The sequence below is a fragment of the Paraburkholderia caledonica genome, assembly GCF_000383275.1.
Classification (GTDB): Bacteria; Pseudomonadota; Gammaproteobacteria; order Burkholderiales; family Burkholderiaceae; genus Paraburkholderia; species Paraburkholderia caledonica.
This window is the reverse complement of record NZ_KB911051.1, coordinates 1-57,671: the sequence shown is the minus strand read 5'-3', so window position 1 is coordinate 57,671 and position 57,671 is coordinate 1. Positions and strand designations below refer to the sequence as shown.

At 58.1% G+C, this 57,671-nt stretch carries 39 protein-coding genes and 5 pseudogenes; 18 read left to right on the top strand and 26 right to left on the bottom strand.

Annotated features, from left to right (window positions below; genetic code table 11):
- Positions 1-316: 316 nt before the first annotated feature.
- From H281_RS0131670 to H281_RS0131600, 14 genes and pseudogenes are all read right to left on the bottom strand, one after another.
- Positions 317-922 (bottom strand): DUF4400 domain-containing protein, encoded by a 606-nt coding sequence (locus H281_RS0131670; RefSeq protein ID WP_027805117.1) that lies wholly within the window; start codon positions 920-922, stop codon positions 317-319.
- Positions 912-1,196, bottom strand: a complete 285-nt coding sequence (locus H281_RS0131665) for a hypothetical protein (protein WP_027805116.1) — start codon at positions 1,194-1,196, stop codon at positions 912-914. The genes H281_RS0131670 and H281_RS0131665 overlap by 11 nt, the downstream gene beginning before the upstream one ends.
- Complete coding sequence (locus H281_RS0131660; protein ID WP_020071144.1) at positions 1,153-1,671, bottom strand: hypothetical protein; 519 nt, start codon at positions 1,669-1,671, stop codon at positions 1,153-1,155. The genes H281_RS0131665 and H281_RS0131660 overlap by 44 nt, the downstream gene beginning before the upstream one ends.
- 8 nt (positions 1,672-1,679) lie before the next feature.
- Positions 1,680-3,923, bottom strand: a complete 2,244-nt coding sequence (traD, locus tag H281_RS37390; protein ID WP_241077935.1) for a conjugative transfer system coupling protein TraD — start codon at positions 3,921-3,923, stop codon at positions 1,680-1,682.
- A complete protein-coding gene (locus tag H281_RS0131650) occupies positions 3,920-4,966 on the bottom strand; it encodes a type IV secretion system protein (RefSeq protein ID WP_020071143.1) in 1,047 nt (348 codons plus the stop codon). Before H281_RS0131650 ends, traD begins: the two co-directional genes overlap by 4 nt.
- A gap of 17 nt (positions 4,967-4,983) precedes the next feature.
- A complete protein-coding gene (locus tag H281_RS0131645; protein ID WP_020071142.1) occupies positions 4,984-5,718 on the bottom strand; it encodes a type VI secretion protein in 735 nt (244 codons plus the stop codon).
- Positions 5,719-5,735: 17 nt separating this feature from the next.
- A pseudogene (locus tag H281_RS35090) lies at positions 5,736-7,541 on the bottom strand (VirB4 family type IV secretion system protein); the annotation flags it as partial.
- Complete coding sequence (locus tag H281_RS35085; protein WP_020071140.1) at positions 7,532-8,233, bottom strand: hypothetical protein; 702 nt, start codon at positions 8,231-8,233, stop codon at positions 7,532-7,534. The gene H281_RS35085 and the pseudogene H281_RS35090, both read right to left, overlap by 10 nt.
- A 79-nt stretch (positions 8,234-8,312) precedes the next feature.
- On the bottom strand, positions 8,313-8,720 hold the full coding sequence (locus H281_RS0131630) for a hypothetical protein (protein ID WP_020071139.1): 408 nt from the start codon (positions 8,718-8,720) through the stop codon (positions 8,313-8,315).
- 213 nt (positions 8,721-8,933) lie between these two features.
- Complete coding sequence (locus H281_RS0131620) at positions 8,934-9,407, bottom strand: hypothetical protein (RefSeq protein ID WP_020071137.1); 474 nt, start codon at positions 9,405-9,407, stop codon at positions 8,934-8,936.
- Between the two features lie 8 nt (positions 9,408-9,415).
- A complete protein-coding gene (locus H281_RS0131615) occupies positions 9,416-9,808 on the bottom strand; it encodes a hypothetical protein (RefSeq protein ID WP_020071136.1) in 393 nt (130 codons plus the stop codon).
- A gap of 94 nt (positions 9,809-9,902) precedes the next feature.
- The gene (locus H281_RS0131610) at positions 9,903-10,364 is read right to left on the bottom strand and encodes an outer membrane lipoprotein (protein WP_020071135.1); all 462 of its coding nucleotides are present in this window, start codon (positions 10,362-10,364) and stop codon (positions 9,903-9,905) included.
- 238 nt (positions 10,365-10,602) lie between these two features.
- Positions 10,603-10,885, bottom strand: a pseudogene (locus tag H281_RS37750) (IS66 family transposase); the annotation flags it as partial.
- 374 nt (positions 10,886-11,259) lie between these two features.
- Entirely contained in the window at positions 11,260-12,636 is a 1,377-nt protein-coding gene (locus H281_RS0131600; RefSeq protein ID WP_020071133.1) for a replication initiation protein, read from the bottom strand.
- Between the two features lie 806 nt (positions 12,637-13,442).
- On the opposite strand from H281_RS0131600, the gene H281_RS0131595 reads away from it, so the two are divergent.
- Both H281_RS0131595 and H281_RS0131590 read left to right on the top strand, forming a co-directional pair.
- Entirely contained in the window at positions 13,443-14,651 is a 1,209-nt protein-coding gene (locus H281_RS0131595; protein WP_020071132.1) for a ParA family protein, read from the top strand.
- The gene (locus tag H281_RS0131590; protein ID WP_020071131.1) at positions 14,648-15,628 is read left to right on the top strand and encodes a ParB/RepB/Spo0J family partition protein; all 981 of its coding nucleotides are present in this window, start codon (positions 14,648-14,650) and stop codon (positions 15,626-15,628) included. The genes H281_RS0131595 and H281_RS0131590 overlap by 4 nt, the downstream gene beginning before the upstream one ends.
- A gap of 2,096 nt (positions 15,629-17,724) precedes the next feature.
- Here H281_RS0131590 and H281_RS37700 read toward each other — a convergent pair.
- Positions 17,725-17,931 carry a phage integrase family protein gene (locus tag H281_RS37700; protein ID WP_408735251.1) on the bottom strand — a complete coding sequence of 69 codons (207 nt, stop codon included), beginning with the start codon at positions 17,929-17,931 and terminating at the stop codon, positions 17,725-17,727.
- A gap of 830 nt (positions 17,932-18,761) precedes the next feature.
- Between H281_RS37700 and H281_RS0131580 the strand changes: the two genes are divergently transcribed.
- From H281_RS0131580 to H281_RS0131565, 4 genes are all read left to right on the top strand, one after another.
- On the top strand, positions 18,762-19,040 hold the full coding sequence (locus tag H281_RS0131580) for an HU family DNA-binding protein (RefSeq protein WP_020071129.1): 279 nt from the start codon (positions 18,762-18,764) through the stop codon (positions 19,038-19,040).
- A gap of 678 nt (positions 19,041-19,718) precedes the next feature.
- Positions 19,719-20,765, top strand: coding sequence for an ABC-three component system protein (locus H281_RS0131575; RefSeq protein ID WP_020071128.1), 1,047 nt, complete (start codon positions 19,719-19,721; stop codon positions 20,763-20,765).
- Positions 20,762-21,247 (top strand): ABC-three component system middle component 2, encoded by a 486-nt coding sequence (locus H281_RS0131570; protein ID WP_020071127.1) that lies wholly within the window; start codon positions 20,762-20,764, stop codon positions 21,245-21,247. The genes H281_RS0131575 and H281_RS0131570 overlap by 4 nt, the downstream gene beginning before the upstream one ends.
- Positions 21,248-21,249: 2 nt before the next feature.
- Positions 21,250-23,148, top strand: a complete 1,899-nt coding sequence (locus H281_RS0131565; RefSeq protein WP_063828307.1) for a hypothetical protein — start codon at positions 21,250-21,252, stop codon at positions 23,146-23,148.
- Between the two features lie 131 nt (positions 23,149-23,279).
- Here the strand turns inward: H281_RS0131565 and H281_RS0131560 are convergent, their stop codons facing one another.
- Positions 23,280-24,026 (bottom strand): hypothetical protein, encoded by a 747-nt coding sequence (locus H281_RS0131560; protein WP_020071125.1) that lies wholly within the window; start codon positions 24,024-24,026, stop codon positions 23,280-23,282.
- Between the two features lie 308 nt (positions 24,027-24,334).
- Between H281_RS0131560 and H281_RS0131555 the strand changes: the two genes are divergently transcribed.
- Together H281_RS0131555 and H281_RS35080 are read left to right on the top strand one after the other, a co-directional pair.
- Complete coding sequence (locus H281_RS0131555) at positions 24,335-24,706, top strand: hypothetical protein (protein WP_020071124.1); 372 nt, start codon at positions 24,335-24,337, stop codon at positions 24,704-24,706.
- A 58-nt stretch (positions 24,707-24,764) separates the two neighbouring features.
- A complete protein-coding gene (locus H281_RS35080) occupies positions 24,765-25,058 on the top strand; it encodes a hypothetical protein (RefSeq protein ID WP_020071123.1) in 294 nt (97 codons plus the stop codon).
- 599 nt (positions 25,059-25,657) lie between these two features.
- Here H281_RS35080 and H281_RS37065 read toward each other — a convergent pair.
- A pseudogene (locus H281_RS37065) lies at positions 25,658-26,052 on the bottom strand (LysR substrate-binding domain-containing protein); the annotation flags it as partial.
- A gap of 146 nt (positions 26,053-26,198) precedes the next feature.
- Positions 26,199-27,155 (bottom strand): amidohydrolase family protein, encoded by a 957-nt coding sequence (locus tag H281_RS0131540; protein WP_020071122.1) that lies wholly within the window; start codon positions 27,153-27,155, stop codon positions 26,199-26,201.
- 207 nt (positions 27,156-27,362) lie between these two features.
- On the opposite strand from H281_RS0131540, the gene H281_RS0131535 reads away from it, so the two are divergent.
- Positions 27,363-28,259, top strand: a complete 897-nt coding sequence (locus tag H281_RS0131535; RefSeq protein ID WP_020071121.1) for a LysR family transcriptional regulator — start codon at positions 27,363-27,365, stop codon at positions 28,257-28,259.
- Positions 28,260-28,379: 120 nt separating this feature from the next.
- Here the strand turns inward: H281_RS0131535 and H281_RS0131530 are convergent, their stop codons facing one another.
- Positions 28,380-30,131, bottom strand: coding sequence for an IlvD/Edd family dehydratase (locus tag H281_RS0131530; protein WP_020071120.1), 1,752 nt, complete (start codon positions 30,129-30,131; stop codon positions 28,380-28,382).
- A gap of 164 nt (positions 30,132-30,295) precedes the next feature.
- Positions 30,296-31,603: an MFS transporter gene (locus tag H281_RS0131525; protein ID WP_027805113.1), complete on the bottom strand. Its 1,308-nt coding sequence runs from the start codon at positions 31,601-31,603 to the stop codon at positions 30,296-30,298.
- Between the two features lie 1,309 nt (positions 31,604-32,912).
- On the opposite strand from H281_RS0131525, the gene H281_RS0131520 reads away from it, so the two are divergent.
- Positions 32,913-33,794 carry a hypothetical protein gene (locus tag H281_RS0131520; protein ID WP_020071118.1) on the top strand — a complete coding sequence of 294 codons (882 nt, stop codon included), beginning with the start codon at positions 32,913-32,915 and terminating at the stop codon, positions 33,792-33,794.
- 828 nt (positions 33,795-34,622) lie between these two features.
- Here the strand turns inward: H281_RS0131520 and H281_RS0131515 are convergent.
- From H281_RS0131515 to H281_RS0131500, 4 genes are read right to left on the bottom strand one after another with little or no spacing between them, the layout of a single operon-like run.
- Positions 34,623-35,756: an acyl-CoA dehydrogenase family protein gene (locus tag H281_RS0131515; RefSeq protein WP_020071117.1), complete on the bottom strand. Its 1,134-nt coding sequence runs from the start codon at positions 35,754-35,756 to the stop codon at positions 34,623-34,625.
- A gap of 17 nt (positions 35,757-35,773) precedes the next feature.
- Entirely contained in the window at positions 35,774-36,961 is a 1,188-nt protein-coding gene (locus H281_RS0131510; protein ID WP_020071116.1) for an acetyl-CoA C-acyltransferase, read from the bottom strand.
- A 25-nt stretch (positions 36,962-36,986) separates the two neighbouring features.
- Positions 36,987-37,751 carry a 3-hydroxyacyl-CoA dehydrogenase gene (locus H281_RS0131505; protein WP_020071115.1) on the bottom strand — a complete coding sequence of 255 codons (765 nt, stop codon included), beginning with the start codon at positions 37,749-37,751 and terminating at the stop codon, positions 36,987-36,989.
- A 16-nt stretch (positions 37,752-37,767) separates the two neighbouring features.
- The gene (locus H281_RS0131500) at positions 37,768-41,292 is read right to left on the bottom strand and encodes an indolepyruvate ferredoxin oxidoreductase family protein (RefSeq protein ID WP_020071114.1); all 3,525 of its coding nucleotides are present in this window, start codon (positions 41,290-41,292) and stop codon (positions 37,768-37,770) included.
- 145 nt (positions 41,293-41,437) lie between these two features.
- Here H281_RS0131500 and H281_RS0131495 point away from each other — a divergent pair, with 145 nt between their 5' ends.
- Complete coding sequence (locus H281_RS0131495) at positions 41,438-41,911, top strand: Lrp/AsnC family transcriptional regulator (protein WP_020071113.1); 474 nt, start codon at positions 41,438-41,440, stop codon at positions 41,909-41,911.
- A gap of 65 nt (positions 41,912-41,976) precedes the next feature.
- On the opposite strand, the pseudogene H281_RS37695 reads toward H281_RS0131495, so the two are convergent.
- A pseudogene (locus H281_RS37695) lies at positions 41,977-42,182 on the bottom strand (electron transfer flavoprotein subunit beta/FixA family protein); the annotation flags it as partial.
- A gap of 378 nt (positions 42,183-42,560) precedes the next feature.
- Here H281_RS37695 and H281_RS0131490 point away from each other — a divergent pair.
- The 7 genes and pseudogenes from H281_RS0131490 to H281_RS0131460 all read left to right on the top strand — a co-directional run bounded on the left by H281_RS0131490 (position 42,561) and on the right by H281_RS0131460 (position 56,328).
- The gene (locus tag H281_RS0131490) at positions 42,561-43,859 is read left to right on the top strand and encodes a hypothetical protein (RefSeq protein WP_164701966.1); all 1,299 of its coding nucleotides are present in this window, start codon (positions 42,561-42,563) and stop codon (positions 43,857-43,859) included.
- Positions 43,860-43,875: 16 nt separating this feature from the next.
- Entirely contained in the window at positions 43,876-46,602 is a 2,727-nt protein-coding gene (locus H281_RS0131485) for a hypothetical protein (protein WP_020071111.1), read from the top strand.
- Positions 46,603-47,534: 932 nt separating this feature from the next.
- Positions 47,535-52,427, top strand: coding sequence for a hypothetical protein (locus tag H281_RS0131475; RefSeq protein WP_020071109.1), 4,893 nt, complete (start codon positions 47,535-47,537; stop codon positions 52,425-52,427).
- Between the two features lie 261 nt (positions 52,428-52,688).
- Positions 52,689-52,808 (top strand): annotated as a pseudogene (locus H281_RS36225) (HU family DNA-binding protein); the annotation flags it as partial.
- A gap of 1,303 nt (positions 52,809-54,111) precedes the next feature.
- Positions 54,112-54,903, top strand: coding sequence for a hypothetical protein (locus H281_RS35060; protein ID WP_020071108.1), 792 nt, complete (start codon positions 54,112-54,114; stop codon positions 54,901-54,903).
- 9 nt (positions 54,904-54,912) lie between these two features.
- Positions 54,913-55,599 carry a hypothetical protein gene (locus H281_RS0131465; protein WP_020071107.1) on the top strand — a complete coding sequence of 229 codons (687 nt, stop codon included), beginning with the start codon at positions 54,913-54,915 and terminating at the stop codon, positions 55,597-55,599.
- A gap of 12 nt (positions 55,600-55,611) precedes the next feature.
- The gene (locus tag H281_RS0131460) at positions 55,612-56,328 is read left to right on the top strand and encodes an RES domain-containing protein (RefSeq protein ID WP_020071106.1); all 717 of its coding nucleotides are present in this window, start codon (positions 55,612-55,614) and stop codon (positions 56,326-56,328) included.
- Between the two features lie 416 nt (positions 56,329-56,744).
- On the opposite strand, the gene H281_RS35055 is transcribed toward H281_RS0131460, so the two are convergent.
- Positions 56,745-57,671 (bottom strand): LysR family transcriptional regulator (locus H281_RS35055; protein WP_020071105.1); only part of this gene is annotated, 927 nt, incomplete at its 5' end.

Here is a 57,671-nt window from a genome sequence, read left to right as displayed (position 1 = left end):
TGGACTCTATTGTTCGCGCGGTAACCGTTGATCGCCGGGTAAAACGTGGTCGATTTCTAGCCGCTTTCGCGTCAGGTCATCGTTGGACGGCTTCGTAGAGACGAACGGGAACGCAGCGCGCACTTTGCACAACGGTGTTCGAAGGGGCCTGCGGTATGCGAGGGAGTTCGTGGTCGGCGTGTAACCGACTGACGAGTGCGAAAGCGAAGGAGGGTCGAGACAGGAACTGATGGGCGCAAAAACACGTCTCGGACGAGCCGGCTCACGGTCTTAACTGGGAAAGCTACAGAAAACCGTATAGCTTTCCCCGGTCGTTCTACTGATACGACGAGGCCGCTTTCCACAAAAGCGCGCCCAGGATCGCGGCGACCGCAATCCAGCACTGCGCGTAGATCGGAACCGGCAGGACGAGTACGGCGAACGAGACGCCGAATACGAGCAGGATGCCGTGCCCGGCCAGATGGAACGACAGAGGGCTCGCGAAGCCCGCGGCCGATGCCTTGATCTTGCGGCGGACCGTACCGTCGACGAAGGCGGCGACGCAAAAGACGAGCGTGCCGAGAATGAACAGCTTCATCACGGTCGCGCGATACACAACGCGGTAGATCTCCAGCCAGAAGTTGTGCACCCAGGCCTGTGCGAGGTCCGACATGCCACCATCACTGATTTCTCCGCTGCCGGCCGCGTTCATGGTGGACCGCACGAGACCGCTCTGCACAAACCAGCGCCTGAAACGGGCGTTGGTCAGCGTTACGGCCTCGTCAGCCCGGTCGGCTCCTACTATGGAGACAACGGAATTCACCTCTTCGTCCTTGATCGAAAACATTGAACGGTCGGGTATCGCAGGCATGACCAGTACCGCTATCAGCGGCACGAAGAAGAACCACCACTTTATGTGGGATACAAAGCGGCTACTGGCCATAGGTGTGGACACCCCATTCCAGCAGGTTCGTGACGATCCTCGCGAGAATGTAGATCGGGAACGCGACGAGCCCGCTTAGCCCCAGCCAGAAATGCAGGGGGCGACGCGTGACGAACAGGGCCAGCGCGTAGACCATCGCGCCGCTGCCCCTGGAAAATTCAGCGGGCCTCGGCGCGTCGACCTCGTCCTGTGCTCTCGCGGTGGACATCGCGCGCCGCGCGACGTCCGGCTCAACCCGCGACAGCTTCGCTATCAGGAAAAGTGTGGGCGACATCATAGTCCTCGAAATAGAGCCTGAAATGCTCGCCGGTCAGTGCGCGAGCCGCTAGCTGGAAAGCAGCGGAACGCTGCGTGATGGACTCCGGGCATTGCTCGTCGACCATTTCGGTGCCGAGCGCCACGTGCCGCGCCTCGAACTGCGTGACCGGCTCCAGCATCGGCGGCCAGACGTGGTAGCGCTCGCCGTCGCGTGCGACGTACCGGCGCGCGTAAAGCAGATGCGCGCCCGCGAACAGTCCCTGCATGAATGCGACATGCGGATTCCCCGTCTTTCGCGTCCGTTTGTACGCCGCGAGGCCACTGTCCAGCATCTCCTTGACGAGCGGCTCCGACTCGCCGATGAACTTCTCCCCGATGAAATCGGCCACACGTGCGCAGGCGAGCTCAAGCTCCGGCGCCACCGTGAATACCGTGATGAGGCGGGACGACAGCTTGTAGTCGCGGATGATTTTTTTGAATACGGCAGACATGCGTTTGGTTAGCCTTGAAGGATTGGAATACGTCCCTGATACACAGCTGCGCCCGAGATGCGCATGAAGTACTGCAGGTTCGGAAGTTTATGTATCAGACCAGTGGGAATCAGAGGAGCCTTCTCCAGTTGTAGCGAACGGGAAACCCCGCCGGTGAATTCACCGATGTGAGCCTCACTGCCGGTGCTCGTGCTGCCAGTGATCGTCATGTTCCGAATGGCGGTTTCACCGACCTTGTCCGAGAACCACTGCGCCGTATCACTGTCCTCCAAGCGTAGAATGATTTGGTTATTCAAATTACCCAAAACCTGCAACATCTTCGCTGCATTTCCAAGGCGAGCCTCCAGGTCCGCCCGTGCCTGAAAGGCGACGAACGCCTTGAAGCCGGCGCCCCGACCCTTGTTCAATATCTGGATCACCTGTTCGTTGATCGCCTCCGCGATTTCATCGATGATGAGGACCACCTCCGGTGGCGAATCGTAGAAGTTATAGATCGAGCCACACACTGCCGCCACGTCGGAAAGGATCATCGATGCGATCGCCTTCTGGACGATGTTGTTCGACAGCGAATCCAGGCCCATATAGAGGACGGCCTTCTGCTTGATGATCTTGTCGATGTCCCAGATCTCGCGCTCGTCGTCGAAGTCGTCGGCCTTCGGCGCGAGCATCAATCCGGTCTCGCCGGTGGCGAGCATCTGCAGCAGAGGAAGGGCCGACGCAATGATGCGCATGTAGTGCTCGCGGTCGTGCACGTGCGTCGCAATCAAACCGTCGATCGCTTCATGACCGCGCTCATGCGCCGCAAACCGCGCGGTGTACAGCGCGATCATGGCGTCGATCGGCCCGGCACCGTTGTTGCGCGCACCCTGGCGAGTCGTTTCCGTTGCGACCTGCTCTTCCCAGTCCGATAGCCCCTGCTCCACGAAAAAGCGCCTCAGGCTTTTCTCAAGCAGCGTGGTGATGCCCGACTGCGCATACTTCAGGATGGAGCGCAAAGTCGGCTTGTCGCCGATATACAGTTCGCCCTTCACGGCGCGGTCGATGAACAGGAACGCAAAGTCGCGGAATGGCCCCTCCTCCATCAACTGCGCGATCCGGCTCGGAATTTCCGAGGGCTGCGACCAGTTCTCGATCGGGTTCAGGCGGATCTGCGCCGGCGCGGGGACCGGGTCCGGCTCTCGCGTGATACCGATGGCTTCATGCAACGACTGCGCTTGGGCCATGGGTGAAGGGGCCGTGCGCCGTGGCGATGGGTCCACGGATCCGGCTCCCCCTACAACTTCCCTCGACTGCATGGGAGTTGACACGACGGCCGCCCCGGACGTCGAAGGCGATGCAGACGGCTCCTCGATGGTCGCGTCCCCCGATGCCGACGCCTGCGGAGCACCTTGCGATACTGAGCTCCCGGCAGACGGTGACGGTGACGGGGACGGTGACGGGGACGGGGACGGTGACGGGGACGGGGACGGGGACGGCGAAGCTGGCGTGTGCGCTGGCGCGACAACGGGCTGCAGCTCGGCAGCAACCTGTACCGCCGACGGAACGGTATAGTTCACCGGCGCGAACACGCCGCGCTGCGCCTTCCTGTCCGACTCGTCCGCAACGTTGACGGCCTCACGCACCACCTTGTGCAAAAGCGTCTCGATACCTTGCGGCTGTGGAACCGGATTGATCGCGCCGAACGTCTCCGCGAGCACTTCGCCATCGAGCCCGGCAAGCAGCTGTGAACCGATCAGCACCTGCGCAAGCATGCCCGTGCGCATCCGCTCGACAGGCAACGGAGCCGGTCGGACCACGATCCGGTAAGGCGAATTTCCAAGCCACGCCTCAAGGCCGCCGTGAATCGACGGATTCCACTCCACCCGGTCAGTGTCGCGCAGGATCTGGAAATGCCGGTAGGGCTCATCCAGCCTCGAACACGTTGCGCAGAGGAATACCGCGTAGTTGTACTGCGGCTCTATCCGCCTGCGCTGTTCCGAAGGCAGGTTCGTACCGAACTTGCGCCCGCTGGCGAGCCGCATCGCGAAGAAGGCCGTTTCGATGGTGCAGCGAAACGCCCCGCCGGCGTCATGGTAAAGCTGGGGGCTAAGCGGGAGCGTGGAGAACCACGTCGCACAACCGCGCAGTACCGAGAGCCATTTGCGGTCGAACTCAGTCCTGTTCGGCTCGTTGGCGCACTGCGTGATCAGGTCAATACGACGCTGGTGCTGTTCCAGCAATGCTGCCGCGCCGGTTGCCGTGGGCCCGCTCATGGCATCAGCCCTCCGGTAAGCGCCCGGCCGACCTTGCCGACCATCGCGCCGCTCGCGTTCGCGCCACCGCCAAACATACCCGCGATCTTAGGAATCTCGAACGACACCAGGAACACGAAGATGGCGAGGTCGAACACGTAGCCACTTGCCCCGGTAGTCGTCAAGCCTTTACCGGCGGCATCCTGAACCGCCTCAATCAGGCTATGAGTCACGAGGCGCATCAGGATCGCGGCAACGACGACATACATGCCAGCGCTAATCATGAAGTCAAGCCACGTCTTGAAGTAGCCCCGCGTGAAAGACGAGAAGCCAAGAGCGAACGCAATCTGACCCATGACAACGCCGCACGCGAACTGCAGCTGGCCGAGGTTGATAAAGAAAACGAATACGACGGCGGTAACAGACAGGACAAGCCATGCGAACAGCAGCGGCACCACCGCGATAAGCACCCCGAAAATCGCGGTCCATCCGGCGCCGGAAAAGGCCTTCACGACCGCATCGAGGATCTGCCCCGCCGCATTGCCAATGATACTGAGCGAGCTCGACATGTCGGCGCCGCTGATGGTGTTCGCCAGCGTGAGGAACCATTTGTAAAACCCCGGCCCGAACTGCGAAAACTCGATATAGAACGATGCAAAAATTCCGAGGATGCCGACCTCTTCGAAGACTGCCAGCCATGCCATAACCGGGTCTTTCGTCGCCGCAAAGCGAACCGCGGCCAGCACGAGCGTGATAACGCCAAGCCCTCCTGCGAACTTGTCCGCTTCGGGCTTGATCTGCTCGCTGATTGCCACGGCTGTGTTCATCACCGACGAGAACAGCGCTGTGATCCGGTCCATCGCCTGCTTGCTGCCTGCTGCAAACTCCCCCGGCTTGACATACGAACTCGCATTTGTCGTCGCAGTGCTGCCCGACGAGTTGCCGGGGACGACCGTGCCGTCGGGAAGTACCTGAGGATCATCGGCGAATGCCGCCGCCGGCGCGCAGAGCAGCAGCACAGGAAGCAATATGGCGGCGATGATGCGCCTGAATTCATGCCACATGGTCGGGCCCGTCCGTCCTAGAATCCGTAAGCCGCACGCTCGGCTTCCTGCTGCTCGAGGAACGCCTTCGCGGATGCCGCCTTGTTCTTGTCATCCGCGTTAGACGCCGATTCCTGCTGTGCCTCTTTCTGCTGCTTTCCCGCAGCCAGTTGGAGCATGTCGCTCATCTGACTTGAGACGATGTCGAGGTAATGCGTGGTCAGTTCCGCGGTTGCCTGGGCGGTCGGAGTCAGCGCCATCTGGGACTGCAGATCCTGGCGGCGTTTAGCGAGCGTCTGGATATGCGTCATCACGCTGTTGCCCGTCTGCAGAAGCTGCGTCGCCTGTTTGTCGCGCTGGTTGTAGAGCGAAGCCATGTCGGCAAACCACTGGGCATTTGACTTGCCCGATCGCGAGATCAGCGACTGGACATGGTTCAGCCATTGACCGCCGTCCTGAAGGTCGCCATAGAGATCCGTTGCGGTGCTGGCAAGCTTTTTGTACTTGTCGATGTCGCCCGTGATCTGGTCGTACTGCGCTTTCATCGCGGTGGGATCGAGGTTGGTCGCCTGCAGAATCTGGTTTGCCATCATCTGGTACTGGTAGGCGATGTTGCTGTCCTGGTAGACCTCGGTCTTGATCGCCTTCAAGGCCGTAATCGTGTTCTGGATCAGGTTGGTCGGATCGATGACCGTCAACTGCGCATAAGCGGCCTGTGAAGCGAAAAACGTCAGGCCGGCGGTCGCGGCCAGGCGTACAAATCGTTTTTTCATGGTTGGTCCCCTTCGGGTCAGTCGAGTGTCATCATTTCTGCGAGGTAATTCTGTTTCCAGTTCTGCGCACCGGACTTGAAGTGCTTGTCCAACACCGCCTGTGCGCGCCCATCTGACCGAAGCACAGCGAGCGTTTCTTTCGGGAAGCTCGCCTGCAGCATTCGGGTCTGGGTCGGCGTCACCCATAGGTAGTCGCGGTTCGGAACCGCGTTAGCCACCATGTCTATCTGGCTCATCGTGAGACCGAACTTGTCGCGGTAGAGATGAAGGTTGTTCCTCGCATCCGGGTTCGGCAGATAGAGGATGTTCGGGATGTTTTCCTTCAACACCTCAAAGTCGGCGATTCGCGCGACCTGGGCGAGCGACTGTGTCGCCATCATCAAGGTTGCGTTCAGCTTCCGGATGGTCACAGCCCACACTTCCAGCCGCTTGTAGAAGCGCTCGTTCTGGAAGAAGAATCCGGCCTCCTCCACCTCGATTACGGTGTAGCGCTTGCCATCGAGCCACTGCGCGATCCGGTAGAACGCGTAGTCCATGAAGAGCGCGGCCGCGACCGGGAAATTGTTGAACAGGTCACCCATCTCGATCGAGATATCGTCCGACAGTTCGAAAGCGTCTTCGGCGTGGTCAAAAAACCGGCCGTTCTTCTCGCCCTGTGTCCACACAGCGAGCCGGTCGCGCAACTCAATGGAAAGCAGCGTATTGAGGAACGACAGCGTCCACAGTTCGGGGCCGTAGCCGTCCCCGAGCGTCACCACCGCCTCAAAGATCTCCCGCTCCTGCAGCTTCGTGCAGCGGAACGTGTCGTCCTCGATCGCCATCTGTACCCACTCAGCGACGTACGGATAGTGTTTCTTGTCGTGCAGCAGGGACAGGGGATTGACCGACGTGGCCGCCTCAAAACGCCCAGTCGCGTCGATGAAGCGCCCGCCGGCGAGCACGGTCGGAATACGCGTGGAGCGGTCCTTGTCGAAGCGAACGCGCCGTGCACCGTGGCGTCCAGTCTGCGACATGAGGAAGTTGAGCATGACCGATTTGCCCATGCCGATTGGGCCCAGCACGAGCAGATGGGATGCGCCCCCCGGGATATGCAGGTTCACGCGTTGCAGAGTCTTGTGACGCGTCGGAAGCATGGTGAGCGGGCCTGTGCGCCGGCCGGACTGCTGTGTCAGCCATGCGTTCACGTCGCTGCCTTCGGCCACGCTGCGAACCGGAGCAATGTCCGACACCGTCGCGGTCTCGACAAACTGCAACCGCCGCTGCTGGTCCCATCGGCCGGGCATGGTGGAGGCCCATGCCGCAAAGAGATTGTCCCGCTCTATGATGACGCCGAAGCCGGCGTTACCGATCCGACCTACGACCTCACGAGTCGCGTCCTCGCATTCCTGGACAGTGTTGCCGTAGACCACCACCGACACATTGGCGAAACCGAATTGCTGGCCTTCGGCCTGTATCTTCGCGAGAGCGTTTTCCGCCTCTTCGGCGAGGGTCTCCCGTCCCTTGTCGTTCTTCTGTTCTTCCTTTGCAAAATACGCCTTGACCATCGCCCACGGGTTGAACGCGGCCATCTTGTAGAACTTGCGGATCGTGTCGACGTACCCGCTCGCCTTGCTCGTATCAAGGAAGCGGAACATCACGCAAACGTCCAGCTCCGCATCGACCTCGCCTAACACGTCAAGCGCCGCCTCCTGGAATCCCATCCATTCCTTGACGGCCACGATCTTGGCAAAGCGCTTTCCGTACGCCGATTCGAACATCAGCATTTCGGCGCCGATCGTGATCTCGCTCTCGGTCAGGTGAGAGTCGAGCATCGTCACCGGATAATCGGTTGCTTAGCGTGGCGCATGACCGAGCTTACGCTCTGCCATCTGCTTGCCGAGAGCCGGCCGCGAACTTCCGGTACGTCGAACAGCGGCACCGCCCACTCCAGGTCATAGCGGAATGGCTGCTCCATCGCGCGGTAATCATCCATGACCACCGCGGGGACGTCTTCATTGCGAAGCAGAGCATAGGCGACATGAACCTCATGGCGGCCGTTCACCTGCCCGCCCGTCACGGGCGGACCACCCGCGCCGAAGCCAAAGCGTGCGGTTGCCGATTCGTGGAACAACGACGACAGGCTGAAAAATTGTCGTGCGTCTCGCGCGGCCGCTTTTTCTGCGTCAATCTGATCGGTCGTCAGGAAGGTGTGCGGTGCGCGCGCCAACTCGAAGAGGCCGAACAGTCCGTCCCAGTGCGTCGGGCGAATCTGCCACGGACGGGCTTGCTCGCCGTAGGCGGACAGCCAGAACGCGTGCACTTCGCCGAATAGCCGGTTGACAATCTCGGCGGCCGAACCGGCACATCGGATCGCCAGCGTGCCGTTGTATCGCGTCACGCTCGCCGGAAGGCCGTCGCTGAACAACGATATCGACGATGTTTCCGTGTCCTTCACGCGCTCGTTAGCGAACAGGGCGATGATGCCCGCGAGCGTTGCGACGGTGAATGTCTCATTCGGAATGGACAGTGTGTACATTGATGTTGGCTCCGCAAATGAAAAAGGGCCAACGTCTCCGATGGGATGTTGGCCCATCGGGGAAAAAAATTGAGGTTCTTCAGTCGATATCGAGCAGGCGCGACACCACCGCCGCTATCGACCACGCCTGCGAGCGCGATAGCGACTTTATGCGGATGAGCGGAACGCTCTTCCACAACTGGGACTCGCCATCCGTGACCAACTCGATCACGTCGACGCCGATGATCCAGCCTTCGGAGTTGCCGCGCCCGACCGCGAGGCTCACGCGCCGCGTTGACTGCTCGACAGGCCACGGCGCGGACGGCCCAAGGCCAAACCTGTCAGGACAATCTTCGTCGATGAAGTTTGCGTGAGTCACCCACTCCGGTTCAATCTCGGTACGGCGCAACGCACGTGAAATCTGTTTGACAACGCTGCCGACGGTCGCGCCGACCGTATCGAACGGGGCGGCCGCCAGCGCGACCGGCAAATCAAGTGTTTCGGACATAAAGGGCCATAAAAAGCAAAAAGGCCACACCCGAAGGTGCAGCCTTTGATAGATGGCGGGGCAGAACTCCGCCCCGATTGCTATGCGGTGCCTAGCGCGAGGAACCGTGAAAATGGCGTTCCCGCTTGGCCTTCCGCGCATTGTGCTCCATGAGGGAACTCAGCCCGCACATGGCAACTGCTACGCCGATCACCAGAAAACTGATATCCATACCTATTCTCCTTTGATGGCAATCATGCCCTGAACGAAAGTTAGCACAAAAGCGCCAACCAGACTTGCCTCGAGCTTAATGTCAGCGAAAGTCCAAACTGACGTCGAATGCCACACCCCGACTGCGCCAAGGAAAGCCGCAGCGGAAAGAGTGTGTAAGAAGCGGCCAATCTGCTGGCGTTGGTCCTTCGTGGGCATTGAAAACGGTTGAATGGCGATTGCGATAAGGCTCCGGTTGCTGCCGTCGTCCGTGGAGGCGCCGATGGCAAAAGTACCGTCGGTCCTGCTATCCAACTGTACGTTCGCGCCATCAATGACAGCCGATGCGACCGGCGGTGCTTCGCTGACGCAAAATTCGCGAAGCACTGCCTGCAGGCGTTCGGACGGATAGACGTGCCCGGGATCGGCCAGATAACTTGCACGATCCGTGATGCTCATTCCCGACGGATATTCGATACGGATCTCGATGATCTCCATATGCCCTCCTATCGGCGTTCGCTGTCAAGGCCGCCGGCGAGCCGAAGACCGCCAAGCAGCGAGTCGTAGCCCTCGCGGGATGACAGCTGCTCCAGAGACACCGCATTATCGCCACCACCTGATAGGTCCAGGCGGCCGCGACGGGTACGGAACGAAACAGAAACCTTCTCACGCGTCGGCGCGTCTGTGACTTCCAGCATGAGAGCCAGAGTGCGCAGAGTGACGCGGCAGCCGCGACCGCGACGAGCCGGTTCGGCGACAATCTCGTGATCGCCGGCACGCAAACGTAGATCCCGCGCGACGCGGCGCAACATCCGCGTCGCATGATCGGTGACTGCGGCGTCCGTTGCCGCGCCCGCGCTGCGGCGGTCGGCAAAAAACACCTTGGGAAGTTTCAACATACGAACCTCAAAAAAAAGCGAGGCGCCCTTTGGGGACGCCTCGCAATGAAGAGACAGACCAGCGAATGCCGGCCCGAGAAGTAAGGAGACAGGATCAGTGCGTAACGCGCAGACCCGAGTTGGTGGAAATGAGGAGAACGCGATCGCCCGGCGCAAACTGCTGATCGTCGGGTTGAGCCACAACCACATCGCGCCCTGTGCTCGTGTGCACGATGATTTCGAGGCCTGCGTGATGCGAAAGAACCTGCGAAACCTTCTGCGTGATGAAGCCGGATGCGGCTCCGGACAAGGCGCCGGCGATGTAGCGACCGGTGCCGTTGCCAATCGTGCGCGAGCCAAGGAAAGCCCCGACACCAGCGCTGATGAGCGACGTCAGCCCGGAGTTGTCCTGGCTGGCTTCGATCGTGATTGCGCGAGTGCGGAGAACCGTTCCCTGTTCAAGGGAACCCGCGTGCTGAACGTCATACCGCTGGTACGTATTCGGCGAACCGAAGTCGATACCTGCGCAAGCGGAAAGCATGGAAGCGAGAACGAGACTGACGATGATCTTGAACATTTGATTGCCTCAACGAAATGAAGGGGCAGCCTCCGCGTCTCTCCGTGATAGCGGCCTGTGCTTCGTCGTCAAGCATCGGGGGCTGGAGCCAGCCCTTACTGACGAGCAGCCCGGCCAGCGCAACATCGCGCTCATCCACGGCCACGGTGATCCCACTCTCGGGGTTGCTGCCTACCGGTTGGCCAACCAGATGCGCGGCCCACGATCCAAAGGCGGAAAGCCCGCAATAGAACACGGGTTCGGCTGCGTTATTATCGATTTCCACGGCTCCGTCATCGACGTACAGCGTGAGCGCCGCCCACTGATTCGGCTCGTAGTTGATAGCTTTGGCGGTATCGCCCTTTTGCGACACCGTACTCAATGTCGAGCGCAGCCAGATCTCGAAGGCATCGAGTAGCGGAGGAGCCAGCTCCCACCATGTCGCCGGTAACCGGCTCGAGGCCATTCTTAAGCGCCTTCGCGCGTAACGAAGGGAGGACCCGGACGGCGCTCTGCACGAGAGGCACATTTCCTTCACGCCGAGTGAACAGGAGCGTATTGATCTGACGGGGCGATCAACGACTTTGACGCACGAGCGCCACATGTCAGCCCTACGTTTCAACGGTTCTTTTACCGCCCATCTGGTGCTGATGCACCTTCTCCCTTCCCACCCTGCTAGACAGTTTCGCCTCGCTACTTGCGGCATTTCGGCGAGCGACAGGCCCGGGTCTTGTCGGACGTTCGGCGTATGCGGTCGTTGGCCGGCATATCCATATCAGGGCCTTAGCCTTGCGATCGTTAATCGGTTGAGCTCAGTACCATCAACCGCTTTTTAGAGCGAGACTGCGCGCCCTCACGGCAGACGCGAGGTCGGCGGTGAACAAGCCACTTCTACGGCGCTAGGTCCACGATTGGGTCAGCGCCCTTTGCCGGTCTTTGATTTATGAAACACAAATCCGGCGAAGCCGTCTTTGAGATCGGGGTATTTCTGGACCAACGCTTCCGAGAGTTCCGTGCTGGGGTCGATCCCTAAGCGCCGCAGCGTCAGTTTTCCCGCCGGGGTCCCTTTGTACGTCCGTCGCCAGTCGTCCCGCTGTTTAGCTGTGGCCGCTTCATACGCCTCCCACCCTCGGCGAAGCTCCTCCACCATTCGATCTTGTGCGTCGACGTCTTGAGCAGCAACTCGCAAAGCGATACGTGTTTGAACCTGCTGGTTCTGTTCCAACTCCCATCTTTCTGTCTGCGCAAGTTTCTCCTGTATCTGAACCATCTGGCGCTCTGCGTCTGAAACGATCCACTGTTCCTTCAGCGCCTTCATAAAAAACCCAGCTGGGCTTTTCGAGATGTTGCCGAGTTTAAGGCTGAAACGGGTGCGCTCAATGGCCTGCTCAAGACGCTCGTCGGTATATTGGTCGCGGTCCGCCGCTATCTGATTCAGTTGAGCGCTAGACAGCCCAAACTCCTGCTTCAGGGTCCTATACAGCGCCTGAGCTTGCTCATGGGTGTGCAAGACGCGCTCGGCCAGATCTTTTCTTTCGAGCCGAAACCGTAGGCGACCGATCTTGCGAGACCCTGATTCGTTGCGGGTCTCGAACGAGATCCTCAGATCTGAAACTTCGTTGATCTGCTCCACAGCTGGTGTCAGCCAGTCCCGCTTGAAGTATTTGAACTCCTGCGCCTTCGCGCCCATCGTGCCCTGCCATGAGCGCAACTCTGCTAGGTCAAACCAGTCAGTGACCCCGTCATCAGCGTACGGCAACAGGTGATCGTACATGACCCTAGCGTAGCTGAGCGTGAATAGCGAAGTTATGCGCAAGCTCAGCCAGTGAGACTTGCCCGGGCCTCTTATAATGCCGATGAGGTCTGGCGGGACCCGGAACTGGAAGCGCCCACCCTGATAGGAAATTCGCCCTATCAGTTGCACCGATCCGAAGGGCTTATCTCCGTCCGCATCCGGCGTGGTGGTGGCTTGAATTAGAGCTCGTTGTGCCTCGGTGATGACCTGCTCGAGGTGTGCGTTGTTTCGGCTCGAATACCGCATCAGCCATTTGAAATAGTCCAACTCCACGTCGTAAAGATCGCGAGGTTGTTCTTCTTGCGCAACAATGAAATACGCCGCGTCTATTAGACGGCGCGCGGCTACGCCGAGGTCGATGATACGAATAAGGACGTTCTTTCGTGCGAATCCAATATCCGTAGCCGCGGAGTTGAGTGGCAGATCTTGGGCGTTTGCATCTTCGAATAAGGCCAATGCCAGCTGCTTGGACGTGGTCACGTGCCCTGCTGTCGCCATGCGGCCTCCCTTTCGTGTCCATGGTTCCGACCGTCCGGTACCCTACCGGCGCAGAGGTGCCCTGTCAACACAGACCACCTCACCTTGCTACGAACACGTCACAAAACGCCTCACCTAGCGCCGGTCGGTGCACATTTCCTCTCACCTCGACCTGATCGAGAACCTCACCATCGCATGCGTTCAACCTCACTTCGAGTACCAAAGTACCTCACTTCACTGCTCAATTCACAGCACTTTGAGCACATAACGCCTCACCTTGTTGCAATAACCCATTGATTTGGAAGAGTAAGGATATTTACTGTTTGTAGTGGGTTTGTTTTTGTCTATTGAAATACTAACGACAACGCGACAGCAGAGGTGATCAGGTGCGTAGCATCGGTTAGGCGATGGGTAATACGCGAGCAACCCGCGAACAATGCCACTTGCAGTGCATTTGCGCCCTACTAACGGGAAAGGAGTAGGTGCAGGGGTGACGCCAACGGTGAGGTGAATTGTGCACGTGAAAGGAAAGCCGCACGATTTCGAGCCTTTTTTCGGCTTCAATGGTGAGGGATTTTGTGATGCTTGAAGGGTTCCGCTGGTCGGCACGTCAAGGAGCGGTTCACGCCAACATGAAGGAAGTCGGCTTAGGTGACTGAATCTACGGATGTTTTATTTCGCTCGGGTAGTAGCTGCGGCTTGCGATTCGGTAGCAATTCTTCGGCACTGACGGTATTCTACGCTTCGACAATGCGTCCCTATGAAACCGTAGAATCATGCGGCGAGTGTGAAGAAGAAGCTCACCTACAGCCCAAAGGAAAGACTGAATGAAACTGAGTGAGTTGCCCGGCATTGACCGAAGTGTGAAGCTTTCCGACCTCGGGGAGTTTGCTGAACGGCTGTCGGTAATGACCAACGAACTGCGCGACCAGATCTTGGCGCCCCGGCCGAGAAAAACGCCTCCCGTGTTCACAATTGGAGAGTTGTCGGAATTGTGTGGAATCGATCGTCAGAAGATCAACTATCTGGCGACAAAGGATCGTGGCGATTTACCACCGGGCGAAGTACAAGGCACCGGGCGCGCTCGGATTTTTTCCCTCAAAGACGTACGCACTTGGGTGCAGCAGGTATCCGATATCTATCAGACTCCGTTGGTCACAGGTACTCGTGAGCATAGAGGACGGGTGCTGATAACGGCGAACTTCAAGGGAGGCTCCTGCAAAACCACGACAACAATGTGCATCGCGCAAGGCCTCAGCCTGCGAGGCCGAAGGGTGTTGGTGATTGACCTGGACCCCCAGGCGTCACTTTCAGAGCTCTGTGGTCTATATGCGGAAAAGGACGTCACATGGGAGGATACTGTTCTTCCCTACATCTACGACCCGACGATCGAGGGAGGACTTGCTACCAAGGTTCAGAGCACTTACTGGGACGGACTCGACGTCATCCCAGCGCACAATTATCTGCATGACGCAGAGTTTCATCTTCCTACCGCGCAGAAAAGCAATCCGGGGTTCGAGTTCTGGTCCGTTTTACGGAAAGGAATAGAGCCGCTGCGATCGCAGTATGACTACATAGTCCTGGACACTGCCCCATCGCTTTCCTATATGACGCTGAACGGCCTGATGGCTGCCGACTCGATGGTGATGCCCCTAGTCCCTGAAAGCCTTGATTTTATTTCGTCGGTGTCTTTCTGGTCGCTGTTCGCCGAGGTAGCGAACGGGTTCGTTGAACATGAAGTCGATAAGACGTATGACTTTGTGTCTGTTCTCCTTTCGCGCGTGGACTACGGTACAACGTCGTCGGCGCCGGTGGTGCGCTCGTGGGCGCAACGCGCATACGGAGATTGGTTGCAGACAACAGAGGTACCTGCGAGTTCTGTCATGAGCAACGGCGCGTTGGCGTTCTCCACCGTGTTCGACTTGTCACGGGCCGATTCTGTGGCCAAAACCCTTGCACGAGTGAAGTCCCCTCTGATGGATTATTGCAAGTGGATCGACGACCAATATGTAGCTCAATGGAGGGCCGGACAATGAGCAGTTTACGCGACCGCATGATGAGCAAAACAGCTGACGTCCGGGCGGCAAAAGACATCACCATCGAACCGCAAGAGAAACCGTCTAGCCCCCGTACTGCGCCGGGGATGGCGGGCGCTCTAGCCGCTGCACAGCAGCGAATAGTTGAGCTGGAAAAGTCCGGATCGCCTTCGGAGTTGCCGGTCAAGGACATCGTCCCAAATCCTTGGCAGCCGAGGCAGGTGTTCAACGAGGCCAAGCTCGGTCAACTCGCCGAATCAATACGAGAAGCAGGGCTAGTCCAGCCCATTGTGGTGCGTCGCGCCGGATCAGGTTATCAAATCGTTGCCGGCGAGCGACGCTGGCGGGCGCATCGAATGATCGGGAAGGAGGTAATCAAGGTCGTCGTCATTGAGCTATCGGACGAAGAGATGGCAATGTTGGCTTTGGTTGAAAACGTTGCTAGAGAGGACCTGTCGGACTATGAAGTGGCGCGTTCCATACGGCGCGCGGAAAAGGAATTTCCGAATAGAAAGCGCATGGCCGAGGCTCTGGGGATGTCCCGCTCTGAACTGTACCGATTCTTGGCGTTTGGAGAGCTGCCCGATTTTGTCATTGAAGACCTTGATGTGCAGCCGCGCCTGATCGGGTCACACGCCGCAGAGGCTGTTGTATCGGTGCTTCGAGATAAGAATTCGCGAGCATTTGAAATCGCGAGAAACTTGTGGAGAAAGGTGGTCAGCGGGGAACTCGATCAGACGAAACTCGCGCGAGCGCTCAAAGCAGCCATTGAAGGAGATGGTTCGGAAGTCGCATCTGTCAGTGATCGCAGCATCGAGAAGATTTTCTCTGGCAAGAACCAAGCTGGCTCCATCACTAAGGACGCGGTCGGCTTTACCGTAAAAATTAAAGCGGGGATGTTGTCTCACGAGAAGGAGCGCCGCATCCGAACCCTGATCACCGAATTGTTTTCGAGTAGTCAAAACGACACTAACTGAAATGGCTTGTTTTCAGCTGAAACCTTAGGACCTATCCTTACCGTGTGTCCCCAATGGGGACACGAACGGCCCCCTTTACGGCCAGCGCCACGCGGCGTGCTCACTATGCCCCGCCCGACCCACCGCGCGGCCAACTGGCAAGCCGTTCCCGGGGCCTCTCGGATGTCCTAAAAGCTAAGCATGGGCATGCGTATCCTCCTCAGGAGGCACTCCCTGCCTGCGCGGGACTCACCAACAGATTCCATAGAACAGCGTCGCTCTCGCGACACGCTCGGGCAGGTTCATTACCAACGCGCGGTGGTGTGCGTTGCAGATGTTTCGTAACGGCCGTCAGGCATGCCGCTCCCCTCCCGCGGTTCAGTGACGGAATGCGCACCCTCTTCTTGCGGCGCGACCTCGCCTACCCCAGACTGCTGGCAATGTGAGTGGAGCTCGGAGCGTCGAGTCTGGTCCACTGCGGTCGAGCCCCGTTGCGCACGAGGTCCGTTGGGAGTTCGTGTCCCCAATGGGGACACGGCCCGTCTCCTTATAAGATGCGAGCGAGGCTTATATACTGAATTTGCGCGTGGGTTTGCCATGCGCTGACGCGGCACTTAGCTATCAGGATGAGGGGCTGCCAAGGTGCCTTCGTTCAGACCGGCGAGCGCGCGGCTCGCAACGGCGCGCTAGCAAAACCCAAAGCAGTTCGGTCTGTAAGAGAGTAGTGGAGTGGCAACCCCGCTGTTTTCGGGACTTCGCGATCAACAGGCGACAGATGGCGCGCAAAGAAGGGGGCACATCGCCGCCGCGGGTTGTCCCGCCGCCACGCTTGCGGCCGAGGCCGAGGCGACGCACGCGACAGTCATTTGTGCTCTTTGAAAAAGATTCTCGCGCCGCAGCATCCGTTGCCTCTCCGCTCGTACGTAAATCGTTGTGGTCTGCGGGGAAGAGTGTCCTCAAATGCGTTAGGCGACATCGGGCGATAGTCCCTCTGCGAACGCGTGTCAGACGTGTGTCTGAGCGCGTGAGGCGACCTCCCAACCAGAATCTTCATTTCCTCGGCCGTGAACCCTAGCTTGCCCGCAATGAGACGTTTCATTGCCCATTTCGTCCATCGAATTCTTTGGGTTGGGTGATAGGAGAGAGCAGTATCTTCCTAGTGCTTTTTTAACGCCCGTTCTGTTGGCGGGAAGATGAGAGGGCTAATAGCGGTCCCTCGGTACCCCCGTCAAGGACGAGGCCGCGACCACGCCGATGCGCCCTCGACGCAACAACGGTAGGGGGACTGACAGGTACGGGGGTTGCCGATTCCGCAATCTCGGCGCCTCCAGATGCCATACAGTCTGCCCATCGTCGCCTAAAGAGACTGACGAGAGGCGTTCGCCGCGGGCACACACAAGCTCTTCGCGTCGCAAACCAGAATTGCCGCCGCGCAACAGGACAACGCGCACGGCGCGCCAGTAGCTCGTCTGCTGTTTCACACCGGGTGTGGACGAAAGAGCGGACTTTGCCCCAAAGGGTAGGCGGCAACGTGTGATTGATCTGCATGTCGTCGGCGCGTTGGGCGCCGACCGGATCGCTCACGCCGTGCCATGGATTTTCCCCTCAATACCGGGCGGCAACCACCCTTGTGAAGGCTGCGCGCAACGTGCAGACCGCTTACCTCTGACCTCCCAAATGCGCTCCGCCCCGAACAGCCGCCAGTGACCGCTCTTGCGGGAAGCTGTCGGATCGACGAAAGAGGGAGCGGGAGACGCGAGGAAGTCCTTGGTACGTTTCGCAGTCGTCGACCAGCAACGAATTGAGCGCCCTTTCTGCGAACTGATAATGACCCACAACATGAAACTTCCCGGTTGCTTTGTGTAGGCGCGGAGGGTCTTCAGCTGTTCCTGGAAACGATGAAGACACGCTCATACAGCCCAAGATCGCGGCGTACGGTGATGCGGCGAAGGCGGCGCACGGCTTTGCCCCTATGCACCAGAAAGGGCATCTTCGATGATCTCGCATTCAAGGGGCGCCAGAGCCGCGGCTGATGCGTCAACGGAGGGCGGTTGATCGGACGTCGCTGTCGATGGACCATCGTTCGTGGCATCTGCTCGATCCGTTTGCCGGAGTCTTCATGCTGACGCGACCACGAGAGCAACGTGGCGGGCGGCGCCCACGCCAATTCGCGGCATGGTCATCCACCAACTCCCGCCCCTCGCGTTGCAAGAGTCGACCAGATCGCCAACCGACGCGATACCTTGCTCTTTCAATCGTTTGGCGACGAGAGGCCTGAACCACATGCCGACCCCATGGCCGGCGTGTGGCAGGCAATGCCTCAACCCAACGCTGCCTAGGCGCGCACCTTCCCTCGTCCTCCGGGAAAAAGAAGCCGCGCGATTGTGGCGGCCGGCACGCGCTGCACGAAGGCACGTAATGCGAGGAAGCGTCTACATGTGTAAGCCCGCGTTCGGGCGGGTCCGGGTCATTGATTGGCATCGCCTCGCCCTCAGGAAGCGCGGAGGAATTTTCAGAGTTGAGTCGGCCACGTAGGCCGAACTTGCACCCTAGGAGCGGACTGCCCCAGCATCTTCGCGAAGCTGCCGGCAGTTGCCACTGGTTTTCTCCCCGGAGCGCCTATTTGCTGCGGCGTAGACCAAGGTACGCGTTGCTCGAAAAGAAGCCTAGAGCTACGTTCATCAGTTAGGACCGCAAAATATTGTGCGTTTTCCAGGCCGGACGGTGCAGTTCACTCGTGAAACAAGGTATGCGCCGTCGCGCGGGCGCCAACGCACTGTTTCCAAACGTTTATTTGGGGCCGTTTCAGAATTGTTTCACGAGGATTTGGGCGGTGCCGTAGCGGCAACCTGATCTGCCGGGGACAATTTGACGTCCCGAAGCACGCTGAGTCCACAGTTGACCGGGTCTGTAGTAATTAATACGTTTATTGTTGTATTCTTTACGAAGAGACGCGCAGTGCCGATAACACCAGTTATCAACACTGGAGGCGGCAACATCACGGGTTAGTTTCTGCCCGCAGTCGCGTTCCCCACCTGCCCGCCCCATCTTTGCATTTCGCATCGAATGGAAGCCTGACGCCAACTGCGGTTGCGGGGCGGCGGACCAATAGGGTAGGGTGGCGGCATCGCAAACCTGGGAAAAGGAACCAAACATGAACAAGCAGGAACTGGTGGACGCCGTCGCCGCCGCAACGGGACAGAGCAAGGCGGCCGCGTCGCAGGCGGTCGACGCCTTCATCGGGACCGTGACGAAGGCGGTCACGACAGGGGACGCCGTTCAGCTGGTCGGCTTTGGCTCTTTTTCGACCGGGGCACGCGCTGCGCGCGTGGGGCGGAACCCCTCCACCGGCGCCGAAATACAGATCCCGGCTGCGAAGACCGTCAAGTTCACCGCGGGCAAGGCGTTCAAGGATGCGGTCAACGCGCGGTGACAAGGTCGGGCGCGCTGGACCTTCATGCGGTCTACAGCGCGACATCGCGCACGAGAACGAGTCAACGCGAGACGGCCGCTGGCACCTGGACGAAAATGAAGGGAATGAAAGTTGAGGCTTTCATACCCTTCACTTCTGGGACAGAAGCTTTCTAAGAGGCAGTAGGCGCGCCGGAAGAGCGTTGCACGCTGGTTCTGCAGATCCCCGTCGCTGCGTTCGAGGGCGGTCAGTTATCGTCCGACCGGGGCGGAAGGTGCTCATGCGGAGCGGGCTCGGCGGCGTCGGCGTCGGGAACGTGGCCGTCCGAAGAGACGGGCTGCGTGCTGGGTGGCGCTTCGCCCGTCGCGCCGGGCGATGGCCGTGCGGGATCGGGGACGGTATCGGAGGAAGGATCGGTGGACATCTTGGGCTCCTAACGTAACGGCGGCGTCTTTAGCAATATAGGCGGCGCAGCGGCGAAGCGGGAGAAGGCAGCAGAACTGGCCGACGGTGAAGGGGCGGATAGTTGCAGCTATCCGCCCCTTCGTTTCTGGACATCCGTTGATAAAACTTAAATGTCCCAGGCGCTAGCCACGAAAAATAGGTCGGGAGGGGCGCCGCGGGCACGAAATTGTGCACCGCGTATGCCACAACCTGTCGGTCGCGGCGATAATTCGGCACCACGCTATTCCGTCAACTATGTCGACGTTACGTCCGAACCAGCTCGTCATTAAAGCCGGGGCATTGCCGCCTTCCCTGATGGTTCGTCATTTCAAGCCGGACGAATGGGAGGAATTCATCGAGCGCAGTGCCCTGCAGCGCGAGGTGAATTCTTGCAGGTACAGTCAGGTCAAGCGGTTCGGCGGCCCGGGAGACGCAGGGCGCGACGTCGAGGCGCGACTTACGCATGTGCTGACGGCAGACTTGTGGGATCTGTACCAAGCCAAGCACTACAAGGCGCCGTTGACGCCCGGCGAGTTCTTTCCAGAACTCGCCAAGTTTTTTCGTCATCTCCAAGCAGGGACCTATCCGGTGCCGCGCCGATATTTCGTGTGTTCACCGCAGAATGCCGGTCCGGACTTGCACGACCTCATTGCCAGCCCGGCAAAGCTCAAGCACCGGTTCCTTACGGACTGGGCTGGCGGCAAGACCGGAATGAAAAGTCTCGCGAGCTACCTGACCCCGGACGTTCGGGCGGTGGTTAACTCGTTCGATTTTGCTCGGATAGAAGAGTGTCTGCTGCGCGACCTGCTTGGCTGGCACGCGGTGGATCATGCGACGCATTGCCGGATCTTTCATATAGAGGCCGAACGGGGGGATGATCCGGCGATGCCGGCGCTGCCAACGGAGGACGAACAGGTCTACGTGGAGGAGCTTGTCGCGGTGTACGCCGAACAGGGCTGCGCGGCACGCACTGTCAACGGGATCATGCTGACGGAATACGCCGACCACTTCACCGATTGCCGGATGGAGTTCTATTGTGCTGAAGGTCTTAAACGGTTCAGCCGCGATCTGTTCGAAGAGGACGAGTTCGCGAAGTTGCTCGATATGGTGCTGAAAGGAGTGCGTACTGCCGTATCAAGCCCCCGGAATAAGGCCGGTCAGGACCGGCTGGATGCGGCGGTCAATCGCGCGTCGTCGCTTGCGCTGACGGATAGCGCATTGCACGGTCGACTACGTGGCGGCGATCTTCCGGGTACCTGCCATCATCTGGTCAACGAGAAGAAACTAAGGTGGATCAAATGACGCATGCGAAGGATACGCGCGTGTTCAACTCGCCGTTCGAACTTGGTTTTCGCATGGTTTATCTGCTGAGTGCGTTACGCCCGGCGGGCGCCGACCTGCAGAAGCTAATCCTGCTCGACTACGCCGTCGTGTATTCGGGCGACCTTGGCGGTCCGGAAAGCCTGCACACACCGGTCCCTTTCCGCGGTAGCGAATTGCTCAGCCGTCGCACGCTAATCGAACAGGGGTTGCATCTTATGAGTAGTCGGGGACTGGTGAGCGTGCTGATGGACGAAGAGGGGATCACATATATTGCCGGGCCTGCGGCCCTGTCACTCGTTGGCTCTGTGACTGCGCAGTACTTCATGCGGTTGCGCCGACGTTGCGCATGGGTAGCGAGCCGATTTGGCCACATAGACACTGATGCGCTAACCCGGGAGTTTACCGACCAGGGCCATCGCTGGGGCGCGGAACTGGAAGGATTCACACTCGAGCGGAGTTAGCAGTGGCGATACGATTGACAAAACTGAGAGCGACAGGACCGAACCGGCCGGCAGCGGAAATTGAATTCGCACCGCTGCATTGCTTGATTCGTGGCCCGAGTGACACCGGTAAATCGTACATCCGTGACTGCCTTTGGTATCTCCTTGGGGGTGACAAAACGCCGAAGAAGGTGCCGGAAGATGACGGCTACGAGTTGCTGGAACTTGAGTTTTCGGACGGCAGCGATAGCTATCTCGTCCGCCGCGCATTGCGCGGCGGCGGCGCACACCTCTTCTGCACGAAGCACGCCGCGACCACAGGGAAATACGTGCCGGCGGATGATGAGCCCTCCGAAAGCATGCATATACTTATGGACGCTCCGGAAGGCATGGAGCCATTCGATGCTGACTTGTCCCAGCTCATTGTCGAACTCTCGGGGGCAGCAGGCAAGCAGATCCTGAGATCGAAAAGCAAGCGCGGACCTGTGACGGGCTCTGACATCCGGCACTGGTTCATGCTTTCGCAGCCGACGGTGATCAGCGAAGATCCCACCAGCGGCGCGAGTCATACTGAGCGGCCGCAGCGCATGGCGGCGTTTCATCTCTTTCTGACAGGAGATGACGATTCGGCCGTGGCGCTTTCGAAGTCTCAGGCGGAAAAGGACCGTCTCTTCGGCCAGCTTACCTCTGCACAGGACGCGCTCAGGCGGGTTATGGTAGGCATCGGTCATGACGTGAAGCGTGCCGACATAGAAGAAGCGATCGAGCACGTAGACGAGACGTTGTCAGAACTCAGCCGCCAATACGACGCGCGTGCCGCGCAGTTGCGTGACGTCCGCGGCAGGATTGTTGAGTCGGCGGATGCGTTGCGTCTCCAGGCGACCCGAGCCACCCATTCTCAGGCGATGCTGGACCGCTTCCAGCTGCTTGATCGAAAGTATGTGAGCGATCTGGAACGCCTCGGTGCGCTGGACGAAGGCGTCGCACACTTTGCAGCGCTCGACGCAGTACCGTGTCCGATTTGCGCCACGCCAGTCGAGCTTCATGTGGCGCCGCCCGATCTCGGGAAGCGCGTTCCGGCGAGCTATCTTAAGGCTGTCGCTGCCGAGTCCCAAAAGATCCTTGCACTGCGTGCCGGTTTGCTCCATTCGATCGGGGCTGAGCAAGGTCGGCTTGCCGATTCCACTCAGCAAGCTGGCGTTCTGAAGGAGAGGCTAGGCGAACTTGAAAAGGAGGAGGCGAGACGGATTAGCGGCGCTCGCGTGGAATTCCAAGCCGATCCGAAGGAGCTGGCAGTGCGCCGAAGCGAACTAGCGGCACAGCTGGGCGCTTTCGACGAAATGGAACGGCTCCAAGGCGAAATCAGCCGATTGAAGCAGCTGCGGGTTTCGAAGACCGCGCCGATCAACCGCGAAGCAGCCGAACCAGCCAAGTCGGTTGCCACCTATGTGAAGTGGTTGCTTCGCGAGTGGGGGTTCGATGACATCCAGCACGTAACGCTAGATACAGAAGAATGCGACCTGATCATCAATGATCGCTCCCGACTGAGCTACGGTGCCGGCAAGCGCGGCATATTCCTGACGGCGCTGACCATCGGGCTGATGAAACATGCCCTAGAGTCGGGTAACCCGCACCTGGGTCTAGTGGTGATAGATTCTCCGCTCAAGGCATACGCGGATCCAGAATCGTCAGAAGATCGCGCGCTACCTACCGGGACGCTGACCGACAGATTTTATGGATGGTTGTCGACGTGGATTGGTCCGGGACAGATAGTGATTGCTGAAAACGAGAAGATTGAGGCAGCTGTTCGCGAAGTGCTAAAGCCGATAGAGTTCACCCGCCGCAACGATGTTGGCCGCGCGGGCTTCTACCTCAGAAGCGTTGTCCCCATGCAGGTAGCCGACGACGCACAGCCCAACTAGCGAGCACGACGTATTAACATGCGCTGCACGCTTTGAACGCCGGGTCCGTACCTGGCCCCTTCCGGTCGATCCCGGTACAGCGCGAAGCGCTTCCGGGTGAGCGAGCTCGGGCTTTCATGTGCGTTCCCGATTCATGCCGACTCTCCCGTTGCGAGCGCCACAGATTGCAATGCGGAGCCTGGCGCCGCGCCCAGGAGAAGACGTCTGGACTCCGCGTCGCGAGCGTTGGGTATCAACCGCATCCGCAGGCGGTGCAACCAGCGCGGCCCGCGCGCAAAGACAAGCTTGTCCAGGAAGTAGCCGGCAAGCCGGGCGTGCTCCCCGCATCGCTGCCAGTCCTCATAGAGTTGGCCAATCGGCGGTGGGTTCTGAGGGTCGGCAACCAGTGCCGTCATCGCCGCCTCAAAACGCTTGTGCGCCATCTGGCACTGGCACTGGAACAGGTGACCGTACAGACGCGCGTCGATGTCTGAGAGCTGACCCACGACGGGCGTGTGCAAGGCGAACAGCGCGGGTCGCAGCTCCCTGAGCTTCTGGACGGCGTGGCCAATGCGCTGGCCGTCGGCAGCCCAACTTTTCAGTTCGGCAAAGACGGAACCGGCGTTTTGCCGTTGCGTCCGCGGGAGCGACGCCTCTAGCTCTGTGGCTCGGGTGACGAGCTGATGCAGATCAGGTCGCACCATGCCGGCGGCGATCCATTGCTCGCGGCCGTTGACCCGAGTCGCCACGACAAGTGCGCCCGCAATACCCATCACGCCACCGACGATGTTGCCGCCGAGAGTCTGCCAGTGATCGACCCAGTCGACCCAGCCGCCGGCCGCTGCTGCGGGAACTGGGGTGCACATCTGAGCGGCGCTGGCCGTCAATTCATAAACCATCGCGCCCATCTCCTTTGCTGTCCTCGTTGTCGCGAAAAAACCGCCGTAAGGATTGCCGCAACTGCTTGCCGGGCGGGTTCCCGCGAAGTGTAGCGGAAACGCGAAATCTTATGAGCAAATTCCGCATTGGTGATAGCTGCGATTATCGATGTGTGAGTTTGGGTGTATCGGTGAGTGGCGTGGCGGGGCTCGCCGCGCTGCGCCCGGCGTGATGAGTGAGTGATCTCCTGCGACCCAGCCGCGGCCGAACGACTCAAGGAACCTCAACAAAAGCCGTTAAGACCGTACAGTCATTCTGAGGAAATACCATGCACGTCAAATCCATAGTGTCGGCCGCTGTACTTGCCGCTTCCCTGACCACGGGCGCGTTCGCCCAGGCGCCCGCACTGTCGGCCGTTCCGCTCCTGCAGGCGGTGTCGCCCGATAACTACCCGAAGCTGACGGTCGATGAGAGGCAGTTCTATGTGGCCGGCGCGCTCGACACTGACCGGGTGCTGTTCGAGCAGACCAAGCCGCTGTTTGCGGCCTGCCTGCAGGGCATGACCATCGCCCAGGCCACGCAGGTCGTGGATCGGGGCCTGACGACGCTGGAGCCCTTGCTGCGCTCCAGCATGCCAATTGCCGTGCACAATGTGCTGCTAACCGACTGCGATCGCCGCGGGTTCAAGCAACAATACTGACGCACTGACGTCTACCGGGGAATATCTTCTGCGCGAGTCGGTCGCAAAGCGGAGCTTCGTGAGCCCGGATTTGACGGACGCGAGTGAGCAACGGCTGGTCGAGCTAGACGGGAAAGACTATGCGATTACCCGTTACCGCGGGGTGGGAGCGACGGGACCGGTGAAAGTGTTCGACGCCGAGGCCGACCAGGAAGTCGATGCACTGCCGATGCTGCGGCTCGTGAATGCGCAGTTTGCGCTCGGCATCGATCTGTACGGCAGCGGCGGTCGGCCGATCAACACGCAACAGCTGGGCAAGTATGTGCTTTCCGAGCTGACGAAACGTGGCATCGGTGCGTCCGGCATCGACTGATCAAGCACCTGATGTCCGCGTGCGTCGCGACGCTACAATGCGAATCGCCTTACCGTGCCTTGTTCCCGATTCCAATTCCAATTACCGACTTCTTCGACCGCTGTTGTTGTCCGCTAATCCCGCTAGCCATGTCCGCTCATTGTGCTAATGGAAATATGGTCAAAACCCGCTCTGAGCCAAACCGGTCGGGATATTTAGCCAATCGTGTTGCGTTGCGTTTCAGCAACGTGTGGACAGAGGTATGTTCACTAATTCGGCTACCGCGTTAGCCGTGTCCTTTAATTTTGCTAATGCGGCTGAGGGTGAACCGTTCTCGCACGAGGAAAGCAAATGACGTCGGCTCGGGACGAATGCGCTAGTAAATCATCGGTGGAAGGGTTTGCGTTCGGAATGTGACGTGCTGTGCGGCTTTTTATGCAACAGACGTGCGGCTCTTGGTATCCCGTACACGAGAAAGGCGGTCTCGCTCTCGCACCGCGAATAGCAAGGCGGGGACCAGCGACCGCAACCAAATCCGCGCTAGCAGAATTAATGAACACGATTAGCGCTCCAACGGACACCATTAGCGGGATAAGCGAACTCCAACAGCTTTCGGCTGCCTATGCCACCTCGGCGGCCCCTCTTCCAAGATCGAGTCCTATGAAGTCAACGAACACACGATGCGGTTAGACATCTGACGTCGTTCCGAATAGACCGCGAAAATATCGGCGCCGAAGTGTCATGTAAGGCAGCACGAGGACGAGTGAACCATCGGCCAGATACTGTCTAATGTCGCACTCGGCCCGCATCAGGATGCCATGTCCTTCGAGCGCCCACTTGACCGCGATTTCACCATCGTTCGTTGTCAGCGTGCCGTTGATCTGCACGGCTTCCATTTCAAGCGACGCGCCCCTACCCGAAGTCGGATACCCACGGCATAGACTTAGTCGCCCTGACGGATGCCGATGCAGTTGTGCCGTGTCAAGTCGTGCGCGATCAACGGCATGCCGCGTGACACCCTTCGCGCAAATGCGTAAGCGGTCCGTACCCTGGGGGCATTGTCGGACCTCGTCGACGGTATGGAAATTACGGCGCCGCTCAAAGCAAGCATTCACGAATTCATAGTGCTTGCGCGCTCGCTTATTCCGGGCGACCCGTGCTTCAGAATTGATAAAGCTTCCGGGGATTGTCCACCAACATCTGGTCTCGCCGAGACGAATTGGGCACAACGGTGGTAATCAAATTGGTCAGCAGTGCGTCATCCGGAATCTGATTGTGGGGCTGCTCGGTAGGGTGCGGCCAGTCGCTTCCCCACAGCACTCTGTCCGGTGCCGCTTGCGCGTAGGCCGCGGCAACTACCACGCTATCAGAGTACGTGGGAGGCCCAACTTTCGTGTCGTTGTAGAAGCCAGTCAGCTTTACATACGCTTTTTTGCTCAAAAGCAACTCGGTGACCATGCTAAACGCAGGATGATGAATTGCGTCCGGTTCGGGTATGTGCGCGAGATGGTCAAACACGACGGGACATGGAAGGTCACCCCACGTGTCGCGAGCGTTAAGCAGATAAACGGCTGGTGCATTGACTTGTATGTGCCAACCCATTGGCGCGATACGCCTCGCTAGCGGCTTGACCATGTCGAGTGTTGTGGTCCCCGGCGGCGCCAAGTTGAATCGAATACCACGCACGCCGCCCTTGTGCAACTCGATGAGCTCCTGTTGCGTGACACTCGTATTGACCACAGCAATGCCGCGCGCACGTCCCTCAAACTCCGCAATTGCCGCGAGCAAGAGCCGATTGTCAACGCCATAGCTAGACGGCTGAATGATGACGTTCCGGGTCGTTCCGACTCGCATCTGCAGTCGACGGTAATCCGCGACCGTAGCGTTTCCCGGCTTCAAGGTCGCCTCCGACGCCCACGGGTGACTGTGGTCGTAGATATGGTGATGACAGTCCGTGGCATTCGGCGGCATCTTCACGCGCGCGGGCTCGGTACCGGCCGACCACGCAACGGAGTTTGAGGGTGTCTGCGCGCACCCCACGAGTGAAGCACCGGTGCTGGCCGCAGCAACAGCGCAGATGGTTTTCAAGGCTGACCTTCGATTGTCGTTGAACTTCAAGGCTGGTATCTCCTAAGGATGTGCCGAGAGTCGGTCTCTTGGGACTTCCGACAAAGGAGTATTGCTGTGATGGAGCATCTGAAAACAACAAATCAGTGAGTTCTGACCCAAGAAGTATTTGTGCGGCCGGACCGCTGGCTAACATGCCACGCGAGGCGCGAGCGATAGCGGTTTCCAAATAAGTCCCTCGATGTCATAGAATCGGTCATGGACATTCGATATGTGCAGAGTTTCGTCGCCGTGGTGGAGAGCGGCTCCATCGCTGAAGCAGCGCGACGCCTTGGTCTGACGGCGACGGCAGTTGCCGCCCGAATTCGCTCGCTTGAGGAAAGCTTGGGGACGACGCTGATTCAACGCTCGGGACGCAACGTCGGCCCGACCGCAGAGGGAATGAAGGTGTTGGACAGTGCGCACGCACTCCTTCGTGCTGTGCGAGACATGCAAGCGATAGCGCAAGATGGCCAGATGCAGGTAGGCGAACTAAGAGTGGGCGTCTTCCAATCTGCGATGGTCAGCGTCCTTCCTTCAGTCTTGGAGCGTGTCTACGCGTCTTATCCAGACCTCAAGATCTTCGTCGACACCGGTAGCTCGGTCGACCTTTGCAAGAAGGTCTGTTCCGGCGAGCTCGACGTCGCCATTGTCGTCGAGCCTCAATTCGCTATGGGAAAGACCTGCGAATGGAGTCCACTGACGGAGGAGCCGCTAATCGTGGTCGCACACGAGTCGATGGCGGGGCGCGATGCGCATCAGCTGCTTCTTTCGGAACCGTTCGTGCGGTATGCACGATCGGTGCTCGGCGGCCAACTGGCTGACCGATACTTGCGGGACAACAATTTGCATCCGAGGCAGCGACTTGAGATTGACGGCTTACTCGCCATTGCAACGCTCGTTGACAAAGGCCTCGGCGTTTCGTTAGTGCCTGACTGGCCGTCCTTGTGGAAAAGCGGGCTTGCTATTGCGCGCGTTCCGCTTCCTGAGCGCGCGCCAGTTCGACGTATCGGACTCGCCATTGCACGACAATCACCACGATTCGCGCTGGTGAAGTTGTTCGCAGAGGCCGCTGCAACCACGTTCAACCGTCCGTACGACGACGCATTGTCCTGAGCATCTTCTGACGCTTTGATGTCAGTGACCGTGTGAGTCACCGCGCATCCATATTCGGGTGACTCACTTCCTGCTGCGGCGCGGCCCGAAGCATCCTTCTTCGCTTCGGACCCGCGTCACTCACGCAGACGGGTCGTCCTTTTGCAGACTGGCTGCTCGCAGGAAATCGAAGTCGACCCCTTCGTCTGCCTGTGTCACTGTCTGCAAGAAAAGCTTGCGATAACCACGGTCGGCAGTCGGTCGCTTGATGGGCTTATCCGCCGCACGTTGCTTCAGCTTTTCGTCTGAGACAAGGAGCGATACCTCGCGGTTCGACACGCTGAGGCGAATGCGGTCGCCGTTTTGAACGTAAGCAAACGGCCCGCCGGCTGCTGCCTCAGGCGTAACGTGCAAAACAATCGTGCCAAACGCGGTACCGCTCATGCGACCGTCGGAGATGCGGACCATGTCCTTCACGCCGGCCCGCGCGAGCTTTCGGGGAATCGGAATGTATCCGGCCTCCGGCATCCCGGGCGCACCCACCGGTCCGATGTTTTTCAACACCAAGACGTCGTCCGCTTTCACATCCAATGATTCGTCGTCGACGCGGTTGATGAGGTCTTCCAGGTTCTCGAATACGACTGCACGGCCCTCGTGCTCCATCAGCTTCGGGTCAGCTGCGGATTGCTTGATGATTGCGCCGCCTGGTGCGAGATTGCCACGCACGACCGCCAAGCCACCCTGCGGATAGATAGGTTGCGAGAACGAGCGCACAACATCTTGGCTGAACCCCGGACCGCTCGCCTCAATCTGTTCGCCGAGCGTGTGACCACTTACCGTCATTGCGTCCAGATGGAGCAACGGTTTCAGTTCACGGAGCAGCGTGGCGACTCCACCTGCCTTGTGGAAGTCCTCCATATAGTGCTGACCCGTCGGCTTGAGGTCGAGCAGAACAGGGGTTTCCTTACCCATTCGGTCGAGACTATCGAGGCCGATTTTGTGCCCAAGGCGCCCAGCGACAGCGCTTAGATGCACGATGGCGTTTGTGGATCCACCGATGGCCAGCAGTACGCGCATCGCGTTTTCGAACGCCTTCGGCGTAAGGATTTTGTCGATGGTCAATCGTTCGCTTGCGAGCTTGACGGCTGTCGTGCCAGTTTGTTCGGCGACCCGAATACGGTCGGCCGTCACCGCAGGCGGAGTCGCTCCACCAGGAACCGTCATGCCGAGGGCTTCTGCGATGCAGGCCATGGTGCTGGCCGTACCCATCACCGAGCACGTCCCCACGCTCGCCACAAGCTGGTTGTTTACGTCGTTGATTTCTTCCTGGTCGATTTCGCTTGCACGGAACTTGCCCCAGTAGCGGCGGCAGTCCGTACACGCGCCGACGCGTTCGCTGCGGTGCGATCCTGTGAGCATTGAGCCGGTGACGAGTTGGATGGCCGGAATTTCGGCAGACGCTGCGCCCATGAGTTGCGCCGGGACGGTCTTGTCGCACCCGCCAATGAGCACGACTGCGTCCATCGGTTGCGCGCGAATCATCTCTTCTGTGTCCATCGACATCAGATTGCGCAGATACATCGACGTCGGCGAGGAGAAACTCTCGTGAACGGAGATAGTCGGGAAGTCGACCGGCAAGCCGCCCGCCAGCATGACACCACGCTTCACTGCCTCGACCAGTTGCGGCATGTTTCCGTGGCATGCGTTGAAGCCGCTTCCGGTGTTCACAATTCCGATGACCGGGCGGTCGAGGGCTTGGTCCGTGTATCCAGCGCCTTTGATGAACGCCTTCCGAAGAAACAGCGAGAAACCTTGATCGCCGTACGAAGTGAGTCCGCGCTTCATGCCAGTCGCTTCGGCGGGGGTTTGCGGGACATCTTTCTTTTCAGCCATGACTTTCTCCAAAGATTTCATTTGCTCGATGTCACCCATTCATTTGATTGAGCGATGTGGGGAAACGGGCGTCGACGGTCGCATCGAGCGTGCGGTCCAATCGATTAGGTAGCGGCATCGAGATTCGAATCGAAACAGCCGCGGTTGCAACCACGCTGCATCGTTTAACGGTTCACGACTCGTGCTGGCATGAACATCAAAATCAGAATCGCCGAGAGCGTCAGACTTCCCGCAACAAGATAGAGGCCTGAGGTCAGAGAATGCGTCTCGGTCTTGAGCCAGCCCATTACCGAAGGGCTCACAAAGCCCGCCAGATTGCCGGTCGAATTGATGAGTGCGATGCCCGCTGCAGCTGCAGTGCCACCGAGGAAGGATGTCGGAAGCGCCCAGAACATTGGAAGTGCTGAAATGATGCCCGCAGCGGCGAGCGACAGGCCAACCATCGCAGGTACGAGTTGGTTGCCACTGAACGCGCAGATACAGAAGCCGACGGCGGCGACCAGCGCGGGAGCGCTAACGTGCCAGCGACGCTCGCGGTGGCGGTCGGCACTTCGACCAACCAAAATCATGGAGATGAGAGCGAAGGTGTATGGAATCACTGTAAGTAGCCCAACGGTCAGCGGGTCGTTCACGCCGGATGCCCTGATGATGGTCGGCTGCCAGAAGCCGATTGCGTACGAGCCCATGATGATGCCGAAGAGGATAAGGCACAGAAGCCAAACCCAGCCGGAAGCGAATGCGTCTTTGACGGAGCCATGAGTGCGTTTGGCCGCGTCGCCGCTGATTTCTTGCGTGATTTGGACTTTCTCTTCGTCGCTGAGCCACCTCGCATCCTTCACACGGTCGTCCAAGAAAAAATAGACGATGACGCCGAGCAGAACCGCCGGAACGGCCTCAATTATGAAAAGCCACTGCCAACCAGCATGACCTGCGACCCCAGAAAACGAGTGCATGATGAAGCCCGAAAGGGGGCCACCAAGCATTCCGGAGACAGGATTACCCGCAGTGAGAACGGCCATCATCTTCCCGCGCCGGTGAGACGGAAACCAATAAGTCAGGTACAGAATCATGCCCGGATAAAACCCGGCCTCGGCAATGCCAAGCAGAAAGCGGACGACGTAAAACATCGTCGGAGTTGTGACCCACGCCGTTGCGAGCGAAAGCATTGCCCATGTCACCATAATGCGCGCTATCCAGCGGCGCGCTCCGACACGATGAAGCAGCAGATTGCTCGGAACCTCAAAGAAGAAGTAGCCGACGAAGAACAGACCTGCCCCGAGGCCGTAGACTGCCTCGCTGAAATGCAGGTCGTTCAGCATCTGGAGCTTGGCGAACCCCACATTCACGCGGTCGAGGTAGGCGACCACGTAGCAAACGAATAGAAGGGGCATGAATCGCCACGCAGCCTTTCGGAACGTAGCGTCGGCGGACGTGCGATTAGCATCCACCGACATTGCGGGATGTGAGGACATCGTTGTCTCCTGATTTATCGTGCGCTTGCGCGTCCGACTTAGGCGTGCCGCCCCTCAAGCCGGGGGGCGATTTGACATACTTTCCGGATTTGCAAATTGCTTAATTGCTCAAGCGGAATAACCGTCGGGCGTATGCGCGATGCCCGACGGCTCTTGGAGACGAATATGCAGCACACCGCCTCGGCGTCACAGGTGATGCCGTAGTGTTGAGAACGAAAAATTTCTTCGGTTTGACTGCCTGACCACACAGCGGCCAGCCGCCAAACTCGAAAGCGTATCGAAAGCTGCGCGCTGGCCTCAGTTGCGACGGATTTCCCAACAGCTCTACTTTCCGCGATTCATGGGAGTGGGGATTGGGATGCCCCCGCGCGTCGGCGGTCAAAATCGCCCATCGAAACTGCGGTGTGGGGTTGCATCATCGGTGTTCAAGGCACTCAATGTTCTAGCAGGCGCACGTGAAGGAGCGCCTTCCTGGAAGCCGCTTAAAAAATGATGGATAAAAGATCTCTTTGGGTTGCGGAGAATGAACACCTTACTTTGGCCGGTCCCACGCCCGGGCAAAGCTCGCTGCCTGATGGTTTGCGAACGCATCGTCGCACCTCCGTATAAAGCGCGAGAACGCAAGCTCAACGCGGGCGCGAAGTGGTCGAACCGCCGGTAGCAATTTAACTTCTGCCTTCCGTCACGACACGGTGAACGACACTTCGTGGCCGGGTTGCGCCCGAGGCGCAGGGAGCTAAGCCGACTCTATCGTGCCTTCAGTCCGTGTTGCTGCTGTGGCACGACCGTCAGCGTGCATTGCGTTACAAAATTAGTTGCAACCCAACTGCACCGTGATAACAAAATTAGTTGACTAGTAATACGCGCCGGCGTCTTCCTGTGAGCGTCATCGCGAGAAATGGTGCGTCGCACAATGGTAGTAACAAATTTGCTTGCGCGAGCGTATTCGCGGATGGAAGGGTATGAGAGCTGTCGCTGTCATACCCCTTTATCTGCGGACAACGCCGCTCGAATTCTTCGGATTCCCTGCAGCGAACGTCGTGTGACTCCGGAAAGTCGTCGTTCTTGATAGCTCCGGTTAACAGATGTGCGGTATCCGTTGCAGGGAAAACGATCGTTTTTTTGCCGGTGTGTAAAGAGGACGCGCCGGTGGAGTATGCTCGTTGTCTCGTTGCGCAGAACAGCGGATTGCCCCTCCAATCAGCTAGCCCCTATCCGATATAAACGAAGCCGAACGCAAAGGGACTCGAAACCCTGATTGAGCATCAGGCCGCCTGGATTGAGATTGTTGCTCGCCAGTAGGCGCGGCTTGAGTTGTATCCGACGGCCGCCTGCCGGTCAGCAACGAAAGGTCGAACTCATCGCGAATGGACAGCGGGAACTGATTGCCGCGGCTCGCAACATCAACGACGCGATCCTGCGCACCGTCAAAAGCGCCGAGGCGCAACAGACCGAACTGACAGCTTCCTCGCAGATCTCGATCAACTTGGCCGGGCCCATCATCTTCCCGGACGGCGCCTGGGGAAAATTGCAACGCTCTTTTCTGCGTGCGATCCGGGAGCGCAACACCATCGCCTATGCTGAATTCGATCAAACGCTTCGCACGGCGTTTCTCGCCGCGCCTGAGGGCGGCCGTGATTTTGCGACTGGCCTCGCACTCTCGTTCGGGCGCATCGGGGAATTCCTCAAACCGTTCCCGATGCACACGTTCGACCCTGCGCCGGATCTTTTCATCATGATGATCAACAAGTGGATGGTGTCCCGCCCCGGCCTCTTTTCTGTAACGCATGACCAGTCAAAGCCGCTTCGGCGGCACGAGCCGTTTCTACGTGCGTTGATGACGCCCGCCGCGGAGCGGACGTTCGGCTACGGAACGCGTCAGGCGGAACTGCCACTGCGAATCCGTAACCTGGAGTTCGCCGATTCAGCGCATCACGCACCGCTTCAGATGGCCGACCTTAACGCGGGCGCCGCGATCGACTGCCTGCTCGCCTGGTCGGGCAGGAAACCCTCAACTGGTTTTCACAAAGCAATGAGATCGACACGTCTGCCGGACCTGATCGTCGACGGGATGTTGCCGTCGACGCAAGTCGGCAGGAGTAACGTGCGCCTGCCCGGCCAGTCCAGTCTCATTGACGGCGCGGCCCAGTTCCTGAGTGAAGTCGGCTACTTTGATCGTCGAGCGCCATAGGGCGGCAGCATCCCGGCGATCCCTATGAAGCTCGCGACCAAGCCACGAGAACCGCGTCGAGTTGCCTCGGCACGCTCCGGCGTGCCGACAATCCCGCTCACGAAGGTTTCGATACGAGAGCAACGTGCTGAGTGAAGCCGTTCTCGAACAGCTGTTACGCAACACGCCTATGCGCCAATACTTGGTTCGCGAAGCGTGGCCCGACCTATCCACCGAAAGCCGGCTGCAGATCATCCAAGCGATGAACGTCGAACCCCTACATCCGCCTGACGCTCGAACAGTGCTTCGCGTCAAGGCACCGAACACTGCGGACGCGCTCTGGTCGGTAGAGCAGATTTTGCGGGCAGGAAGTTGCGGAGCCCTCATTGTCTGGAGTCAGTACGCGCAGTCATCATCGCTTCGACGCCTGCACCTTGCGGCGCAGTCATCGGAAACTCTCTTCGTGATGGTCCGGCCGCTCGCTGCAGCGCAGGATGCGTCGCCAGCACGATTGCGGCTGGCGCTCAAACCGTCTGCCGAGGGCCTGACCGTCGACATTGTGAAACGACGAGCACCCTCATGTACGGAGCCCCTGGCGGTTGCGCTGCAACCAACTCCCGTTCTGCTGTCACGGCATGCGCGTCTCTCGCGCGGGTCACCTGCGACTGGAAGTCAGCGGAAGGAGTGCTCGCCTTAATTCATAACGATAACGTCGTGCGTGAACGCCGCCTTGCAGGGCCGCGGCCCGGTAAGTGCGTGTCCTGACCGGACGGAAAGAGGCGGTTATGTGCTACTCGGCTCAGGTGTCGCTGCGTAGACATGGCTAGCGGCGTCCCGTACGACGACCTGCTATTGCGCGATCGCGCGACCAATCACCATTCGCTGGATGTCGTTTGCGCCTTCATAAATTTGGCACACTCGAACGTCGCGATAGATGCGCTCGACCGGGAAGTCGGACACGTAGCCGCAGCCGCCGTGAATCTGAATTGCATCAGAACAAACCTTCTCAGCCATCTCGGAGGCGAACATCTTCGCCATTGACGCCTCGGTCAGACATGCCTTGCCGGCATCCTTTAGAGTCGCCGCCCGCCACACCATCATCCGCGCAGCTTCAATCTGTGTTGCCATGTCAGCCAATCGGAACGTGACCGCCTGATGTTCAATCAGCAATTTTCCGAAGGTTTCACGCTCTTTGGCATACTTCACAGCTGCTTCGAATGCTGCACGTGCCATACCTACCGCTTGTGCTGCAATGCCGATACGCCCAGCCTCCAAGTTCGAAAGAGCTATCCGGTAACCGTCTCCCTCTTGTCCCATCATCGCGGACAAATGCACGCGGCAGTCTTCGAAGATGATTTGCGCGGTGTCGGATGCATGCTGCCCCATCTTTTCTTCCAGTCGAGCAACGACGTAGCCCGGCGTGGCCGTGGGAATCAGGAAACACGAGATGCCTTTCTTATCGGCAGATTTGTCGGTGACAGCGAAGACGATGGCCACGTCAGCGTATTTGCCTGTCGTAATGAACTGTTTGACACCATTGAGCACCCACTCGTCGCCGTCTCGACGTGCCGTCGTCCGGAGCGCCGAAGCGTCGGAACCGGTATGGGGTTCAGTGAGGCAGAAGCATCCCAGTTTCTGCCCCTGCGCGAGAGGCCTCAACCATTGCTCCTTCTGTTTTTCTGAGCCGTATTTTGAAGTGATTCCGCAGGCTAGAGAGTTCTGCACGCTTACGATCGTAGATGTTGCACCATCACCTGCCGCAATCTCCTCAAGAGCAAGCACCAGACTCATATAATCCAGCCCGGCGCCGCCCCATTTCTCTTCAACGACCATCCCCAAGGCGCCCAGTTCACCGAGCTCTTTAAGCGCAGCCGCGGGAAACGTGTGATTCTTATCCCAGTCGGATGCGTGAGGTGCAAGGCGCTCCGCCGCGAACGTCCGGATAGACTCACGAATCATTTCATGTTCTTGCGTAAGTATCATTGTCGTCTCTCCCCAATTCAGACCACCTCGATGGCGACCGCGGTTGCTTCACCGCCGCCAATGCACAAACTCGCGATGCCTCGCTTGCCTCCGGTTTGTCGAAGCGCACCCAACAGCGTCACGAGAATACGAGCACCTGACGCGCCAATGGGATGGCCCAATGCACATGCGCCACCATGAATGTTGACCCGCTCCGGAGCGATCCCCAACTCTTTGGTGCAGGCCATGGAAACCACGGCGAACGCTTCATTGATTTCCCACAAGTCCACGTCACCTATCGACCACTCTGTTCTGTCGAGCAGCTTTCGGATTGCACCTATCGGTGCCGTTGTGAACAAGCGAGGCTCGTCAGCGTAAGTGCTATGCCCGACGACTACAGCCAACGGCTGCAGTCCTTGCCTTTCGGCGGTCGAAAGGCGCATCAGAACCAGCGCCGCGGCGCCGTCGGAAATTGAACTCGAGTTAGCTGCCGTGACGGTTCCGTCCTTCTTGAAGGCCGCTTTCAGGCTCTGAATCTTGTCGAGCCGAGCCTTCGGCGGCTGCTCGTCCGTATCTACTGTCTTCTCGCCGACCTTGCTTGTGACAGTGACTGGCGCAATCTCCCAATCGAATGCGCCGCTTTCAATGGCTTGCTGAGCCTTGACGGTCGACGCGATGGCGTACGAATCCTGGTCGCCTCGGGTGAAGCAAAACCGTTCGGCGCAGTCCTCAGCAAACGTGCCCATTAAGCGCCCGCGGTCGAAGTAGGCGTCCTCGAGCCCGTCGAAGAACATATGGTCGAGCGCTGCAGCGTGCCCCATGCGTAGCCCGGCACGCGCTTTCGGCAACAGGTACGGCGCATTGCTCATCGACTCCATCCCGCCAGCCACAATTACGGAAGCACTTCCGGCCGCAAGCGCGTCATGAGCAACCATCACTGCTTTCATCCCGGACCCGCACACTTTGCTGACCGTCGAACAGTGAACAGACAGAGGGAGTCCAGCTGCAATCGCAGCTTGCCGTGCGGGCGCTTGCCCTAAACCAGCGGAAAGAACACAGCCGAGCGTCAGCTCGTCTACCTGGCTCCCGCTAACGCCGGCGCGCTCAAGCGCCGCCTTGATGGCTACGGCACCGAGTGCCGGCGCAGTCAACAGGTTCAACTCACCTTGAAAACCGCCCATTGGGGTACGGGCCGCGGATACGATAACAATCGGGTCATTGTTCATGTGTCTATCTCCATTGTTAACGCGCTCAGCGCGCGGCCATACGAATAGCGCCGTCGAGGCGGATGACTTCTCCGTTCAGATATGTGTTAATCAGGATGTGCTCGGCGAGTTGCGCGTATTCCTGTGGTCTGCCGAGACGCGAAGGGAAGGGGACCATCTTTCCGAGGGACTCCTGGACTTCCGTAGGCATTCCCAACAGCATTGGGGTCTCCATGATTCCCGGTGCAATGGTCATCACCCGGATGCCGTAGCGAGAAAGCTCCCTGGCAACAGGTAACGTCAGGGCCACAACTGCGCCTTTCGATGCGGCGTAGCCCGCTTGTCCGACCTGGCCATCAAACGCAGCGACAGAAGCAGTGTTGATAATGACGCCACGCTCACCCGTTTCATCCGGTTCGTTTTCCGACATTGCCGCTGCGCAAAGGCGCACGACGTTGAACGTGCCGATGAGATTGATATTGATTGTTCGAGCGAATGTGTCCAGTCGATGCGGACCGTTACGGCCTACAATCTTCTCCGCGGGTGCGACGCCAGCACAGTTGATGACGCCGCGAATTGAGCCGATTTCCTTCGCGGCCGAGACCAACGCAATGACACTTTCTTCGTTCGTGACATCTGTGGCTACAAAGTGAGCGTTGGCGCCCAGGCGGGTCGCTGTCGTTGAACCTGCTTCCTCTGTGATGTCGGCCAATACGACGCGTGCTCCACGCTCGACCAGCAGACCCGCAGTCGCAGCTCCCAGACCCGAACCGCCACCAGTGATGACGATGACGCTATTGTTGATGTGCATAGGTAATTCCTTTCAGTCAGGAACGGCACAAGCCATTGGACAATTCGGTTCGGTAGGCGCATCGGCGTTGCTGTGCCGCCTTATAGCTGTTCTCTTTGACGACCCCGAAGCCACGAATCGCCAAAGGAAGCGTTATCAGGTCAAGCGCGGCTTTGTGATTTGTCAGAGAAAGGTGCGCGAGTGCAAGCTCGACGTCGTCTTCGAACTCTCGAATCAACGCTCGCTCCAACCTCCGGTCGCTCTGCCGCGAGAACGGGTCGAGGACGCTTCCGCGAAGCAACTTCCCGTGCTTCAAAACCCGAAGCATGGGCTTGAGCCACCATCCGCCGAGCGCAACCTTGTTGCGACGTCCGGTCCGCGAATCAACGCGCGAAATGACGGGCGGTGCCATGTGGTAAGTAAACTTGCCTTCACCTTCGAATGTCTCGGCAAGCCGTTTGCTAAAGCTGCCGTCGCTATGGAGACGGGCGACCTCGTATTCGTCCTTGTACGCCAAAACCTTGAAATAGCTGCGAGCCGCGGACGCTGTAAGGTCGCCAACTGCGCCGCGCACACGGCGCTCCACAGCACTGACGTGGTCTACGAGCATTTTGTAGCGTTGTGCGTAAGCCGCATTCTGATAAGAGGTCAAGTCGTCCATTCTCGACCGGACAAACTGGTCAAGGTCAAACTGTTCTTCGACACAAACCGGCGTTTCCGTGAGTCGGTCAATGGCGCAGCCATCATGTGCAATGAGTCGTCCCCACAGGAAGGCGCGCTTGTTCATCGACACCGCTGCTCCGTTCAGTTCGATTGCACGCATGATTGCGGCCTCCGACAGCGGAATCATTCCTCGCTGGAAGGCGAACCCGACCATCATCATGTTGCACGCAATCGAGTCGCCGAAGATTGTTTCCGCCGCTGCGTTGCAGTTCCAGAAAATGGACGTGGCATCTCCAACCGCGGCCACGATGGACTTTCGGTGAGCAGACTCGCTCAGCGCCAGGTCCCCGTTTTTCACGAAATCCGACGTCGGTGTGATGTGCGTATTGATGACGGTTTGAGTCGAATTGAAAACCAGTCGTGAGAGAGCGTCTTTGCTCGAAGCAACGACCGCATCGCAACCAATGAGCACATTCGCGCTTTGTCTTTCGATTCGAGACGTTGAGATTTCGCCCCGGCTGCTCGCAATCTGCACGTGACTAAGCACTGCGCCGTTCTTTTGCGCCAATCCCGTGAAATCGAGCGTCGACGCACCTCGGCCCTCGAGATGCGCAGCCATCGAGAGGATTGCGCCGATGGTGACCACACCAGTACCTCCGATGCCGGTCACGACAATACGCGCGTGTTGTCTAATCTCGGGCGGAACAGGCAACGGATTGCCAAGTTGCTGACGAAGCTCATTCTCTACCGCTTCTGTCCTCGCCTGGTCTGGCTTGCGTGGTTCAAGGCCCTCGACAGTTACGAAGCTGGGACAAAACCCCTTCACACATGACGTGTCCTTGTTGCACGTGGACTGATTGACCGCACGCTTTCTGCCCACTTCCGTATCAAGCGGCTCGATTGCAATGCAGTTCGATTGAACCGAACAGTCGCCGCAACCTTCACATACGGCGGGGTTGATGACAACTCTCGCCGGAGCCGTCCGCATCGTGCCGCGCTTGCGGCGGCGACGTTTCTCCGCGGCGCATGTTTGCTCGTAGACAATTACGGACACACCCTTCTTTTTGCGGAGGTCCCTTTGCAGTGAGTCAAGCTCGTCACGGTGAACAACGGCAGCATTACCCGGTGCAGTAGCTGCATACTTTGACGTGTCGTCGGTCACGATAGTGACGCTAGCAACGCCCTCGGCCTGAACCTGCTCGACCACCCGACGTACCGTTAGCCCACCTTCCGTAGGCTGCCCCCCAGTCATCGCGACCGCGTCGTTGAAGAGAATTTTGTAGGTGACGTTCGCCTTCGCAGCGACGGCCTGTCGGATTGCGAGACTACCCGAATGCTGATAGGTCCCGTCACCGAGGTTGATGAACATATGCGGCATTTCGGTGAAGGTCGACAGTCCGACCCACTGGATACCTTCGCCGCCCATCTGGCAAAAAGTTGCCGTGGAACCCGCATCGCCAAGCGCCATAATATGACAACCGATCCCAGCAGCCGCGTAGGAGCCGTCCGGAAGCTTGGTGGACGTATTGTGCGGACAGCCTGCACAGAAGAACGGCTTGCGGGTGAGCACGCTGTCCTCGCCGTCGGTGAGAATCGGAAAAGACTTTCTGCCAGAACTCGCAATCGGGGCCGGTGTCGGAACGTCAACTGCCACGTTGGTGTACGCGAGGAATTTGCGGAGTGAGTCGGCGACCTGTCCAGGTGACAGTTCAAGCGTTGCCGGCACGAGGCTACTGTTGTCCCCGAGTTCCTTACCGAAGACATCAGGCCGCTCGCTCGCCTTTACATTGAAGAGCGATTCCTTAATCTGACGTTCGACAAAAGAGCGCTTTTCCTCAACGACCATCAGTGCTGACATGCCGCGCGCAAAGTTATGGACGCCCGCCGTCTCCAACGGCCACGTCATACCCACTTTGTAGAGACCGATACCGAGACGCTCCATTTCCGCAGCATCCAAACCGAGCTTGGCCAATGCTGAGAGCACATCGCCGTGGGCTTTTCCTACCGTCACGATTCCGACCCGCGCGTCACGGGGACGCACCAATGTGTTGTCAAACGGATTTGCGCGCGCGAACGCCAGAGCAGCAGGCAGTCGCTCCTCGATAATTCGGCGCTCGAGTTCAGTCCGCTCTGAGGGCCACGGAAGTTTAGGGTCGTAGTTGAAGCCACGACCTGCGGGTACTTCTACATCGGAGGGTGTGAGAAAACCAGCGTTCGCTCGATCGCTTCGACCTACAACCATGGACCGGCCGCTTTCGACGGTCTCTGTGATTGCCTTGTACGCTACCCAGAGTCCAGAGAATCGCGACATCGCGTATCCAGCCAAGCCGAATTTCACGTATTCTTCGACGGACGCAGGAAAGATGATTGGCATCATCGCTCCTTCGAAGACGTGGTCGGTTTGATGCGGAAACATCGAAGACTGCGCAGCGTGGTCGTCTCCTGCTACTGCCAACACGCCACCGCGAGCGGACGTTCCGAGGATGTTTGCATTTCGGAAGACGTCGCCAGTTCTATCCACGCCCGGGCCCTTTCCGTACCACATGGCGAAGACACCATCCACGCGTTTGCCAGGGAAGGCGTCGATTTGCTGCGCACCCCAGACCATCGTCGCGCCAAGGTCTTCGTTGAGGCCTGGCTCGAAGCGGATGTCTGCGTCCTTGAGAAGCTTCTTCCGTCTCCACAGCTCCTGGTCGAAGCCGCCAAGCGGCGACCCCCGATAGCCAGAGACAAGACCAGCCGACTTAATGCCCAGACGCCGGTCGCTCCTCGCTTGCTCGAATAGAATCCGAACGAGGGCTTGAGTTCCGGTAAGAAAGACGGTCCCCTCCTCGCGAAGATAGCGGTCCTCCAAACGATAATCATGGTCGATAGCGCGTTCAACTTCCGGCGTTCGCATGTCCACTTTTGCGTCTCCAATATCTTCTCAGTACCGCTTGATTCTAGGTATTTGATGGCGACGAAGTGTGCTAACCTGACTTCATAATTGCGCAAGCCTTAGCAATCTTTCCCACGTTACCCATGCGTTCACAGGAAGTTGGTCAATGAAGCTGGACCGGGTCGATGTTCGCATTCTTCAGGCATTGCAAGACGATGCCCACGCGAAAGCAGCGGAGTTGGCCGAGTCGCTCGGTCTGTCTCTGTCCCCGTACTATCGGCGCATTCGTTTGCTTGAGGACAGCGGCATCATCAATAGGCATGTGACGCTGTTAGACCAGGATAAGGCGGGATTCCCCGTCAGCGCATACGTGTCGGTCGCCGTCGACAAGAAGAGCGCCCCGTTACTCAAAAGCTTTGAGCAGGAGATAGCGAATTTTGAGGAGGTGATGGAGTGCTACCTCATGACTGGCGCGTTCGACTACATGTTGCGAGTCGTTGCTCCCGACATCGCCGGCCTTGAGCGATTCGTCATGGAGAAGCTGACCAAAATTGCTGGAGTGCGTGACATCAACACGTCAATCGCGCTGCGTCGAGTTCACTACAAGACGACGCTTCCCGTCCGCGTTCGGGATGAATAGAACAGTCGACCAGACCTCGACTCGCGAGCCTGTCAACCGGCGCAAGCGTCATCCTGATGTAGCGTTCGCGATGCCGTCCAGATGTCAGGCAACACTCGGACGCGTGCATATCGCGGCTCTAGGCCTTAAATCCGTGGTGAACCACCGCTGGGAGCGTCAGTGCAAGCGTTTCAGCCCCGCCATCGGCGTCGCGTGCCACCATCGCCTTACCATCCGCAATCGATACGTGCGCGGCAAAGGTCGCCCGCGGCAGATGTGCGAGCGCGGCTACCCAATTTGCTAAGATTCGCCAGAGCGCTCACTGAATCCGTCGCACGCCTTGTCTCTGCCACCATCCGGTCGTTCTGATAATCGGCAATTATCCGAGATGGGAGGCGCAGAGCAGCGTGTGCATCGAAGCGGAAGCCAACCGGAGATCCAAGCCCGAAACGGCGGCGCACCTCCGAGTCGGTGATGCGAAAACGGCGAGGTCAGCGTCCAAGCTCGATGTCTAGCTCGGTTGAAGCAGCGTTATCTAATGCCGCTCATCGTGAACGGTTGTTGGTGTTCAGGAAACATATGGCCTTGAAGTTCATCACTGACAATAAGAATGGCCCATACGGTCGCATGCCTAGCGACAATAGGCACAGTTGACAAAGCGAAACAGTCCATGACCTTCAAAACAAACTGGCTGGAATGGTCTTTCGAGCGTTTCAGTCGCCAATTTCGTATCTATGTGGTCGAGCCGAAGGCTTACGCTCCGCAAACGCATGGTGATGTCTTCGATGCCGTGCTGCGAGATTTTTTCGATACGGCCTCGGATCTGCCCGTAATGGGTCAGGCATCATCCGCGATTCGTGAGCCAGTCGAGGCCGATCTGATTGTCTTCCCCGAGGCATTTATGGCGGCAGAGGATCTCATCATTGCGATGACTGCATTTGTAGATCGGCGATTTCAGTGCTGCGTGCATGTCGGCCTGCGTCCCGATTCGCAAAGGTCCAACCACTTGTTTTCGCGCCAGGAAATCAAAGACCTGTTAGCAGGTCTCAAGCGCATAAATTCAGTACAGGCGGCCGATCTTGCACGCTTCGAACACTGGTTCTGCGACCAAAGGCACGGAAGCAGGTTCAATCTCGCATGCATGTTTCTGGTCGAGTCCAGTGGCAGCTTGCGCGTTTGCCTGCACCCCAAGGCGGTTCGCGCTGCCGTTGAATACAGTGCGCTTGCCGAGGCTCATATGACCGAAGCGAATCTGCTCAGTCTGGTAACGCTCGTTCCACCGAACAGCAGATACATGTCGATCACCATCCAGCCGCTGATTTGTTCCGATGCCCTATCTCTGCCAACAGATTCACTGCTTCCCAATCCGCTAAAGGCATTCTTCGACACAAGCGCCACTGCTTTTCCGAAGCTTCCTGCAGATCACGTCGACATCGTTTCACTGTCGCTATGTACACCGGTCGGAGAGGCTCAAGGCGGTGAGAAGCGACGGAGGTGGCGGGGCGAATTTGAGTCTGCCTTCGTTGACGCAGGCAAGCGCGACGAATGCTTCAGGCATCACTACGCAAGCTTCGTAATGGCAAACTTCGACGAGATCGACAAAAAAAAGGGTGGTCTGTCTGGTGCATGCGTGCCGGTGCCATTTCGCTCAGGCTCCTACCCCGATGGGGTGTCTGTCTGGTCGCACGGAAAGCACGAACAGGGGCGCCTCGACGGATGGAGACGGGTGGCCGGGACCGGAGTGGACGCGAAGTTAGCTGACATGGCCGCGATCAGCGAAGCCAGCCGCATGCACCTAGTCTGTCTCGATGGATCGGCGGAACCCGCAACGCATATCGCAAAGGCCCTAGGCTTCACATTATCGCGCCTTGTGCGAGACAATCCGGTCGGCGGATTGTTTCCCGGTCTTACCAAGCTGGATGTGCGACCTGTTCGCGGCCAGACGGTGGCAGCGGCTGAACAAGCCTAGTTGAGGAAAATCAAAAATGGTCGCTGAGACACCGCCGGTATCGATTATGAATTTTGAAAGCAACTGGTTGCCATGGATTACCCTCAGACATCTGCTGCCCGCATCGAGTGTTCGTTCGCTCTGCGCGACGATGATCCACGCGATGAGTGGCGGTCAACTGTCGTTGGAAGACCTTGTCGAAGAACATCCCGGGGGCGGGTCTGTCTTCCTGGAAACGTGGTTGATCCGCCCGAAGATCTGTTCTGCGCAACTAGCTAGTTATCTGCAAAGGTACGTGCAGCGAATTGTATGGCAGAACGATGGTGAGATTTTTCCGGAAAGCGAATCATTGGAACAGGAAACGGCACTGCCGCCTGCGACTCTGCGGTTTGCGTTCAATCTGGGACTTTACGACCTGAGCAACGTGGTCAATGGGCTTCCGGAGGACCAGTATATCCAGTCTGAATTGAGGTCATTGTTCAATGCAATTTCAGTTTGCTCCTCTCGTTCGGACATCTCGACTGTCTCAGAGATTGGCAATCTGCTCAAGGATATAGATTCAATTCTTTCCGACGTGAGCCCGCCGCTACGGGTCGCGTCGTTCAAACATCTGGGTGACCTTTTCTGCGATCGTGATGCTTGGGGGGTGGCGAAAAAGTTCCATGAGCACGCAAAGGCCGAACTCGAGCATCTTAAAGACCCCGAAAAGCGGTCTGACGTTGCGCTGGCGATGATCGCCTCAATCAATCAATCACTAGCGGCCTCTACGACTGTTACTGACGGCTACGCGGCAGGCGAAGGGATGCTTGCAGACCTGCTGACCGACCCTTCCGGTGAGCCAGCGATGGTGGTAGCCAACGCCGCGCTCGACGAATATGTCACGCGCACTCGCTCAAGCGATAATATTTTCCAGGATGATACGCGCAGCGCGCTGTTGATCGCTCCATTGCTCGCTGGCTCGCATTCTACGGAAAATGCGTTTGTGTCCTGGCATGCCAAAGATTTCGATGCAGCGCAGACTTGGTTTCGGTCGGTCCTCCGACGACAGGTTGCGCTTGGCGCACTCGCGGAGAGCCGGACAACCAAGGGACTTTTTGCGTCATGTCTCGTTGACCACCTCATATCTGCAAAAGTACAGGATCTGTCGACGTTGAAGCTCGCTGTAGGCTTATTCATAGAAAGCGAAAGCGCAGACCGAGCGAAAGAAGTACAGTGGTCCGCCGACCTCTTCGACGGATTCATCGACGAATCCTTATGCGAATTCGTTATCGACCACACAGAGGCGCACGAAGGTGTCCTTAGGCACCGTAGAGCCGTTGCGGTGTCTTTCTTTTCTCAATGGGCGCGCAATCTCCGTGCGGGGCGTGGGCCCCTCGCTGCCGTCATGCTTCGTTACCTGATCCGGATCGGTTCAGAACTGACCTCCAAGTTTCGCAACGACGGTGCTGACTTCAAAGCATGTTTCGAAGCAGTCCTTGACATTTGTGAGCGTCGTCCGGAATTCCGATCAGGCATTCGCGAAGATCTGGCCGATGTCCTTGCACGACGTATCGGTGATGCCGGCTATTGGACAGGCGATGAAGTAGCGTTGCGTCTTGCGACCCAGTGCGCGCCTGTCTTCACGAAAGAAGGGCTTGAAGGGGTTGTGCGCTCTGTTGTCGCTCTTCTAAAGAAAACGGCTCCGTCCGACGGAAACTGGATTATTGTGAAGCCGGCGATTCGTTTTCTTGCGGAGGAGTGCGTCGGAGAACTTGCCGAGCAGAACCGGGAATTCGGCAGCGAAATCGTGCGCGAGGTGCTTAGATTTAATAGTGACGAAAGCGCCGGAACATATGCCGCGGACATCCTGTTCGCACTAAATCGTTACCCGCCCTTTCTCCTGCATTCAGAAGACATCGGGAAACAGTTCAAGCCGGTGGTCGATCTGGCGCTTGAGAAGGCTTCCGCGATTAACGCAAGCAGCGCGGTCAATAACATGATGGCATTGCTAGTTGTACCCAGGGCGGGGGGGCGAGAGGCTATTACCAGGGTGTTACAGGTTTTGAGCAGAGTTCTTGACTCCGCGATATCGCGAAAGCCTGTGTTGAGCTTTGCCCCAGCGTATTTTCCAGTCAGGTATCTGGTAGCGTATCGCTCCGATATCTGCAAGGAGTCTACCCTGCGGCTCGAAGAACTAGATCGGCTACTCTTCGAGCTATGCGGAAAGTTGAAAGAAATTTGGGCTGTTGCGATTGAACAACCGTCTATATTTGCACCGCTCGCATTTTTGCGCAGCCAGCCGGCGGACCGGGCTACCGTTCATAACTGGGTAATTGCATCTCTCGAACTGGCTGAGGCAGTAGGTGAGACCGGTGAAATTGCGACGGTGCTCAAGGCGGCCAGAAATAACGTTGAACTCAGCGGCGGGATCTCTCTAGGATTTGCTACAAGGCATGCAGGCGGGGCGGCAAAAGAAGAGGACTTGACATCGATGGTCGGTGAATCGCGCGCAGCGTTTTACGCAGCTTTGGGGAGGCGACTGTCCGCCTTGCACACTGATGTTGACCGTGACTTCACCACTAGTCTTTTCAAGAATACGTTGCGCCACGGACCAAAAGAAGTCGATGCTGCAGTGTTTGCGTCAATTTCACCGCAAGAAGTCGATGACCTGTCGACTTTGCAACAGGATCTAAGTGATTATGAGGCACGTCTGGGCGGCGAAAGGGAACTGTCGCTAACATTGGCACCGCTACTTATTCGCTGGAAAGGGGCTGCGAGAGCATAAACGACCAGATTGTCGGTGCGAGAAGACCGTATCGTAAATATATCTCTGGGCGGGGGTGGGTCAAGGCGGCTGCAACCGGTCCGCCGGTTTGCTTCGGTAACCTCAAGCGAAACCTTGGTGTAATTAGGCCACAACCGTGCGCTGTAGTCGTTCGATCCGCATGTATAAGAATTGACCCTTACCTCAAACGCCGACGGGGGTTTTGCGCCGTCACCGGCCGCCCAGAAAAATGTCTGACGGAGTGGATAGCGCTGACGACATAAGAGCTTTCCGCTCGCGAGGGTCCGAGTGGTACAAGGGGAATACCTGTGTCAGGCGCTACGAGTCTGGCAGCTAACCGAATCGAGGACCATCCATTAGCGAAGCGGCCAGCAACATACGCGACGGTGACAATCATTCGCCCCTCAGATAACCATAGTCACACCGGCGCTGGCATCAGTGCTTGACGGGCGGCGCTAGGGGTCTCGACGCCCCTTCCATGATTACATCGTCTAACAGTGTGCGCACGACGTCAGCATTCGGACCAACGAGATTCTTGTCCGTCTCAGGTCTTGAGTCGCCTCGCATCTCCGTCTGTGCAGCCGCCGCGAATTCGGGGCTGGCGTACAGGGTTATTTGCAAACCCTTCAGATTGTCCCGGTTACGGCCAGGCAATCCCGCGATAGTCGCGACTACGTCGTACATGCGCGTCTCGTGCGCGCGCACTGATTGTCCGAAGGCGCGGGCCTGTTGCGCAGATACCGTCGACCAAACCATGCAACGGTTGACGAGTCGGAAGCATATTCAATCAGAGACGGGGGAACAACCGGTGCGAATCGCCGCGTTTGTGCTTTAGCTACAGTGAAAAAGCTGTTCTAATAGGTAGACCGGCTGTGCCGGCAGCACTGCCGAATCTGAGCAGAGCTACAATCAAAATCTGAGACGGGGGCGGTATGAGTTCAGAAGTGGACAGCGTGATCCTGCATGCGCGCAATGCGCCAGTAGCTCCCGTTAAAAGGATAGCGCGAAGCAACGTGCTGGATACAATCGATCGGGCGCTGGATTCAAACAGCATCGTTTTCCTAGAGGGTGATCCAGTCTCGGGGAAATCGGAGCTGGCAGCGCAATATATGTCCCGCCATGAGGGCCGGGCAATTGGCGTCTTCCTAACAGCCGGTAGCCCGATGTTCTACTCGCAGTCGTTTTTCCGACTCGCTCTCTGCGAGCAGATCCATTACCTGGTGCATCGCAACGAACCGACCATTGAGCCGCCGGTCAGCGAGGAACTGTTTCATAGATATATCCTTCGCCTGCAATCGATGGGACGCCGAAGTCCAATCACTTTCGTTGTCGACGGCCTTGAGGACGCAGAGAAAGCCGACCGGGCGAATACAATCGACATATTCTCTCAGCTTCCTTCGGTTCAGTCGGAGTTCAAATTTTTAATCACCGGTAGCGATAGATTATTTCGCGAGCTCAACCTCCAGAAGCGCGGCGCCGTAAAAATTCCCCCGTTCTCGCTAAGTGAACCTGAGACTGAAGCCTATCTCGCGGATCTCCAACTTCCTGCGGAAGACGCTCGAGCCCTTCACGTGTATGCCGGTGGGAACATCGGGTCACTGCACATGGTGCGTACGCTACTCCAGGACGGCACACGGATTGACGACCTGTTGTCGGACAAAAGGGGGACCCTCGGAAGGCTGCTTGAGCATGAATGGAACTCTCTCCAGCTTGATGAACCAAGCGAGTTGCTCCTTGCAACGGTCGTGTTCTCGCATGCCCCGCTAACCAGCGCTGCTCTTAGCGAACTCACGGGCATCGATAACGACGGGGTTGTGGGTCGTCTCAAACGCTTTCGATTCATTGGTGCCACTAGCGGCCTCTGGTCCGTACGATCAGAAGCGCAGAGGCGCTTCATTGGGGACAAGCTGGCCGATCTACAGAAGGCTGTGGAAGAAAAACTCATTGATAGGCTCTTGAGCATGAAGGAGGAACGGGATGGCGTAGTCACTCTGCCATCTCAACTTGTTGCGGCTGGCAAGCACGCTGAGGCGCTCAAGGTTCTTTCTTGTGACCATTTCGCGAGGCTCCTCACGCACGAAAGTTCACTCAGGTCGTTGAAACGCCATGCGGAGTTTGGGGTCATCTCAGCGCGACAAGGAGACGACACATATTCGGAGCTTAGATTTTCATTAATTCAGTCCGCGATCAATGGGACTACGCTCGCGGCGAGCTCTACCTACGAAATAGAGGCACTTCTGTCTTTGGGAAAGGAAGATGCCGCCGCAGCATTGGCGTTAACCGCTGCTACATCGGAAGAACGTTTGCGACAACTGGCGGCGGCTGCCGGTTGCTTCGCGAAAAAAGGCAAGACGGTCCCTGAACAGGTCATTGCAACGATGCGAGACCTGCTCGCGGAACTCGAAGGCGAGTTGTCAGAACCGGTTTTGATCAGCATAGCTGCCGAGATCTTACAGGTTGATCTTGACCTTGCCCTACAAATACTCGAGAAATCAGACGAGCCGCGGTCAAGAAGGCGGGATGCGACTACAGTTCCGCAACCCGAAACGAGCGACACGCTCGGCGCGCGCAACCAGGAGCCGAACAGTTCGACGGTTCGAGTTGAAGCCACGGCGAAGATACGACCCGTATTGGACGCGGCCGAGTTCTTGGTCAAAAATATGAACGCAGACCACGTCTTGGACCGCGCGTCGCACCTCGAAGAAAGTCACAAGCTCTTCCTGCTCCAACGGTGGTTGGAAGTACATCGCCGGGATGCAAGAGCCCATGAAGTGGCGTTAGCAGGCCTTGATATAGTTCTCCGCGATACCTCCACTGCACCGAAGCTTAAAGATCTTCGAGAAATCGCCATCGTTGCGCCTCATATTACTGATCAACAAATTTCGGATCGTGTTATATCGAGACTCGAAGCGCAGAGCGGTGTACTGACCGCGCACGGTACATCCGAGGACGCAGTGCGCCTGCGCATGCTGTTGCTGCGGGGCCGACAACGCTGGAATCCAGAGGCGGTCGACTCAGATCTAATTGACTTATTTGCACAGGTACATACGGTTTCCGATGTCGGCATCAGAACCGCTTGCTACGCTTGGATGCTTTATCACATCGGATTGCTGCGCGATAAGGACCTGTTGGAAGAAAGGACTGGCGTTATTGCCGAAACGACAAAACATTTGCTTGACGCGACCGACCTATTACTCGCTCAAACTGCAGAACATTATGTCGCTTCCGTTGACGCGATACGAGCCATCTGCATGGCCGCGCCTGACAGGGCCCTTGGATTGGTTTCACGCTTTAACACCCGCGCTCGACGAGACAAGGGGTTCGTCCAGGTCGTTCGGTGTCTGGCGATTAACAAAACGTATAATGATCACGCTGCAATTGTCGTCTCCGGCATTGAACAAATCGTCGATGCCGAGGAGCGCGAAAAACTAATCCTCTATCTGTTGTACCGAATCTCGAAAGATCAGAGTGTGGATAACAACGCTCCAGTTGAGCCGCGGCTACTGGTTCTTTGGAAGCAAATTCCGCACGGCGCGCGCAGGGTGCAAAGCATGGTCCTGACGTACAAAATCATCAATACGTCAGCGTCGCTGCGAAAGCCTACCACGCTTCTTGAAGAAGCACTGGACCTATGGAGAGACGTTCCAGATTCTTCTCTGAGAGTCGATGTTGGTTACTGGGTCGTCAGCGAACTAGCGACAGTAGACCAAAGGAGCGCCGAGCGGTGGCTCGACATGGTGAGAGATGAGGCGAAGGTTTCGAGCGCTCCATCTTTCTTGGCAAGTTCTCAATTGTTCTTAGTGACTGGCCTCGCCGGTCGAGTGTTTGCCAAATATGTGGCTGAATGTCCTCAAGACTTCGACGCTGCTTTGTCCAGGCTATCAAATATCGTAGCAATGATCCCCGCAGCGGAGGAACAAGCGCAGGTTTGGGCCGAGATTGGGGTCCAGCTGTTTTTTCGACCCCAGCGAGACCTTAGCCAAAAGATTGTTGAACGAAAGATCGAGCCATTGCTCGGTGCCTATCTTGATAACAATCAATCTCTTCAGCAGTCGATTTTATTTCACGTTGCACCGCTGCTGTACCTCATATCTGCTGATGCTGCGAATGCTCGTATCGACAGATACGTCGAAATCGAAAAGAGGGATCAACTGAGAGATTTGATTGCAGTAACCATCCTGAGAAAGATGTTGCCGTCGAACTTTTACCAAGAGCGAAATCGCACGCAGTTCGACCTGTCATATTCAGAAGCAATCGCTGTATTAGCGCAAATCAAGTTGATGTCCGAGGATTCATGTATCTACAACAACGTTTCGAGATTATGTAACAGCCTTGGTGCCAAGAAGAACCGTAGTTCGATTCGGCGTAACCAAGTTGCTGACATTTTGGTGGATTTGAAGAAAGTTGTCGAAGAGAAGCTGCCAGATGTGAATAACATCCGACACGAAGGATTTTTGATCGCTTGTCTCGCTGAAATCCTGCGATGTCAGATACACGAGACCAGGCAAAGGGATAATAATCAATGGCTTAATCTACTCAATCGTGCGAAGGCGATTACGAATGGGGCAGATCGGGTAATTGTAGTTACCATTGTTGCATCGTGTGCCGGTGGATTAGGACCGTTTGCCGATGGGCTCTGGTTTGACGGCGTAAAGCACGATATCCAAAATATCCCGTCTGACCGCGATCGCATTGAGCGCTATCAATGGGTGGCAGAAATCATTGAACCGTTCGATAAAGGAAAGTGTCGCATTTTGCTGAAAGAGGCGATGCTAGCATCGAATCACTTCACAGACGATGGATTGATGGATAAGCGACAAAAAATGCTGGATCTTGCTCACAATATTGATCCAGCACTCGTCGACGAAATGATCGCAATTTTGGATGACGACGAAGCCAGTGACGGCCCTAAGTCCGCGTTAAAGGAGCACCACAAGCTGCTGGATGCGCGTAAAGAGGCCGCGACGGATGTCACTCGTCTTAGCCTGCAAGACCACACCCTTTTAGACCTCACGGAGATTGCCGTTCGGAACGTTGGTGCCATGAATGCCGGAAGGCAGATCGCTCAACAACCCAAAGTTTTTATGGACTTGGCCAGCAAGAGTAAGCATTTCCCGTTTCCCTTGAGCTACCCAGTGTGGTTGTGGATAGTCGAGAGTGCGTTAAAAAAATCAACCCAGCAAATCGCGCAAAAATCCCTTCCCCAGCTATTTGAAAGCCTATGCAGTGCGGCTGATGTGGCCGTGAGCCTGCTAGTTCGAAGTGGAGGAGGCCTCAGGACTACTCTCTTGGAGGTCGGTGACTCGATCGTTGGGCCTGGATCGCGAGGGCAATTGTTTGTTCGGCTCAGGGAGTGGGTGGCGGCACAGTCTGAGAATCAAATTTATATCAGTGATCCTTACTTTGGGCCAGATGACTTGGAAGTGATTAAAACGATCGCCGAAGTATCGCCAGCAACACGAATCGTGGTCTTATCCAGCAAGGAGGAAGTTCAGCGTCTTACCAAAGGTCGTACTGCCGAGGAGGTGTTCCGAGACGCTTGGGACGAGTTATGTGACGGATGTCCGCCGCAGACTGACATGTTTATCATTGGCTACGGTACCGAAGGAAAACATCCAATACACGATCGCTGGATTGTGACCGATCACGGCGGTTTGCGACTTGGTACATCAGCCAACTCAATCGGCGGCATGCGTATTTCCGAGATTTCGGAAATGGACTGTCAACAAGCGCAAGAGAAGGTAGCCGCAATCAGGCACCTGCTTGCACGGGAGACCAGACATTGGGAGGGACATAAGCTGCATCGATCGAGCTTCAGCCTTTGAGCTCCATTGCCGGTTGGGTTGACTGCCGCTGTTATGAATCCGCGGGGCGGGGCGGTACGTCTCGTAGATTGCGCTAGTCAAGGTAGTGTGGCTGATGGGGGATGTTAGAAGTATTGTGAACACTGCCAGCATCGATGTGAAATCCTACATGGTATCCGGCGCTGCGTCGCCCTCGGTGCCCATGGCCGGGAGCAACTGACGGAGGCGGTCATTCCTGCCAACCGGATGCGAAGAGGCGAGCGCGTCCGTGCGCGGCTTCCGGGGTGCACAATTGCGCGCATCGGCCGAAATCCGGCGACCGGCGCGGAGATCCAGATTCCCGCGCCCAAGACTGTCAGATTCACGGCCGGCAAGGCGTTCAAGGATGCCGTGAACGGGTCATGGAGATGGGCATCATTCCGGCCGAGCAGGACGCCGGCCTCAATAGCTACGAACTTCAACAGCGATCGTGTCGCTCATGTGCCGGCTTGTTCCCTCCGACCAGTTCAGGCAGTCGCCGCGACAAGCCGTCCACATCGCCCGCGACGGGACCGGCCCGCGCGCCGCGTTCCAAATCCGACGGGCCGCTTTGTCGAGACGCGTGAGCGCCGACTCGCATGCGCAGGACGGGCACTCACGTAAAGTGCATTGCAAAAGTAGTTGACGAAGAATGGCGGCGCTGTGGCCTTCGTAAAAAAACCCGCCGTGATAAGTCTACGTCGTACAACGGCAGGAACATATTTTCGCGCGCGACACTAGTTTTAGCGTCCGCTCCCTTCAAGCGGTTCCGTCTCAAGGCGGTGAAGCGGAAGAATGTCAAAGCCCTTGAAACCGCGTCTTCGTGTACCCCTCTCCCCGCTGCTAACGAAGCCCGAGCGATGCAGCGCAATGACCATCGACTTGTTTATGTCGGGCTTTACTGCGATGTCCGATTGGGTTCGCAGCCAGCGGTCGAGAATCTCCGAGCTCGAAACAAGTGACTCTTTGCCGCGCGGTGGCACGCACCCGTGTCGAGGACTCATCTCGCAAAGGCGCGCTGTTCGAGGGCAAAGCGGTAGGCCCGCTCACCGACCAACCTATGACATCAGAAGCGATGCGTTCGCAGTGCAGTTTGCCAAAGCGCGCAGCTGCCTTGCGGATCGCAGTCATTGCGTCGGCCTAAGCGAACCGAAAACACTCCTTCGCCTCATGGTGCGGCCTCATTAGTCGCTGAATGGCAGCCTCAACGGCTGCGTGGTCGGCCACCATGCGCGGTAGGAGACGCGTTTGTCCTTTGGAATTCCGATCAACGATATTACCCGGGATCGTGTGGGTGCAGACGATTCTCACCAGCCGCGGTAACGAGGCGGCTTGTGCAACATAGACCCAGCCCCCAACGACGTTTCGGATTGCTGCGCTCATGTCTCACCTTCGTTAGAAAGACGACGCAACGATTGTCGCGGGTGCTACGCACTCCCGGTGGAGTCGGTAACCAAGGGCCACGACGCAATTGGAGGGCATTTCATGAAGCGCGACGTAAGCTTGCGAACGCCACAACCCGTCGATCTTTCAGAGCAAGCCGCCTGTGTGTCACAGACGACGTCAAGGATGTTGCTCTGACTGTCCGCCGCCCAAGCTAGCTGACTGATGATAAGATCGCGAAATCTGAGATATTTGCAAAAAGTGAGAAAAGCGATAAAATTGCGGTAACTATCTGGGAATCGCCATGACGATGATCAATTTTGACGACCGGCCGGCAAACTGCGAAGCGCACACGAACTTGCTGGTCCCGTTTACTCCGCAGGGGACATGGGCCCAAATCCTCGTCGATGGGTTGGTCGCCCAAGACTTCTGGCCTTGGGCGAGGACACAACTGAGGCAAATCGATAGCCTCTCGGCGCTGCGCGCACAGATAGCCATTCTGAATGCCGAAATTGCGGCGCTGCAGCAAAAGGAAGTCGCCGCCGAGGCGTTGTGTGGTTCTTGCGCGACCGTTGCATCCAATTTCCATGCTGAATTGGAACTCCGATCTGCTCGCCTGCGCGTGCACGCCCTCAACGTGGCACTGCGCCACTTGGAGGTCCTTGGACGTGAGCAAGTGCGAGAGACGCTCGGGTGCGACGAATCCGACGAGGGTGGCGTCTCGAGCCCTTCTTGGGAAATGTGGCAGAGCTTCATCATTGGGGCGCCGATCGAGATGGTGGCTCTGCCCTCAGACCAAGCGCTCGCCCAAGAGATGGTCGACGCTGGTTTGCTGCGCAGAGCAAACGCGGCGTTTGCCGCTTCGGTCATTCGCTACCTAACGACCAGTATTGCGATGAAAATGGAGCGCGTTCTCTTTTTCCAGAAGATCGCGCGGCCGTTCGTTCATGACTACCTCGAAACGCTTTCCATGGCGGCCGCCAGCGTTCGCACGTTGGCGGCCCGGTGGATGCTGGATGGACCTTGTGAGACGGGCAGTGCCGCTGCCATTGCCAGGCGTTTGAACCCGCTTGGCGCGCCTCCCCACTTCGCCTAAGGAGTTCATATGGCACAGGCAATCAACGAAACCAACCGGATCGCTGACATCAAAATTCGAGCGGTGCTCAGCGAAGGGCAAGTTCTCAATACCACCCACATCGCTCGAGATGTCGCCGAACTGTTCACGGCGGATATCGAAGGCTCCCTCCGTGAGCGGAGCTCCCTTGATCTTCGTGGGGAGATGCTTCATTCGCTCATTCGCGATACATTGGAGCGCCGTTTAGCGACGATGTTGATTCCCGATGTGGGAGGGGCCGCCGAGGTGGTGTCCGATGCGTTGCCTGTTGCCAACTTGAAGCCTTCGGAAGTTGTCGAGCAAAAGTTGGTGGCGCTGTCGATCGCGAGTCTCTATCGATCAGTGGAGGCCGGACGGTTTTACTGCGTTCGGCCGCGAGGCCAGACCAACGGGCGTGTGTTTCCTGCCTGGCAGTTTGTAGAGGCCGTGCCGGAATTGCTGCCCAAAATACTCGACCAGTTTCGAGGGGCGTTGGAAACAGAAGTTCACGCCTTCCTTGTGACCGCGCGCGACGAACTCAATGAGCTCGCGCCCGCGGAACTGTTGGCCGGGAAGCTGTTCGAGGGAAGGGGGGCGCCGCACGCGAGTCAGCGTCGGATGTTGAACCTGCCCGCCGTCGAGCGGCAGCGTCGAGTCATGGACGCAATTCCACGGCCCGGAGAGAGCGTAGCCTATTGAAACAGCCATGAAATGGGAAAACAACAAGTCGTAGGACCGCCGCCGGACATCGCACAGTCAATCCCTGCGGTGGAGCAACTCGTCGCTGCGCTGGAGCGCAGTACTCGTACCGTTGGCCCGGTGCTGCATCGGGCCGCCTATTCGCCAGCGGGGATATTGCCTGATCGTGTGTGGAACCCGTACCGGTTTGGGCCGCCGAAGGCCTTAATCGAGGTGACTGGTGCCGCGCCTTTTGGCTGGTTGTATCTGGCATCCGAGCCTGAGACGACGGTCTGGGAAGCACGCTTCGCATGCAACGACGCACGGCGGCCTGGCACATTCTACCTGAACGGTGAGGCCGAACGCGGCGGCTTGATCGCGACGTTGACGTTCCCGCGGGCGCTTAGGGTGTGGGATTTGGGTGCGCCGGCGTCGAGCTTGCTGGGGATCTACGACCAGTTGTCATCGCCCGATCACGAGTGGTGTCAATGGTTTGGCGTGCGGCTGCACCAGGCGATGCAGAAGGTCGGTTCTGCGCAGCGGCCGGATGGGGCGTTGTACCCATCACGCCGTTACCGCGGGCAGGGCGCGATCATCATGTCGTTCGAAGCGTTGGCACCGCTCCGCGCCGGCATTACCCACACTGCGACACCCTTTGTCCAGCATGCAACGTATGCAGCACTGCTGGCCGATCCGCTGCGGTGCGGACCTCCCGAGCCCACCGGCGGCAGGCCGGCCGTCGGCAGCTAACGGCTCATACCAATGGCACGGCGCATCGCGGCGGTGACTTCCTGTCGCGTTCGCCGTTCCAAACTACGTCCGCCCGATTGGCAGTGACGTTGCTGCCGGAGCCGGTATGCGACTGACGCGGGGATGGTGAGCATCGGAACAACAAGCGCGCATCTGGCAGTAATCGGCCTAGGCCATCGTCCAAATTCACTACTGCACACGGGGCAGTCGAGCTACGGCAAGTCTTCGACGGTGGTCGTCGACTTCACATGTTTCTTCCATCTGCATTGAGATGTCAATCGCAGCTATCTTGGAGCGGTTGGCACTGACTGCACGCTGCCATTCCATTACCCGCAACGTCCTGCGCGGACGTCAAAGCGTACGCACGATTGTGCGAAAGTGCGGCACCTGCTAGCGCGCCCATTGTAGTTGCGTAGCTACTGAACACTGCTGTTCGCTTTATCGGCCTTTTGCAGACGTGCCGTCCGTTGGTCGCTTTTCATCGCTGGAGTTAGGGTCGGTCCGTGCTCGTAGCGTAAGAACGCCGCATCCTCTCGTAACCTCGGGGAGATTCGCCTCTCCGCCCACTCCAACCACGCCCGGGTCCTGGCATCCATGAAGTGCCTGGAAGGCAGGAGTGCATATATTCCAATATCGGGCGACCGCCACGCCGGTAACACCCGGCGGAGCCGGCCATCGCGGATCGCGTCTATGACCGAGAAAAGCGGAAGCAGCGTTATTCCGGCACTCCTCACAGCAACATCGAGCAGCAGTTCCGGCGTGTCCGCCACCAGCGGTCCTTGCGGAGAATATTCCTGCACCGGGCCGTGCCCGTCTGTCAGTCGCCATTCCGGAGTGATGGAAGGATTGATCAGACGCAGGCATGAGTGCTCGCTTAATGCGGCGGGTGTCGTGGGTTCGCCGAAGCGTTGCAGGTATTCTGGCGACGCGCACACCACCGCGAATGTCGTACCCAGCCGACGCGCCACCAATCCCGAGTCAGTCAGCGACTCGGCCAGATAAAAACCCACGTCTACACCGCGGGCGAGCAGATCGGGAAAGTACTGCGAAGTACTGTAGTTGACGATCACTTCGGGATAACTCGCACAGAAATCGGCGAGCTCAGGCGCGACATAGTGGTGGCCGAAACTGGCCATGCATTGCACGCGCAGCCGGCCAGACGGACTGGATGCCGTCCCGGAGGCCTTCGCTTCGGCTTCGTCCATAAGCGCAACGATCTCGCGACATCGCTCGGCGTATTCGGCGCCTGCATCGGTGAGTATCCGATGGCGGGTCGAGCGCTGAAGCAGCTTGACGTCAAGCCGCTTCTCCAGGTCCGACACGAGCCGCGAAACCTGCGCCGT

Excerpts from the sequence above, each read along its gene's own strand:
- H281_RS0131500 (WP_020071114.1), bottom strand. The coding sequence starts at position 41,292 with ATGCGAACGCCGGAAGTTGAACGCGCTATCGACCATGATTATCGTTTG.
- H281_RS0131555 (WP_020071124.1), top strand. The coding sequence starts at position 24,335 with ATGCACGTCAAATCCATAGTGTCGGCCGCTGTACTTGCCGCTTCCCTG.
- H281_RS0131615 (WP_020071136.1), bottom strand. The coding sequence starts at position 9,808 with ATGTTGAAACTTCCCAAGGTGTTTTTTGCCGACCGCCGCAGCGCGGGC.
- H281_RS0131670 (WP_027805117.1), bottom strand. The coding sequence starts at position 922 with ATGGCCAGTAGCCGCTTTGTATCCCACATAAAGTGGTGGTTCTTCTTC.
- H281_RS0131575 (WP_020071128.1), top strand. The coding sequence starts at position 19,719 with ATGTCGACGTTACGTCCGAACCAGCTCGTCATTAAAGCCGGGGCATTG.
- H281_RS0131475 (WP_020071109.1), top strand. The coding sequence starts at position 47,535 with ATGAGTTCAGAAGTGGACAGCGTGATCCTGCATGCGCGCAATGCGCCA.
- H281_RS0131645 (WP_020071142.1), bottom strand. The coding sequence starts at position 5,718 with ATGAAAAAACGATTTGTACGCCTGGCCGCGACCGCCGGCCTGACGTTT.
- H281_RS0131485 (WP_020071111.1), top strand. The coding sequence starts at position 43,876 with ATGGTCGCTGAGACACCGCCGGTATCGATTATGAATTTTGAAAGCAAC.
- H281_RS0131510 (WP_020071116.1), bottom strand. The coding sequence starts at position 36,961 with ATGAACAATGACCCGATTGTTATCGTATCCGCGGCCCGTACCCCAATG.
- traD (WP_241077935.1), bottom strand. The coding sequence starts at position 3,923 with ATGAGCGGGCCCACGGCAACCGGCGCGGCAGCATTGCTGGAACAGCAC.
- H281_RS0131595 (WP_020071132.1), top strand. The coding sequence starts at position 13,443 with ATGAAACTGAGTGAGTTGCCCGGCATTGACCGAAGTGTGAAGCTTTCC.
- H281_RS0131660 (WP_020071144.1), bottom strand. The coding sequence starts at position 1,671 with ATGTCTGCCGTATTCAAAAAAATCATCCGCGACTACAAGCTGTCGTCC.
- H281_RS0131630 (WP_020071139.1), bottom strand. The coding sequence starts at position 8,720 with ATGTCCGAAACACTTGATTTGCCGGTCGCGCTGGCGGCCGCCCCGTTC.
- H281_RS0131490 (WP_164701966.1), top strand. The coding sequence starts at position 42,561 with ATGACCTTCAAAACAAACTGGCTGGAATGGTCTTTCGAGCGTTTCAGT.
- H281_RS0131560 (WP_020071125.1), bottom strand. The coding sequence starts at position 24,026 with ATGGTTTATGAATTGACGGCCAGCGCCGCTCAGATGTGCACCCCAGTT.
- H281_RS0131665 (WP_027805116.1), bottom strand. The coding sequence starts at position 1,196 with ATGTCGCCCACACTTTTCCTGATAGCGAAGCTGTCGCGGGTTGAGCCG.
- H281_RS0131460 (WP_020071106.1), top strand. The coding sequence starts at position 55,612 with ATGGGAAAACAACAAGTCGTAGGACCGCCGCCGGACATCGCACAGTCA.
- H281_RS0131610 (WP_020071135.1), bottom strand. The coding sequence starts at position 10,364 with ATGTTCAAGATCATCGTCAGTCTCGTTCTCGCTTCCATGCTTTCCGCT.
- H281_RS0131600 (WP_020071133.1), bottom strand. The coding sequence starts at position 12,636 with ATGGCGACAGCAGGGCACGTGACCACGTCCAAGCAGCTGGCATTGGCC.
- H281_RS0131535 (WP_020071121.1), top strand. The coding sequence starts at position 27,363 with ATGGACATTCGATATGTGCAGAGTTTCGTCGCCGTGGTGGAGAGCGGC.
- H281_RS0131620 (WP_020071137.1), bottom strand. The coding sequence starts at position 9,407 with ATGGAGATCATCGAGATCCGTATCGAATATCCGTCGGGAATGAGCATC.
- H281_RS0131465 (WP_020071107.1), top strand. The coding sequence starts at position 54,913 with ATGGCACAGGCAATCAACGAAACCAACCGGATCGCTGACATCAAAATT.
- H281_RS0131590 (WP_020071131.1), top strand. The coding sequence starts at position 14,648 with ATGAGCAGTTTACGCGACCGCATGATGAGCAAAACAGCTGACGTCCGG.
- H281_RS0131530 (WP_020071120.1), bottom strand. The coding sequence starts at position 30,131 with ATGGCTGAAAAGAAAGATGTCCCGCAAACCCCCGCCGAAGCGACTGGC.
- H281_RS0131570 (WP_020071127.1), top strand. The coding sequence starts at position 20,762 with ATGACGCATGCGAAGGATACGCGCGTGTTCAACTCGCCGTTCGAACTT.
- H281_RS35060 (WP_020071108.1), top strand. The coding sequence starts at position 54,112 with ATGACGATGATCAATTTTGACGACCGGCCGGCAAACTGCGAAGCGCAC.
- H281_RS0131580 (WP_020071129.1), top strand. The coding sequence starts at position 18,762 with ATGAACAAGCAGGAACTGGTGGACGCCGTCGCCGCCGCAACGGGACAG.
- H281_RS0131525 (WP_027805113.1), bottom strand. The coding sequence starts at position 31,603 with ATGTCCTCACATCCCGCAATGTCGGTGGATGCTAATCGCACGTCCGCC.
- H281_RS0131515 (WP_020071117.1), bottom strand. The coding sequence starts at position 35,756 with ATGATACTTACGCAAGAACATGAAATGATTCGTGAGTCTATCCGGACG.
- H281_RS0131495 (WP_020071113.1), top strand. The coding sequence starts at position 41,438 with ATGAAGCTGGACCGGGTCGATGTTCGCATTCTTCAGGCATTGCAAGAC.
- H281_RS35085 (WP_020071140.1), bottom strand. The coding sequence starts at position 8,233 with ATGTACACACTGTCCATTCCGAATGAGACATTCACCGTCGCAACGCTC.
- H281_RS0131505 (WP_020071115.1), bottom strand. The coding sequence starts at position 37,751 with ATGCACATCAACAATAGCGTCATCGTCATCACTGGTGGCGGTTCGGGT.
- H281_RS0131650 (WP_020071143.1), bottom strand. The coding sequence starts at position 4,966 with ATGTGGCATGAATTCAGGCGCATCATCGCCGCCATATTGCTTCCTGTG.